The following is a 55,761-nucleotide window of genomic DNA, read 5'->3' as shown; positions in this document are numbered from 1 at the left end:
GATTCTTACCGCATTTTTAATCAGGATTGCGAACTTGTTTCGCAATTACCTAAACCTCAACTCTATTATAACCATCTCTCATGTAAAAGTATAGGTCATTCGTAAAATATTTTTCTGTCCTAAAATGGAATTTAAAATTTCATTTTAGGTAAGGATATTGTTATTATTCCTTACGAATTCTTTCAACTACACTTTCCTGACTCATCTTTTTAAACTGATACTTAGGAATCGCATATGCAATTCCACTTAATATCGGAACCATAAGCAGGCACGGTACGATTGTAAGATGCATCTGAAAGAAAAATGCCGTACCGAGTGTATTTGCTAAAATCTTCTCTGCCCCAAACACAACTAATAATACTGCAATCACAAATGCGCCTCCCAAATATAGGAATCCCTCAGTCACCAGCATTTTCGATACCTGTTTTTTCGTCATTCCAACAACTTCCAAAAGTGCCAGTTCTTTTTTTCTGCTAATTACAGAAGTTGCTGTTGTATTAAAGAAATTCATAATGCCAATAAAGGCTAAAATAACGACAAGAAAACTACCGATCATATAATATTTACTGACAAACCGCCTAAAGCTCGCCTTCATATCCAATACAGAAAAAACATTGATCATATCATTTTCTTTCAAAACATTTTTATCAATGTATTCTTTTACTTGCTTATCCTCTCCCTTCTTGGCATCAATAGCAGCATACATTGCTGATTGATTTTCTGTCTGGGTGATATACTCTTCTTCTGGGACCATTACTGTAATATAAACAGAATCTGCATACGGATAATCCAGGGAATATGGCATCATAGCTTCTCCGATCACCCCATAATCTTTCTGCTTTCCGTTTCCGTACTCCATTTTAAAAGTTTCGCCAGACTGATAATAAGAAACTGGTTGTTCTGTATATTTATTACTATAGTCCACAATCACATACTCCCCACTTTTAAACGTATTCCAGGAACATTTTTCCCCTTTCCATTCTAACATATCAAACACCGCTTCACTAATTCCGAGGAAATGAACCTTTACAGTATTATCCGCTTTTGTTTCCTCCCAGATTTGCTTTTCATAATCTGTCCAGTTTTCTTTGTTTTTTTCTGCCAATGTCTCCCACGTTTTCAAAAGTGCCGGTTCCATCTTATGTCTTTCTTCCGAATAATACACATATCCTGTTTTCTCACTTTCCGGACACTTATTCAGGATCTCTTTGATTTCAGGTGTAATACCGTTAAAATTTGTATTCGATAAAATGTCGGTCATCTGATCCAGTTGAAAATCAGATGCTAAAAATATATTCTGGTAAGTCTCAAAATCATATCCCTGCACCAACATCACGATACAGTTGACAACCACCATAGAAAGAGCGATAGAAAGCATAACAATCAATCCCTTTTTCCAATTTCGTAACACATTTTGAACTGCCATCCCCCACCAGGTTACAGAAGTATTCTTTTTTATTTTCCTATGTGACTGCTCTCCTTCTGCCAAACGCAAAGCTTCCACAGGCGAAACTCTTTCCACCATTTTACAAGCCTGCAGACTGGAGAGATACACCGTTAAAAGCGTTAAAAGTATCGCTGCAAGGAAAATCAAAGGATTGGCTGATACTACTGTCTGAGCTGTTTTTCCTGCCTGTGCACTAATTTGGGCATCTGCAGTCAAGGACGGAGCCATACAAAGACCTGCAAGATAACCACAAAGCAATCCGATTGGAATGCCAATAGCTGATAATCTCCACGCCTGCATACGTACAATTTTCTTCAACTGCTTTCCCGTTGTCCCCACATTCTTTAACAATCCGTAAGCCCGGATATCCGTTTTCACAGAAATGTTAAAAATATTATAAATAATTAAGTAACCAGCCAATATCACAAACAGTACCATTACAATAAAGGAAGTGAATGAAAATGAATCCTCTTCAAAAAGATTATATGCCGGATTGATCTCCAATCCTGTCCCTGCTTTCGTAAATCCTGCTGTCTTAGATATATTTTCTGTTTTCTTTTCCAGATTCCAAAGATTCTTGTACCAGACAGAATACTCTTTCCCTCCATTGTAGATGCCATTTTCTAATTCTTCCTGCGTAACGGGATAACGATTCTCCTTTGCATAGGCTTCGGATACCCAGACCATCTGACCTAAAACAGCTTTATCCCCCTGCCAGAATCCACATATCTGAAACGTATCTGTCTTATATTGTTTCAGCATGGGATTTACTTCCCAGGTCAGCGTTACTTCTTCCCCAATCTTTGGTGTAACACCCAGAGATTCCAATATCGTGCTGCTAAGTGCTACTTCATTTTCTTTCTCCGGCAGTCTTCCTGTAGTTGGCAGACAATTAAAACTTTCTGCCATATTTTCATCTGCATATCGGACCTCTACGGAAAATCCAAACCGTTCGTCCATTCCAGCTCCCAGAAAAATACCGGAACCATATCGTTCCACATCTTCATCCTGTTCTATTGTTTTTTGCAATCTCTCCGCATCTTCTTCTGACAAATTCTGCGCAATAGCATGGGATGAATCCATAAATTGCTTAATTTCCGTTGCTCTTTTGGAAAGTATCATGGATACACTCCCCACAAAGAGGCTTGTAAATAACAGTGATGTCAACATGATTGCAATAACAGCAATAATATTTCTTGCTCGGTTCATTTTCATAAAACGTTTCGTCAATAATCGTAACGTTTCTTTATTCTCTACTTTTACCATATAATCGCCCTCACTATACCAAACCACTGTCTGAAACAATTTTTCCGTCTTCAATCTGTAAAATCCTGTCAGCCATCTGGGCAATCTCCTCATTGTGAGTAATCATTACAATTGTTTGATGAAAACACTTACCGGTGACTTTTAAAAGTCCCAATACATCCTGACTCGTTTTTGAGTCCAGATTGCCTGTCGGTTCATCTGCCAGCAAAATAGCAGGTTTTGCCGCTAGTGCTCTTGCGATTGCCACCCTTTGCTGCTGACCCCCTGACAGTGCACTTGGAAGATTTTCCAGTTTTGTCCGAATGCCCAGTGTATCTATGATTTCATCTACATAACCTTTTTCTACCTTTTTTCCATCCAGTTTCACAGGAAGAATAATATTTTCCCATACATTCAGCATCGGAACCAAGTTATACTGTTGAAATACGAAACCAATATTCCTGCGTCGGAAAATGGTAAGCTCTTCATCTGTCATATGGCTTAAGTTCTGTCCATCCACAATTACCTGCCCAGATGTTGGATTATCCAAACCACCAATGATATGAAGCAATGTAGACTTTCCACTTCCAGAAGTTCCAACAATCGCTACAAACTCTCCTTTTTCTACTTCCAGGTTTATACCATCAAGAGCCCTGACTTCTGTTTCTCCCTGCCCATATATTTTTTGTAAATTTACTGCTTTTAATATATTCATGCTATCCTCCTATCAAAAAAGCCTGTATTGATCTTTACAATACAGACTTTATCATAGCAATGTTTCCAGCTCGTTTCTGAAATATCACAGTTTTGATACTATTCCGTTTTTGATACAGGGAGAAAAACAGAAAATGTAGAACCCTGCCCTGTCTCTGATGTCACTTTTATATACCCTTTTTGTGCCTGAATAATCTCTCTTGCAAGAAATAAGCCAATTCCTACTCCTGGCTGGTCTGTCACTGACATACTTCGGTAAAACCGTCCAAATATCTTTGGTATTTCTTCTTTTTCTATTCCAATGCCATCATCAATGATATCGATCTTTACAAAGAAAGAATACTGCTCGGCTTTTATCTGAACATTTTCCCCACATGCTGTGTACTTAATCGCATTGTCTACTATATTTCCAAGTGCTTCCACAGTCCATTTTGCATCACACATAGCATGTAAATCCGTGTCAAATAGATTCAGGGAAATATCCTTCTCCATTGCTTTTACATTAAACTGCTGCTGTACGGATGCAAACATCTGTGCAATAGCAGTATCCTCCGGATGTACTGCTATAATTCCGCTCTCCATTCGTGATAATTTGACCAGTGATTGTATCAGAAAATCCAATTTCTCCGTCTGCTCCAAAATGGTAGCTATCTCCTCCTGATTTTCATGATTTGTTTCAGAGAGTATTTCACCATAAATTTTCAAATTTGAAATAGGAGTCAAGGTCTGATGCGCAATGTCGGAAATAAGTTTCTGTATCACTTCTTTTTCTTCCTGTTGGTTCTTTCTTGCCAGAAAGCTACTGTCTAAATGTTGTTTCATGCTGTTTTCAAGAGCAGAATACTTTTCTTCTGATATTTCTGTCCGTTCCAGTTCTCCATCTATAGCACAATCCAGCATTTGCTGCAGCCGGTTCAAAAGCTTTTTTTCTTTCTGATAAAAAATGCTATGCCAGAAGATTCCACTTAAAACAAATATTCCTACAATCAATATAATTAGTTCTATCATCCATTCACCGCCCAGGTATAACCAATTCCATAGACTGTCTTGATATATTCAGGCTTCTGCGTATCATCTTCTAATTTGTCCCTGAGGCGTTTGACTGCAACAGTCAGAGCATGAGCATCCACAAACTCTGTATCTCCCTGCCATACCTCGTCAATCAGATATTCCCGTTTCAATACTTTTCCTCTGTTTTCACACAGCACTCTAAGGAGCTTTTGATCTGTCTTACTAAGTTCAATAGGTTCTCCATCTTTGAAAAATTCCATTTTATCGAAATAGAACTCAAATCCATCAAGCTCCATAGAATTTTTAGCTGCTGCCTCTTTATTTCTAAGCTGCACAGACACTCTTGCACGCAAAACCATCAAGCTAAACGGTTTCGTAATATAATCATTTGCCCCAGCTTCCAATCCTGTTACAATATCTACTTCCATGTTATTTACTGTAAGCAGAATAATCGACACCTGACTATTTTTCCTTATTTCTCTCACAAAATCAATCCCATTCCCATCCGGCAAGTTCACATCTAATAAAACCAATGTGATATCTTCCTTTTTCAAGATTTCTCTAGCTTCCTGCAAAGTTCTGCACTGATAAAAGAAATAAGCATCATTCTTTAAAGCCAGACGGATTCCATCATTTAATTTTTTGTCATCTTCAACAATCAGTAACTTTTCACTCATATTTTCTCTGCTTTCTTTCAAATTACGCTAATTGTATCATTGCCAGTTTTATAAATCAAATCATTAAGTCAAAAGCTCCGACAGAATTTATCTTATAAACAGCAAAAAGCTCCCGAAGGAGCTTTCCACGCTTTCAATATACACTAATTCTTTCAACACAATCTCTTCTGCAGCATTCCATATTTGTTTTTCCTCTGCTTCACTATACAATACCGTTGTAAAAACCAATGTCCAAAGTAGGAAAAATTTGAGTAAATTCCGACACTTATTTTATGCAGTTCTATCTTTATGAGATTTCATCAACATCATAATACTTAAAATCCCGGAAGCAGGCACTTCCTCCTGTTTCCTCTGCCGCATAGCAGAACAGACCAAACCGGCAACCAGTAAAATGATCCAGTTTGAAGTACAGCTTATGCACGGTTCCGATGGGTAGCCAGTCTCCCTTATTTACCCGGTAATAGCAGCGTGCTTCATCCTTCATGTTACAGAAATCTGCTTCAAGACGAAAATCCATCTGGTGTGATTCAACAACAGTTCCTTCCGTCATATCCAATATACCATCTTCTTTTTTATCCAGCATAAGGACTTCATATTTTCCATGACGTTTTGTAATGCCAACTGCAGCATAACAGCCCTGCAACGCACACAAACCTGCGACATCGCCCTCTTTCAATGCAGAAGCATCAACCGTAACCTCAGCTGCGCAGGACGGATAACTCATCCTTTGCGTAAGCGTATTTACTGCCTGTGTAAGCTCTGTACAAACTTCCCGTGTTGTAATTGTATAGGTTCCCTGCAATGCATCCAGATGATAGTACCGTGGATCTGGATCATGATTAAACTGCCAGCGCGGAAGCAGCCCATTACAGAAATCATCACTTCCCACTAATGGCTGATAAATATATCCTGGTCTGGTACTGTGAACCTCTATTTCTTCCGGCACATGTCCGTTCTGTCCAAAAATCGGAAAATGATCCTTCCAGGTAACCGGAAGCAGAATAGGAATCCGTCCAACTGCTCCGGAATCCTGAAACAGCATTGCATACCACTTCCCATCCGGCGTATCCACTATTCCTCCCTGTGCCACGCCCTGTCCACAATATCCACGATCATCACAAAGTACATCTCCACCCGTGAATTCTCCTTCCAGAGAATCACTGTAAAAGCATGCTTCCGTCCGCATCCAGCGGTCTCTCAGGGAATGAACCAGAAAAATATAATAATAGCCGTTTATTTTTTGAATATGAGAACCCTCATAGCCTAGCTCCGGGTTCTTATGATCACTGACTAAAAGACGATGTAATCCGTCCTTCTTTGGTGCAGTCAAATCTTCATTCAATTCTGTAATCCAGATTTCATCATTTCCATATACAATATAGTTTCTGCCATCCTCATCAAATAATAAAGAGCCGTCATGATAAAAGCCTTCTATCAGCTGCTTTTTCCATGAACCATCTATTTTTTCCGAAGTATACAAATAAGTCTTACGGGTATCATTTGCCACAAAGCAGATATAAAATCGGCCTTCATGATAGCGCAGGGAAGCTGCCCACATGCCCTGTCCGTAAATATTCTGACCGCTTTTCAGTTGCTGCGCATCCGTATGATCCAACGTCTCATAGACATAAGTCACATGCTCCCAGTGCACCAGATCAAAAGACTGCAGAATCTCACAGCCCGGCATAAAGTGCATGGTTGTGGATACCATATAATAGGTGTCTTCTACGCGGATCACGTCCGGATCTGGATAATCCAATCTTGTTATAGGATTTACATTCATTGTTTATTCCTTTCTGTTTTATCTCCATATTCTTTCTTTGTTCTATTCTATTTTTACTATTTTATCTTTGTTTCTTATCTATACATTAACAGTAGTATGCTTTTTAGTTGTACGTAAAATGATATGCCCTAGCACCATGACTCTTTAATGACACACTAAGGCTCTTTGGCTCTTCCACGTGCTCTCCGCTCCAAAGCTCCGTTCCATTTACTCCATCATAAATCTCCAGATCGGCAAGCGGTATGGATATGTCACTGTCTTTATCACCCAGATTAAATACCGCGACATAATATCCACCCTTTGTATCTGCTGCAATCCACAATGCATGCTCTATACCATCGATTTCACGTCTCCACACCTGATGCGAATGCCGTGCATTTGCATGCATGGCAAGTATTTCAGAATTGGTTACCAGATTCATAGTGAATTCGTCAAACCCTGTCAGCTCTCCTCCCAGCATCAAAGGAGAACGCATGATACTCCAGAGTGTCAGCATGGTGATCTGCTCATCCTGTGTAAAATTCGTCCAGTTATTCACATCATATACCTGCCGTATCGGTCCGACCGGAAGCATATCGGCATCCGGCCAGTGCCCTGCACCTGCATGGGTGCACCATTTTTCTGCTCTTGAAAACATATCATATAACAGTTCCCACTTATCCCAGAAATCATCGGTGATTCTCCACATATTGGAAATCTGCTTATAAAGCTCTGCCTTTTCTAAAAGAGCAGGTCCCGGCGACAGACTTAAAACCATGGGTCTTCCGCAACCATGCAATGCTTTGCTCAGCATAATCAGTTCGGATTCCTCATGTGGCAGTTCCCGTGCAATATCATCACATTTAATAAAATCCACACCCCAGGAAGCATATAATTCAAAAATACTGTTATAGTATTCCCGTGCCCCGTCTTTCTCAGGATCTACACCATACATATCCGTATTCCAGGCACAGATACTATTTGTTTTGGCAATTTCCCGGGCATGTCTGTCACTGTTCATGATTTTCGTGTTCTGATGTACAGCCTGTCGTGGAATCCCTCTCATAATATGAATGCCGAACTTCAATCCAAGAGAATGGACATATTCTGCCAATGGTCCAAAGCCCGCACCGTTTGCTGCGGAAGGAAAACGATTTACTGCGGGAAGCAGTCTTCCATACTCATCCATTACTACATCCGCAAAAGGATGATACTCATTGGTTGCAGCATAAGGCTCATACCATTGGATATCCACCACAATATATTCCCAACCGTACTCCTTCAGATGCTCAGCCATAAATTCAGCGTTCCGTCGTACGATATCTTCTGTAACAGCCGCTCCATAACAATCCCAGCTGTTCCACCCCATAGGTGCTGTTTTCATCTTCATCTGTTTTATACCCTCTCGATATCCTGTTAATTCTGTCCGTAATATGCATTTGCACCATGCTTACGGAAATAATGCTTATCCTGTAATTCCTGCGGATGAATCAGCTCGGTTCGATATGCCATCTTGGCAACCTCTTCAAGAATCACCGCATTGTGGACGGCCTCCTTTGCATCCTTGCCCCAGGAAAAAGAACCATGATTCTTGCACAACACTGCAGGAACTGCCATTACATTCTTCTTCATGCGTTTAAATTCCGAAACAATCAAGTGTCCGGTATTTTCTTCGTAAGCAGAGTTAATCTCTTCCTTCGTCAGACATCTCACACAGGGGATTTCTCCGTAGAAATAATCCGCATGAATCGTACCATAACAGGGAATCGACCATTCCCTTGGAAAGCAAGACAACAGTCTCCACGTGTTTCGTAAACGGAAAAAGATCAAACGGTGTACACTCTTTCATCCGGTATCCATGCTTTGTCAGATACTTCAGATCCCGCGCCAGCGTTTCCGGACCACAGGATACATACACGACTTTATCCGGAGCCAGTCGCACTACAGAGGAAAGAAACGCCTCATCGCTTCCCGTACGCGGCGGATCCATAATGACCACATCCGCACGTTCTCCTTTTTCTGCCATCTCTACCATAAATTGTCCGGCATCTTCATTATAAAAAGTAACATTGTGAATATGATTGCGCTTTGCATTGGAGATAGCATCCTTTATCGCATCACGGTTTAACTCCACTCCGATCACATGCTTTGCGCGGCTGCTGGCAATCAGCCCGATCGTGCCCGTACCGCAGTACGCATCGATCACAGTTTCTTTTCCCGTCAGTTTGGCACAGGAAATGGCTTTCCGGTAGAGTTTTTCTGTCTGCTGCGGATTTACCTGATAAAATGAAGTCGGTGAAATACGAAATGTGCATCCGCACAGTTCATCCTCAATAAATCCTTTTCCATAAACCGTAATATTGCGCTCCCCGAGCACCATGCTGGTCTTGCGGTCATTGACATTGATCACCACTGTACTGATCTCCGGGAACTTCTTCCGCAGTGCCTTGACAAAATTATTTTTGGATGGAAGGATCGGAGATACCAGTACAAGCACCACCATAATCTGTCCGCTGTGATAGCCCTTTCGCACCAGCACATGACGCAGCAGCCCATATCCGGTATCCTCATCATATGCACGAATCCGGAAAGAACGCATCATATTTTTAATTTCACGGATAATGGCATCCGCCTGTGCATCCTCGATCTGGCACTCCTCCACATCCACGATATCATGCGAATGTTTCTCATATACGCCTGCCACAATATGTCCGCGTTTATTGCAGGAAAAAGCCGCCTGTACTTTATGCCGATAGTGGTATGGATCGTCCATCCCGATGATTGGATTAATCTTTCCAAACGGTTCCATGAGTCTGCGCATGTAACTCTGCTTTTTGGAAAGCTGCTGACTGTACAAAATTCCCTGATAGTCACACCCTCCGCATCTTTTTGCGTAAATGCAGTGTTCACCTGTTTTTTGTATCTGGCTTATGTTCGGTTTTCTATCCGTTTCTCTTCCCCTGTTCCTCTCTTTTTTCATCTTCTGTCCCGTTGTTTTTTTCTGTCCTATTTGCATATTTTCCAACTTCCTGTACTTGATTTTTAAAGTTCTTTCTCGTAGCACCACCAGTCCTCGTCAAATAAACCGCTCTCTCCCACTACGTCAAAATGCAATTTTTCATAAGAGCGAAGTGCTTTTTTATTTGTTTTACACACGAGAAAATGTACACTCCTTTTTCCCTGTTTTTTCAATTCTTCCATGCCATACTGCAGAAGCCGCCGGGCAATTCCCTGATTCTGCATATCGGTGCGTACCCCGAGTCTGGAAAGCTCCGCAGACGGCTGCAGTGTTTTGGACCAGCAGGTGAGTGCTTCCACCTGCGGATCTTCATCCACTGTGATCGTGCCAATGATTTCTCCATCTTCATTTTCCATACAAAAAAGAGCATTTCTTTTCATATCATAATCAAATTCCTGTTCTCCCGGATACCCGTTGCCCCATGCGCAGTATGGAGTACCGATCAGCGACTGATACAGCGCAAGAATTTCTTCCTTATCGTCCTGCTTAGCTTTTCGAAACTTCATTTTTCCTCTTTTCATCCTTCGCTTTCGATTTTCTTTCTCAACTATGCCATAATGCTCTCTAAAATGCAAGTATACTGCCCTTTTCATTTTTTTACCCAAAACACCCCGGCAGCCGTTTTTATAACGGATACCGGGGTGTCTGTTTTCTATAGCCGGGTGTACTTATACCTGAATACGATCTGCAATCTCATTTCCCATGGCAAACCGTTCTCCATTGGCACCGATGATCAGCCCATTGGATAATTTCTGAATCACCTGGACGCTGCCACCTTCTTCTACATGATGACGGTGCAGGAATTCTACAACTTCCGGTAATCCGAATAACCACTGAATGGTATAATTTTCACCAACTTCTGCTTTTGATAATGCCTGCATAATGCTCCCTCCTTCTATAGCTTCTCCATTCGGTTACCACTATTATATGGAGTTTATACCCGGTTAGTCAATCGAGAGCTTTCTCCTTTTATTATAACCGAAATAAGTCATCACTGATCTGAAAAACTGTTCATTTGTTCCAGTTTTTCCCTTTAAGATATGTTATATTATGCGTAGAAAAAGGGAAAGCCAGAGAAGCGGCTTACCCGAATATATTAAATAACTGTTTTATCAACAGCCGTCATTATTCGCAGTAATGGCGGCTATTTTCGTTTTCCCTTGAAAATCGTGTAGTACAATCCAACAAGGGCGCAAATGAACTAAGAGGATTTGCTTATTTCGAGATATTTTTCTATAAAAGTGTGTCAAAAGGTGTGTCAGTCTTTTATTTCATATCAGAGAATTGTTCCGGAACCCCTATAAATAAGCATTCTTCGGATTATTTCTCATCAACAACCTGGAAGATAAAAAATTTAAGATAATAGCTCTCCGGCACATTCGCAGAATTTGCCCACAAAATCGGATGATCCGGCGCCTGCGTACGGAATTCCACCTGACGCAGCCGTTTGTGTGCCGCCTTTGCAGCTTCCTTCACCGTCTTTGCCAGCAGTTCTTGTGTCATAAAATGGGAACAGGAACAGGTTGCCAGGTATCCACCGTCTTTTACCAGCTTTAACCCTTTCATATTGATCTCCCGATAACCTTTGATGGCATTCTTCGTGGCCTCACGGGATTTCGTAAATGCCGGCGGGTCGAGAATGACTACATCATACTTTTCTCCGGCTTCTGCCAGTTTTGGAAGCTCGTCCAGTACATTTGCACAGCGAAAATGTACCGTATCTTCCAGATGATTACGCACGGCATTGGCATTTGCCTGCTGCACCGCATATTCCGAAATATCAAGTCCCGTCACATCGGAAGCACCTGCGATTCCTGCATTCAGTGCAAACGTTCCCATATGTGTAAAACAGTCCAAAACTCTCTTTCCTTTACAGATCCGCTGCATTGCCAGCCGGTTATACTTCTGGTCCAGGAAAAAGCCCGTCTTCTGGCCATTTACCACATCGACCAGATAGTGCACGCCATTTTCCGTAATCTCCACCTCTGTATCAAATGTTTCCCCAATAAATCCTTTCACCTTCGGAAGTCCTTCTTTCCTGCGCTCATTGGCGTCACTTCTCTCATAGACTCCACGGATAGAAATACCGTCCTCTTTCAGTACCCTTTTTAATAATGAAACGATTGTTTCCTTGAACTGCTCCATACCGAGTGCCAGACATTCCACCACAAGCACATCCTCATACTTGTCAATGACCAGTCCCGGCAGAAAATCTGCTTCTCCAAAGATTACTCTGCAGCAATTCAAATCCGGTCTTCCTGTCGTTCCAATTCCCGGAAACACTTTCTCTGCTACATCATCCGCTTCAGGCACGCTGTCATTGCCACCCGCCATCACCTGCTTGCGGTACTCCCACGCATTTTTCACACGCATGTACAAAAACGTTTCGTCGATCTCCTGATCGACATGGCGTGTCAGCATCCGGATACGGATCTTCGAATTCTGATTGATAAATCCCTTTCCCATCGGATATCCGTCAAAATCATGTACCGTCACCACATCTCCATTGGTAAATGTCCCCACAATCGTATCAATCTCATTATCAAAAATCCATGCGCCACCCGCCTTGATCGTGCGGCCTTCTCCCTTTTTTAAAGTAACAATTGTATGATTCTCCATCTTTTCTCTCTTTCTTCTCTATAATGAATTTTCTATTGTCATATTTTCAAAAACGTAAGATAGCTCAAAAACCTTTTTTCAAAGCTTAATTTACGTTTCAAATAACTTTCAGTCACTGTTTTTCTATTTGTGAATTTTCTGCAATTTAGAGTCTGTTAGAATTTTGTCATAAGTCAGCAATTCCCGTACATGGAAGTACGGGAAAGTTGGAATCGCACCCGGACGGTGCGTTTCCAACGGTTGCGTCCGGCTTAGGAACCCTGAATTCAAAATTCTTACAGCCTCTTAATTGCAAGAAATCTGAATAAATGGAAAAACAGTGGCTGAAAGTTTTATCATGTAATTTAAGTGTACCACAGAATAATTACGTTTTCCAGCACTCCCCATTGTTTTTGAAATCCATAAATGTTATAATGTTGTTAATAAATTAACGAAGTTGTTGCATTTCTGTTCACAACTTCACGCTAAGACATACAAGGAGGTCTTATACGAATGGATTTTTCAGAAGAATACAGACAGAAGCTCGTTTCAGCAGACGAAGCCGTAAAAGTAATCAAATCCGGTGACTGGGTAGACTATGGCTGGTGTACCAACACCGTAGATACACTGGACAAAGCACTTGCCAAGCGTACCGATGAACTGAAGGATATCAACCTGCGTGGCGGAATCCTCTTAAAACCGCTTGCCGTATTTGAGCGCGAAGACGCCGGCGAGCATTTTACATGGAATTCCTGGCATATGTCCGGAATCGAACGTCATATGATCGCACGTGGCTGTGCATTCTACAGCCCGATCCGTTATTCCGAGCTCCCTCGTTATTACCGTGAGCTGGATTGTCCGGATGATGTGGCAATGTTCCAGGTTGCTCCAATGGACAAGCATGGATACTTCAACTTCGGGCCAAGTGCTTCCCATCTTGGTGCGATGTGTGAGACAGCCAGACATATCATCGTAGAAGTCAACGAAAATATGCCGCGCTGCCTTGGCGGAACAGAAAACGGTATACATATTTCCAAAGTCAATGCAATCGTAGAAGGCTCCAATCCTCCAATCGGAGAACTCGGTGCCGGCGGTCCTGCTACCGAAGTAGACCAGAAAGTTGCACAGCTGATCGTAGACCAGATTCCAAACGGTGCCTGCTTACAGCTTGGTATCGGCGGTATGCCAAACGCAGTCGGTTCCCTGATCGCACAGTCCGACTTAAAGGATCTTGGTGTTCACACAGAAATGTATGTAGATGCATTCGTAGACATTGCCAAAGCCGGAAAGATTACCGGTGCATGCAAGAACATTGACCGCTACCGTCAGGTATATGGATTCGGTGCCGGAACCAAGAAGATGTATGATTACCTGGATGAAAATCCGGAACTGATGAGTGCCCCTGTCAGCTACACCAACGACATCCGCTCCATTGCAGCACTGGACAACTTTATCTCCATCAACAACTGCGTAGATATTGACCTGTTCGGACAGATCAGTGCCGAGTCTTCCGGAACCAAACACATCAGTGGTGCCGGCGGACAGCTTGACTTCGTTCTCGGTGCTTATATGTCCAAAGGTGGAAAGAGCTTTATCTGCTGTTCTTCCACATTCACGGATAAGAAAGGTGTTATGCATTCCCGCATCCGCCCGACCCTGGCAGAAGGTTCTATTGTCACAGACACCCGTGCAAATACCCACTATGTCGTTACCGAATATGGCATGGTCAATGTAAAGGGATTATCTACCTGGCAGAAGGCAGAGGCTCTGATTTCCATTGCACATCCGGACTTCCGTGATGATCTGATCAAAGAGGCAGACCAGATGCACATCTGGAGACGTTCCAACCGATAAGAACACCGTTTGTTCACAATTTATTCATATTGCAAAAAAACCTCGTTTTTAACGGGGTTTTTTTATAAATTTTACCTCTTGTCTTTACTATCCTTTTTTAGTAATCTATAGTTCGAGTAAAGGAGAGGTAAAGATGAAGAAATTTTTTAGTATTATCAAAGAAAAACTATTCACCAGAGTTGAAAAACAACATTCCGAAGCTTACCTGCGTCGGATCTCATTTCTGAATAAATATTCCCTGCTGTTCCACATGTTGATATCCTGTGGGATCGTATTTATTGTGGAGGTTCTTTCCCGAAGGAGTTTTCTCTCGGCAGGTTCCTTCGTCGGGATGCATACCGGTGCATTTTTTTATAATGCCTTTATTGTATTTGCATCCTTAAGCTTTGTTTATCTGTTCCGCAGACGTGCATTCTGGCGGATCATTATCAGCGGTTTCTGGGTGCTCCTTGGAATCATTAACGGATGCATCCTTTCAAACCGTGTAACACCGTTTGGCTTTACAGACCTTAAATGTATCAATGATCTGTTTGCCATGAACAATACCAACTATTTTACGGCAGAAGAGGCCACTATCGTAGTCATCGGGCTTTGTCTGTTCCTTCTGTTTTGTGTTGCGCTCTTCATTAAAGGACCGCGCTATCAGGGCAAGACCCATAAAATTGTTGTAGTAGGTGCCATTGTATCGGTACTGTTTGTCGGTCTTCCTGTTACAACCTCTGCTGCACAGAATGCCAATGTTGTTGCAAGTTACTTCTCCAACATTGCACAGGGATATGAAAACTACGGTTTTATCTATGGATTCTCTTCGAGTGTGGTAGACCGTGGAATGAGCAAGCCGGATGACTACTCCGAGCAGAAAATTGCTTCGATTGAAAAAAATGTAAATGACACAAAAAAAGAAACAACTGTCACCAAAAAGAATGCACCAAATATTATCTGTATTCTTCTTGAATCATTCTGTGATCCGGATGAGATCAAGTTTCTGAATTATAATCAGGATCCGATTCCTACCTTCCACAATCTCGAGAAGAACTACACGAGTGGTTACCTGACAGTTCCGGTTGTTGGCGCAGGAACCGCAAACACTGAGTTTGAAGTTCTCTCCGGTATGAGTATGCAGTACTTCGGAACCGGCGAGTATCCGTATAAAACAATCCTGAAAAAGACAGACTGCGAGAGCACTGCTGCTGATCTGGCTTCCATCGGATATGGAACCCATGCCGTACATAACAATGGCGGTAACTTTTACAGCCGTGTCAATGCCTTTTCCATGATGGGATTTGATACTTTCACCAGCAAGGAACTGATGAACATTCAGAGTTATACGCCAAACGGAAGCTGGGCTACCGATGATATTCTTGTTCCTGAAACAATCAAAACCTTAGATTCCACTCCGAATCAGCCGGACTTTACCTACACCATTACCGTAGGTACACATGGTGATTATCCAAAGACTCCGGTTATCGCAAATCCGGTATATACCGTCAGCGGTGTGGATGATGAAGAAAAGAAAAACCAGTGGACTTATTACATCAACCAGTTAAATGAAGTAGATACTTTCCTGAATGATCTGATTACAGAGCTCTCCAAGAGAGATGAAGATACCATCGTTGTAGCGTTCGGCGATCATCTTCCAACCATGGGTCTGGAAGACTCCGATATGAAATCCGGTGATATCTACAAGACAAAATATGTTACATGGAATAATATGGGATTAAAGAAGCAGGATGCAGATCTGTATGCATATCAGCTGATGGCAAGCATTACGGATTCCACAGGTATTCATGAGGGAACTATCTTAAATTACCATCAGACCCAGATGAACAACACAGACCACACTGCATATCTGGACGGACTGGATAATCTGCAGTATGACATTCTTTACGGAAACCGTTACTGCTATGATGGCAAAGACAAATACCCTGCAACCGACATTGTAATGGGAATTGACGATGTAACGGTATCGGAGACGTCGGATTCCATCGGCGGATCGGAAGTGTTTGTCTATGGAAACAGCTTCACCAAGTGGAGTAAGGTATTTGTAAATGATGAGAAAGTCAATACAACCTTCAGCAATTCCGGTTGTCTGATTATTCCAAAAGACAGTGTCAGAGACGGCGATACCATTAAGGTGTGCCAGATGGGTTCTAACAGTACGATTTTCCGTGAATCCAACACGTACACCTACAAAGATCCTGCCGTGGAAGAAACCGTTACAGGAACAGAATCGGACAACAACAATACCGAATCTGCGGTTTTAGAAAGCCAGAAATAAAAAAAGACCTGCCAGTGAAAAATCACTGACAGGTTTTTTCTTGTCTTAAATTGTCTTTAGCGCATCCACAGCGGCATCCAGATACGGATTTTCCATCTCATAGAATGCACCGGCATCCGCAGCTTTCGCATATGCCGGATCCAATGGCAGTTTGCCTAAAACTCGGGTTCCTTCTTTTGCGGCAACTTCGTCAATGTTGCTTTCTCCAAACAGTGCGATCTTCTTTCCACAATCCGGGCATTTCAGATAACTGAAATTTTCCACCAGTCCAAGTACCGGTATATGCATCATATTTGCCATATGGAAAGCTTTCTTTACGATCATCTGCACCAGTTCCTGTGGAGATGTAACAATAACGATACCATCCACCGGAAGGGACTGGAACACGGTAAGCGGTACATCACCTGTTCCCGGTGGCATGTCCACAAACAGATAGTCCACATCGCCCCAGACAGCCTCATTCCAGAACTGTTTCACAGCCCCTGCAATCACAGGTCCTCTCCAGACAACCGGTGCCTCTTCATCTTCCATCAGAAGATTGATGGAAACGATTTTGATTCCTTCTTTTGTCTCATACGGATACATTCCTTTTTCGTCACCGACCAGCTGACCGTGTGCTCCAAACATCTTTGGAATGGACGGTCCGGTAATATCGGCATCCAGAATTCCTACTTTATATCCGGCTTTCGCCATCTGTACCGCCAGGGAAGAAGTAACAAATGATTTACCGACACCTCCCTTTCCGCTGACCACTCCAATCACATGTTTGATATTGGAATATGCATTCATCGCTTCGAGCATACTCTGCGGATTCTGAGAATTATGGGAACATCCCTCACAGCTTGCTTTGGAACAGGATGATGCTCCGCTGCAACTTGAATTTTCTGGCATAATGATAGCCTCCTTGTTAATTATTTAATGATTTATTTATATAGACTGCCCAGTCTTTGGAATGGGTAGTATATGAAATAAGCTTTTCCGATAATTTTATCTTTGCTGACATAGGTATGATCCCAATATCTGGCATCATAGGAATCATTCCGGTTGTCTCCAAGCACCAGATAACTGTCTTGGGGAACCTCAAACTCAAACGGTCCGGTTGCCTCTGTCCATGTCTCTTTCAGGTAATCCTCCTTCAAAGGAGTCTCAGAGTCATTGATATAAATTTTTGCATCCTCAATGGTAACCTTTTCTCCGGGCAGACCAATCACACGCTTGACGTATTTTTGCGTTTCGTCATCTGGGAACCGGAAAATCACGATATCTCCTCTCTTCGGTTCTGAAAACTGATACGCCAGCCGCAGCCCGAACAGGTCATCGCCCGGTTCAATGGTATGCTCCATCGATCCGGTCGGGACTGTTGCATTGATGATCACGTAATTCTTCAAAACCATTGCCAGTGCGAAGGCCGCCAACAGAGTGATCACCCAGCTGAGCACTTCGCGCAGAGGCGAAGTGGCTTTCTCCTTTCCCTCACCCTTTGGATCATTATCCATCTTTATTTCTTCTGTCAATATTTCTTTTTTTTCTTCCATAATCACCCTACTCTCTTGGTGCAAACCACCAGTCAATAAAATCTTGCCTGCGGAAAACCAGTCCCACAAGTCCCAGATCGACACGTTCTTTCTGTGTCAGTGTCTGCGCAATAAATTCATTCACAGATACATCAAAATCGCCTTCCAGGCACCAGATACAGCTCACTGTCGGCACATTCTCCTGATTTTTCCAGTCATCTACGAACGAACCGCCGAAATCAACAATCTTATTCCAACGATGCTGCGTATTGATAACCCGCTGCTTGATATTCTCATAGATGACCTCCATCATCCGGTGAACTTTCGGGTGATACATCACAGGCTCAAGAATCCTTAAGAGTCGGTGCTTTGGATTGACACGCAGTTCCAGCGTTCCGTTTGCCGTATTCGTCACCATACAGAAAATCTCGTTATCCGGAAACGTTTCCGGCCGCAGATGATACTGATAACGATATGGTACCACACTTTTTATCATATGGAAATCTGCATCCATTTCTTCATATATAACACCCGGACATTCACTGCTTATCACATAGTGCATGCTACCCTGATAAGGCGCCAGAAGCTGGCAGAACAGATCCCGGTTCTTTTCGAATACAATCAGCTGGTATTCTGCCAGAAAACGCCGGAAATCCATAATATGGTTCTGCCTGTAATATGTAAACAGCCCCTTGCTGATAAATGCAATCCTTATGCTTTTTCCGGTATAACCCTGAATAATTGTTGCAACCGGAAGTTCAATCTCTCTCCCTTTTAAATAAACTTCCACTGTGACAGCTTTGCCAAGCAGCTGCATCTCTTCTTCATACTCTGTCAGAACCGGCTGCTGTCCGCTGGCAATATACTGGTTCAGCCCCAGCGGATTGGATGCAAAATGTTCTACAATCCGTCTGCCGATCAGCCTGCGCAGCTCCGTCAGATTTTCATCATGCGCCACATCATCCCTTGCCAGACGCAAAGTCAGGAATTTTTTCCGTAAATGCAGATGATACGTCATATGCCTGAGCCACTCCGGTTTTAACCCCAGATCTTTCTTTTCATCGGTCACAAGAAACCCCTGCTGATACAGGCAGGATGTCCCGATCAGTCCCTGATGTTTGGAATTATAAATCCAGATACACCCCTCCATCAGTTCATCCATGATACGAATCGATATAATTCCAAGAATATCCGCGAACGGATTGTCCATGATATGATTCTGTTCCCGCAGCGTCACGCTTTTTTCATCAAAGGAAATCTGAATGGGAAATGGCTGATACAGCATATAGTGCTGTACTGCGTGCACCAGCCTCTGAAGGGACAGATTCTTTGCATATTTCGGCCGTAACACCAGCGTAATTCTGGTTCCGGACTGTTCCCGGTTGGAATTGATATATTCCATCGTTTCCGCCCCTTCAATCCATTTTGCGGTAACCGGCTCTAACGACTGGCGATCCGTAACATTCCACGCGGTATTTACCGATTTGTCCTTTCTCGACTCAATCAACAGTGCCCGTGCAACCATAAATCCGGAAAGCATACCGACTCCAAACTGCGCCACCGGTTCATAATGAAGCTGCTGTGCGGAAAAATCCTCGCTCTGATAAAAACTCACGCCGATTTTGGCAACATACTGCTCAATATCCCTGGCATTGATTCCGATTCCGTTATCCTCAAACACCAGACGCTGCGTTTCGGAATTATACTGAATGGAAATTTGAGGAGAATACGGATTTCGCATGGAATTTAAGGCTCTTGCCTCCTCCATCTCCAGAAACTCTGTTCCCCAGCTCCATTCCAGCGCCGCCCTGGTATTGCATGCATCAATGGCATTTTGAAGAAACTCCCGGATATAAGCATCCGGATCTCCGTAAAACTGCGTACTTGCAAAGGTCGATATGATATTTTCCTGATCCATACCTACTTTGCACTGTTTCATAGCTGTTCCTCATTTAATAAAATTGCCTGAACCACAAACCGCTTATCTGCCTCTTTGCTCACACAGGTTGATAAAGTCAGCAGATGACTGTCCACCGAAAGCTGGATTTTGTCCTTTACCTCCGGCGAATTCTTGGATTTTTTCACAATGCTTTCAAGATAACTTACACGTCCCTCTTTCGTTGAAAAGTCATTGGTGTGCAGAATATGTGCATCGTCCGTCTTATATGCCGCAAAAATCTCATACACGAGCACCTTTTCCTTTGTATACACATATATATACGGAAAATTGTTAAAAAATGTCTGGTCTTCATAGTTGTGGAGAGAAGCAAACATTGTGTCATTGCGCATATTGTGCCCATACACGACGGTATCAAAATCCGTAAACTCTTTACTGTTTGCCTTCTCTGTATAAATACATCCAGGATATCCCCTGGTACCATTCATATTGTATTTCAGATAATAGGAATCATCACTCGGATGCTGTAACACCGGATAATCCACCCCGGTTCCCGGAATGTAGATCCATGCGTAAATATCCTGATTGACTCCCTTTAATTTTTTCCAGTTTAAATTTTTCTGTGGAATTTCTATTCCTTTTTGTTCCAGTTCGCTGTCTTCGGTCTGCACTTCCTGTGCCACATTCTCCGTCTCAGTCTGCGTATCTGACGGAATATGGATCTGATTATCATTCACCTGATTCTGCAGATCATTTACCTGGGCAGAAAGCTTTTCATATTCTTTCTGTGCATTCTTCTGAACCATCCAGCTTCTTCCAAATATTATGAGTACCACGATCAATACAACTGCCAGAACAATGGTCAGAATTTTATAGATATTGATCGTTCTGTCGTTCTTTCTTTCCTGTCTTTTCATAAAATAGTTTTCTTTCTTTAAAATTGAGGCAGGGCGGCAGATTCCATTCCACCGCCCTCACGTGATGCCATGCATCACCGATCCATAGACCTACATGCTAAATAAAATTGTATCCAGTGAGATTAATTCTTACGTGCTTTTCTTCCGCATACAACAATACCTGCTGCCGCAAATACTGCAACGAACGGAAGTGCCGGAATCGCTGCCCCGGTTTTTGGAGATGTCTTATAGGAAACAGATCCGGAAGCTGATGTTCCTTTCTGACTTCCTGCTCCACTTTTGCCATTGACACGGGCAGAAGAACTCTTTGTGGAAGTATTCCGTACGGAATTCTTTCCATCGGTATAACCATCTGTATAACCGTCGTCATAATCATCCTCGAAACTGTCCTCTCCATCGTCATAAGACTGTGGATAGTTTACTGTCACATTCTGATTTACACTAACCGGATTGTACTGGTTATTTGTCTGTGAGTTGTTGTTTGTCTGGCTATTACTGTTTGTCTGGCTGCTGCTGTTGGAATTGTCATTTACATTGGAATTTGTATTTGATCCCTGAGAATTTTCATCCTTTGACGGATCTGTTGTAACGGCAGGGTTCACATTTGAACTGTACCTTACAACTATAACCGGTGAAAATGAATACAATGTAACCGTAACTTTGCCATTGGAAACGCTGTCCGGCTTTACCGTCTGCCAGCTTCCGCTTTTTAATTTATGTAATACATAAACATTGTCTCCAGCCTTAATTCCACTTGCACAAATCGTTACTTTGATTCCTTTGGATGTATTCGTTGCAGACGGAACACTGATATCAGACATGGCCATGACGGTTGCACTTCCATTCTGTGCACTTGCCACAGCATTTGCCTGACGGTTTCCCTCGCGGTAAACATCTTTGTCCACATCCTTGAAAGAAACCGTGATAAGCTCATTGTTTGCATTATAACCGCTGCTTTCAACGGTTGTTGCCTTATTCAGCTCATAGGTTCTTTGAACCAGTGCCGTATCACTTGTTGGTGATGGATCTGCAAACACGGTTGTGCCCATTGTAAATACCAGCATCATAGCTGTCACAACTCCTGTGAAAATTTTCTTTTTCATCGCAATCTACCTCCTTTCCACGTAATATAAACTGCATGTAACTCTATCTATATCAAGTGCGCGCGCACTGGATACCTTATTGTACGGGTGTATAAAACACCTTCATAATGAGTTCTTCCATGGCATCTTCATCGACATGGTACTCCTCATACCGTTTCCCGTCAATCGGTTTTCCTTCCACCGTTTTTCCGGGAACCGTATACATCTGGTCTTCCGAAAAACTGTAATTCATCAGCTGCTCAATCATACTTGTGAAATCCACACTGGTTACCAGATAATCGGAAACAGAATTGTAAATTTCTGTCACCTGATCCGGGTTTTCTGTGGATACTTTTTTTAATTTATCCATATAGGCAACAATATACTGTTCTTCGCGCTGCAGACGCTTTGTTGCACTGTCATACTCTTCGGTATCCCTTCCATGCAGGTAATAATAAGCCTGCGTCCCATCCAGGGTTACTTTTTTCCCTTTTTTCAAATCCACACCGGCTTTGGGAAACGAAATATCCTGCAGTACAGTCACTTCCACGCCCCCTACAGCATCATTCATCTGTGGGATTCCCCCCATATTCATCGCAAGATAACCGCTGATCGGAATATTTTGAAACAGACCGGAAACCGCATCCACGGTTTTGCTGCAGCTGAGGCGCTTACCGTCCCCGAATGCATGCTGCAGACAGATCTGCGTTTTAAGCGGTCCCATATCAATACCTTCTTCATCACACAATTCGATATCTGCCATCGTGTTTCGATTGATGGAAATGACCTGCAGCTGCTCTGTTTTATTGTTTACAACAAGAAGAAACAGTGCATCGGACTGCCCGCCCTGGGTATAATCGCTGCTTTGCTGTACCGGACCATTGATATCAACCCCCATCATGAGGTAGGTTTTGATATCTGTATTATACAGATACTCTTTTCCCTGATAAGCAACTACACCCTCCTGCCACTTTTCCTGGCCGGAATCCTGTGTGGTATCTGTCTGCCCCGCAACCTGCTGCTCATAAGAATTTTCTGTATCATCCGTAATGTGGAAGCCGGCATTTTCCGCCTTCGTTTTGACCCCTGCCACAATCACAAGTGCAAGAATCACCACCATCATTCCGGACATAAAATACAATGCATTATGAAGTTTTGTCGATGGTTCACGCATTCTTCTCATGATGTTCTCCGTAATTTCCATAATAGCTGCCATAATAGCCGCCATAGTAGCCACCCTCATAGCCGCTCTTCTTCATCCGTACTTTGTTCAGTACCGCACCAAGTACCCTCACTCCGGAAGCTTCCATCTGCTTTTTAACGGTCTGGATCAGACGTCCGCTTGCCATGCCCTGGGCAATAACAAGAATCGCACCATCACAGTGTTTTGCGATCACTGCTGCGTCGATTGCAGCTCCGATCGGCGCACAATCCAGCAATACATAATCAAAATGTTCTTTTGCAAAATTAAGCAACTCAGTAAAATACTTTTTTTCCAGGATTTCTGTCGGGTTTGGTACTGACGGACCGGCAAAAATCATAAACAGGCCCGGAATCGTTGTACCATAAAGTACGTCTTCGAGTTTTTTCTGTCCGGACAGAAAATGGGATAATCCGTAGATTTCTCTTCCATCCGAAGCCACTGCCCGTAATCGTCCCACGTATACGGATTTACGCATATCGGTATCGATCAGCAATACACGTTTGCCGGATTCCGAAAAAGAACGTGCCAGATCCATCGTCACGGTACTTTTCCCTTCGTTTGGCATGGCAGACGTCACAACGATGGTGCAGATATCATCTCCGCAGAACTGGATATTGGTTTTTAATGCCCGGAGTGATTCTTTCATCGTATAATTTAGTTTTTTCAGATTCTCAAATGTTACCGCTTTCATTTCTTTTTCTTCCTTCTCTTACCTTGCGCTCTTTTTCCCCATCGTATTCGGCTTCTTCCAAAGGAAGCGTACCAAGAACATTCAGCCCCAGCTTCCTTTGTACATCATCTGCATTCATAATCGTATCATTGAACAGATAAGCCACCACAATAACCGCAATCGCCAAAAACATGCCAAGTATTCCTCCGACCGCCGTATTTTTCATGGTATTCGGGCTGACCGGTTCTCCGTCGGAATATCCCTTTTGAATGATATTCGGTGCATCCTGATCCATTTTCTGTTGGATAAAGGCCACACTGACACGCGCAATCTCATCCGCAATCTTTTTTGCCATGGATGGGTTTGCATCGCGCACCGTAATCTCGAGGATTCGCGAGTTGGAAGGATTATTCAGGGTAACTTTTTTCTTCAGGGAACTGTAGGTCTCGTCCAGTCCGAGATTCTCAATTACCTGCTCAAGCACGGGACGCCCCTCTACGATAACCATATAATCGTTTGTCAGACTTGTACCTGTCTGTATATCCGCAAGACTTGTAATCGACATGCTTTTGGACAATACATAAAACTGGGATGTTGACTCATACTGCGGCACCATTACAAACCTGCTGATACAATATGCGGTCACGGCTCCGATAATCAGTGCAAACAACACCCATTTCCAGAAAGAAAGGATCTCTAAAACGAGATCTTTCAGATCAATTTCAATTTCATCATCATTTTCAATTACAATACGTTCCTGTTGTAACTGCTGTTCCATATCAATGCTCCATTACTTACTATTTCATTTCTCCGGTCAGAATCTTTGCCGGATGATTCACCAAAAGCTGATCCGCATATTCCCTGCCAAATTTTTTTTCGATCAGCTCATAACATTTTCCCATATGATTGGCACGGTTTTTTATTCCATGGCTGTCCGATGCAATCGCATCCACACATTCTGCCTTCAGCATCTTTTTACAGTATTTCTTTGGACCCATACCCTCAAGTCCGAGTACCGCATCCGCATTCACCGTAATCCATGCCCCAAGATTGCGCAGCTCCTCTGCCAGCTGTAAATCTGCAAGTGCTCCATACCGCTCCACATGTGCAAATACCGGAATATATCCGTGCAGAACCAGTTTCTGCGTCATCTGGTAAATATAGGCATATTCACTGTCGTGCGAATACTCACACAACACATACCGCGAGCCGGCCATTGTCCGGCATCTGCCACTGTCAAGTGCCTCGACAATATGACTGTTCACATGGTATTCGGTGCCCAGTGCAAGATAAATTCCAAGTTTCTGTGCATACGGCTCCAGAATACGGAAATGTTCTTCAATTTCTTCCTTCGGATAAGCAAACATGCCGTGCCGGTAATGCGGTGTCAGGATCATTGCAGAAATGCCCTGCTCTTTTGCTGCCTCAAGCATCGCCACAGATTCTTCTATTGTTTTTGCTCCGTCGTCTACTCCGTACAGAAGGTGACAGTGAATATCGATCATGGTTTTCCTTGCCTTTACTTTTTTATACTTTATTATACTATATCGACCATTTTCTTGCAATCTTTGAGCCGTTTTTCCCTCTTTTGACACAACTTTTTGTATTTCTCGAATTTCCACAATTGATTTCCCGGCAAACATAGCGTATAATGGTCATGAAAAGCGAATAACACTTGACAAACTTCGGTTTTCGGGGTACGCTTATATGAGTCCATATAAGGACGGTACAATATTTGACCATCAGGCTCAGGCGGTGAGAGTACCGCACGCATAAACAAGTAGGCTTTATTCTCTGAACTGTCAGTATTACAGCTCAGTATGTCATAGATTTCATTGATCTGTTTTTTACAGCAAGCGCGATTGTCCAGCGCAGGGATTTGTTTTCACAACATGACATGCTGCCTGTTGAAAAGGCAGTACAGCAGATGCGGACTATTTGGATCAGGAATTCCTGCGGAGGGTTCCGGTATCCGTCGTGTGCTCACACCCCTGCCGGAGAGGTTAAACTCCGGAACTGCCTAGCAAGTCCGAATACAATTGAACAGAACAAACATATATTTATCTAAAAACCCTATGCATTATGCATAGGGTTTTTTGTTTCTTCTTTTCTGTTGTCCGTTACAAAGTAATGATTCCAAGTGCATTTAATACCGAACTGAATAAAATCAGCAGTACCAGTATCGGTGCAACATACTTGATCAATACAATATACAGTTTCTTACTCTTAAATTTCTGTGTGGAAGATTCCACTTCATCCATAATCGTCTCTGGTTTCACAATAAAACCGACAAATACACAGGTCAGGAATGCCACAATCGGCATAAGGACACTGTTGGATATAAAATCGAAGAAATCCAGAATACTCATTCCGTGAATGGAAAACCCACTCCAGATTCCAAATCCAAGAGAAGACGGAATTGCCATCAACACCGTATAAACGGTTACACAGACCGTAATAAATTTACGGCTTTTTTTTGTCTTATCCACGAAAATGGAAACCACTGTCTCCATCAGGGAAATGGACGATGTCAGTGCAGCAAACAATACCAGCACAAAAAATACCGTTCCGATCAGGTGTCCTCCCGCCATACTGTCAAACACTTTTGGCAGTGTAATAAACATTAGTGTCGGTCCTGCCTTCAGCGATACCTGATCTCCACCGGAAAACACAAACACGGACGGTACAATCATCAGTCCTGCCAGAAATGCAATTCCGGTATCAAAGATTTCGATATTCCGCACACTGCTCTCTATATCCTCATTTTTCTTCATATAGGAGCCATATGTAATCATAATGCCCATCGCCAGCGACATGGAATAAAACAGCTGTCCCAGTGCCGCCAGGAAAGCATTCGCACTGATCTTGGAAAGATCCGGCTTTAAGTAGTAGACAATTCCTGCCCCTGCTCCCGGACGGGTCACAACAAATACCGCAATAATAACGGAAAGGACTACCAGAAGCGGCATCAGCACTTTACTGATATTTTCAATTCCTTTATTTACGCCAAGCAGAATCACAACCGAAGTGGCAAGAATAAAAATTACCAGCCACATCACCGGTTCCCCGGTCTTTGCAATAAAATTTGAAAAATAATCATCTGCTGCCGCTGCATTTCCGCTTCCTGTAAGAAATGCCCATGCAAATTTGATGACCCATCCACCGATCACACAGTAATACGGAAGAATGATAATCGGCACAATGCTGGCAAGAATTCCAATAAAACCGCACTTTTCATGCAGTGTGCTGAATGCATACAGTGCACTTTTCCCGGTTTTTCTGCCCAGTGCAATTTCTGTGATCATAAGTGCAAATCCAAACGTAACCGCAAGGATCACATAGATCAGTAAAAAAGAACCTCCACCGTATTTTGCGGCAAGGTAAGGAAACCTCCACAGATTTCCAAGTCCGACAGCAGATCCCGCAGCGGCAAGAATAAAGCCCATTTTGCTGGAGAAACTGCTGCCATGTTTTTTGTGTTCGTTCATAACAGCCCCCTTAATCATAGTTTCAGGAGGCAGACCGTTTATAATTTAAACCGATATCCGACTCCCCAGATGGTCTCGATGTACTGCGGCTTGTTCGTATTCATCTCAATCTTCTCTCGAATCTTTTTGATGTGTACGGTAACCGTTGCAATATCACCGATAGATTCCATATCCCATATTTTACGGAACAATTCCTCTTTTGTAAATACATGATTTGGATTCTCTGCCAAAAAAGTCAACAAATCAAACTCTTTTGTCGTAAACTGTTTCTCTTCTCCATTGACCCATACCCGGCGCGCCGTCTTGTCTATTTTAATGCCCCGGATCTCAATGATATCATTTTGTGGCATATTGCTGCCGATCAGTCGCTCATACCGTGCCAGATGTGCCTTCACACGGGCTACAAGTTCACTCGGGGAAAATGGTTTTGTCACATAATCGTCTGCCCCCAGTCCGAGCCCGCGAATCTTGTCAATATCATCCTTTTTTGCAGAAACCATAAGGATTGGTGTGTTCTTTGTCTCACGGATCTTTTTACAGATTTCAAATCCATCCACTCCCGGAAGCATGAGATCTAAGATAAACAGATCAAACTCCTCATGCAGGGCTCTTTCGAGTCCTTTGGTTCCGTCATTTTCAATTTCCACTTCAAAGCCACTCAGTTCCAGATAATCTTTCTCCAGATCTGCAATAGCCACTTCATCTTCAACGATCAGTATTCTGCTCATTTGCTGTTACCTCCTGATATTTGCGTATTACAAAGTACATGGTGGTGCCGGAATCTTCTTTGCTGGTTGCCCAGATTTTCCCTCCATGATCCTCTATGATCTTTTTTACAATGGAAAGTCCGATTCCGCTGCCACCGGTTGCCGAATTTCTCGAAGCATCTGTCCGATAGAACCGGTCAAAAATATATGGCAGATCTTTCTGGGCGATTCCCCTTCCATTGTCTTCGATTTCTACCTGAATAAAATCCCCGACATCCTTAATCCGGATGTTGATGAATTTTTCCGTTTTATTCATATATTTTACGGAATTTCCTATAATATTATTGATTACTCTGCGCAGCTGCTCCGGATCTGCAATAATCTGGGTATCCGGTGTTGCATAATTAAAATAGGACAGGGCAATCCCCTTTGCCTCCAGATCCAGTCCGATTTCTTCCACACAATCCTTAAAATATGCGGCAACGTTCAGCTTTGCAAAATCATATGGAATACGGTTGGTGTCGATCTTGGAATACAGTGTCAGTTCATTGATCAGTGTATCCATCTCATTTGCTTTATTGTAAATGGTACGGATATACTTATCTAATTTCTCCGGCGTATTGGCTACTCCATCCATGATGCCTTCCGAATAGCCCTTTACCGCCGTAATCGGTGTTTTCAGGTCATGGGCAATGTTGCTGATCAGCGTGCGGTTTTCTTTTTCGTTGCTTAGTTTTTCCTCTGCATTATCTTTTAAGCGCTGACGCATCTGTTCAAAGGTCGTGCAAAGTTCCCCGATCTCATCGTCGCCTCCGGTATCCAACGCAAAATCGAGATTTCCTTCTTTGATATTTTCTGCCGCAACGCGCAGTTTCTGGATCGGTGTAATCATGCTCCGGTAGATCCACACAATCATCATGATCGCTGTCAGTAACAGAATGATTACCACACAGATAATCCCCCATAAAATAAACTGGCGGATCTCCTGCCCGGTAGCATCAAAAGACGTGACTATATACGCCGTACATTTTTCTCCCGAATCCAGCTTAAAATCTGCCTGTTTTACCAGAATTTCATCGTCCCGGTCGATATATTTGTCCACTCCCTGTTTCGAACTGTTTGCCCCATATACCGGAAGTTCCGAAAGAATCTTTTCATTATCACTTCCCCCATTGAAAGAAATATTCTCCCCGATTCTTACCACCAGATAGGAATATTTCTGTTCCAGGCTCTCATTGATCTCACTAAGATACGAAACGTCCTCCATTTTTGAAGGAGATAACTTTATGGTCTTTTTGATCTTTTCAAAATCCGGTGCAGTATAACGGTTTAACATCGGTACAGAATTGATAATACTATAGGCATCCGCATTCTTAATTCCATACGTCTGCTCAATCACATGCGACTGAAAATTACAATAGGCGCTGATCGTGGCAATCGCCAGGATCGATGGCACAAAGATAATAATACAGAACGAAATGATCAGTTTGGTTTTTATCTTCATTCGTATTCCTTCCCTGTAAAAAAATAAGACACAGAACAAACTCTGTGTCTTATTATATCATTCTTTTATAAAAAATTATGTAAACTTTTCATAAATTAAAGGTACTTCTTTAAAGCCTCTGCCTTGTTTGTTGCCTCCCATGGGAGATTTAAGTCATTGCGTCCGAAGTGACCATAAGCAGCTGTCTGACGGTAAATCGGACGGCGCAGATCCAGCATCTTGATAATTCCTGCCGGACGAAGATCAAAGTTCTCACGTACAATCTTTACCAGCTCATCATCTGCGATCTTTCCTGTACCGAATGTATCAACCATGACAGAAGTAGGCTGTGCAACACCGATGGCGTAAGATAACTGAATCTCACACTTATCAGCAAGACCTGCTGCAACAATGTTCTTTGCAACATAACGTGCAGCATATGCTGCGGAACGGTCAACCTTTGTGCAGTCTTTTCCGGAAAAAGCTCCGCCGCCGTGACGTGCATATCCACCATAGGTATCAACGATGATCTTACGACCGGTCAGACCTGCATCTCCGTGTGGTCCGCCGATTACGAAACGTCCGGTCGGATTGATAAAGAATTTGGTATCTCCATCGATCAGCTCCTTTGGAAGGATCGGATCAAAGACATATTTCTTAATATCCTCATGGATCTGTTCCTGGGTAACGTCCTCATCATGCTGGGTAGATAAAACAACTGCCTCAAGTCTCTTTGGCTTTCCTGCTTCATCATACTCTACAGAAACCTGTGTCTTTCCATCCGGACGAAGGTAGGTAAGTGTTCCGTCTTTACGAACCTTTGTAAGCTGTAATGCCAGCTTGTGTGCCAGCGAAATCGGATATGGCATAAATTCCGGTGTCTCATTGGTTGCATATCCAAACATCATTCCCTGATCTCCGGCGCCGGTATCCAGATCATCTGTCAGCTCGCCCTCTTTTGCCTCAAGTGCCTTGTCAACACCCATGGCAATATCTGCGGACTGCTGATCTAAAGCTACCATAACCGCACAGGTATGTCCGTCAAAACCGGTCTTTGCATCGTTGTATCCGATCTCGTTTACAGTCTTTCTTACAATTGCAGGAATATCAAGAGTTGCCTTTGTTGTAATTTCTCCTGTAACAAGTACGAAACCGGTACAGCTTGCTGCCTCACAGGCTACACGGCTCATCGGGTCCTGCTCCATGCATGCATCCAGAATGGCATCTGAAATCGCATCACACATTTTGTCAGGATGTCCTTCTGTAACGGACTCTGATGTGAATAATAATTTTTCCATTGCTTTTTGTTTCTCCTCTCTTGTTTTATACAGAAATAAAAAAAACCGCCTCGCAGCGGATTGATCTAAAGATAATCAAATCCCCTTATTGTTCGATTAACTCGCTCAGGTTGGCACCTTCCAAAACAGGGGTTGCCGTGACTTCACAGATCCTATGTATCTCCATCACTCTGAATAAGAGAAAGCTTACAATATTAAATTTGAAATATCCAAGTGCTACCATACTCCAGTTTCTTTCATCTGTCAAGCCCTAAAAGATTGACTTTTGCGTGAAATAATTCTATACTTTTGTATATACGTTACATACGGAGAGATAAAAAATGATAAAAATTGAGACAAAACAACTACAGGAAGGTGCCATCCTTGCACAGCCTGTGATCACACCGCTTGGACAGCCGTTGGCTCCCGCCGGTTCTGCTGTAACCCGTCAGCTGATCAACCGCATGAAACTGTACCGTGTGGAATATGCAGAAATTGAGGGCGAAGAACCTGCTCCGCAGGAGGAGGCTCCAAAGCCTGTAAAAGAAGCAAAAACATACGCCCAGGAAAGCAAAACACACTCACAGAAAGTCGCCGGTTCCAGTGAATTCCGCACGTTCCAGATTGAGTATGTTCAGGCAATTGAGCTGATGAAACAGATGTATACCGCAGCCATCAAGGATAACAAACCGATTGACTCGCAAAAACTTCTGGGCAGTGTCGCAGATCTGTTCCAGTCCCGCAACACCATCGTTGAAATGTTTGATATGCTTTACAACATGCGTACTGTGGCCGATTCGGTTTATGCGCACAGTCTCAACGTTGCACTCATTTCACGAATGATCGGCCGCTGGCTGCGTTTTGAACGTCACGATCTGGACATTCTTACGCTTGCCGGACTGATGCACGATATCGGAAAACTGCTGATTCCTTCCGATATCTTAAATAAGCCGGGATCTCTGACCGATGAGGAGTTTGCAAAAATCAAACAGCACCCGGCACTCGGATACGAGATTTTAAAACGTCAGCCGGATCTGGATTCCCGTATCAAAAAAGCTGCCCTGATGCATCACGAGCGCTGTGATGGAAGCGGCTATCCGACCGGATTGACGGAAGATTACATTGACAATTTTGCAATGATCGTTGCAATTGCCGATGTGTACGATGCCATGACAGCGGCACGTTCCTATCGCTCTCCGTTGTGTCCGTTCGAAGTGATCAGTAAATTTGAAGAAGATGGTTTCCAGAAATACCATACAAAATATATTCTGGTTTTCTTAAAGCAGATTGCCAGCACTTACCAGAGTAACCGCGTCATCTTAAGTGACGGAAGGGGATGTACCATTGTCATGTTAAATCAGAATGCACTGTCCCGTCCGATTGTCCAGTTTGATGATAAATCCTGTCTGGATCTTTCCACCGCTAGCCGCGACCTCTATATCAAAGCGGTTTTATAAATTTTTCAAATGAAAAGGGAGTGTGAAAACATACCAATGTTTTTCACACTCCCTTTTTTACCCGTTCTTTTTATTTATGAAACTTTCAGAATAAACTTCTGAATTTCTTTTTCATCCGATACCTTTTCAATCTGTGCCCCAATGCCGCGCAGCTTCTGATCAAATTCTTCGTATCCACGCTCGATAAAATAAATATCATCAATCACCGTAATTCCCTCTGCCACCAGACCGGCAATCACCAGCGCTGCTCCCGCACGCAGATCCGGCGCATTCACCCTGGCACCTGTATAACGGGTCACTCCATTGATAATGGCAATATTGCTCTCTACCTTGATATTGGCTCCCATACGCGTCAGTTCATCCACATATTTGAAACGGTTTTCAAAAATGCTCTCCGTAACTGTACTGGTTCCCTCTGCAATTCCCAGAATTACTGCCATCTGTGGCTGCATATCTGTCGGGAATCCCGGATACGGAAGTGTTGTCACCTGTGTGTGATGCAGTTTTCCATCCGAAATAATCCGAACCGCATCATCGAACTCCTCAACTTTGCATCCTGCCTCCACAAGTTTGGCGGTTGTTGCTTCCAGATGTTTCGGAATAACATCCTTTACCAGCACATCTCCCCCTGCTGCCGCTGCCGCAAACATAAAGGTTCCTGCCTCTATCTGATCCGGGATAACCGAATACTCTGTCTTATGCAGCTTCTCCACACCGACAATACGGATAACATCCGTTCCTGCACCACGGATATTCGCACCCATACTGTTTAAGAAATTTGCCACGTCTACCACATGAGGCTCTTTTGCTGCATTTTCAATTACGGTTTTTCCTTCTGCCATGGATGCTGCCATCATAATATTGATCGTTGCTCCAACCGATACTTTATCCAGATAAATATGTGTTCCGTTTAATTTTTCTGCCTCTGCAATAACAAGACCATGTGCAATATCCACTTCTGCTCCCATTGCACGAAATCCTTTGATATGCAGATCAATCGGTCTGCTTCCGATATCGCATCCGCCCGGAAGAGCCACTTCCGCCTTTTTGTATTTTCCAAGAAGTGCACCGATCAAATAATAGGACGCACGGATTCTACGGATAAATTCATTGTCCACCGTCACGTCTTTGATAAATGAACCGTTGATCTTTACGGTATGTGCATCAATACGGTCTACCATTGCACCGATCTCTGCAATCGCCTGCAATAATACATTAATATCTCTCACGTTCGGCAAATTTTCGATTGTAACCGTTTCATCCGTCATGATCGCAGCTGCAAGAATTGCCAGTGCCGCATTCTTTGCCCCGCCGATTTCTACCTCACCATTCAGCGGATTTCCGCCTTTGATTACATATTGTTCCATATCTCACCTCAATAAACGCCCTATTTCGTATAGTACGCTACCCTACTATCTATCCTATTCATCTAGTGTAAATTTGTGATACCATCCACAATCTGTTCAACGGTCTGTTCGATATCCAGCCCCGTCTCCGAAATCCGGATATCCGCATATTTTTCATACAGCGGCGTGCGCTCCAGATACAGATCATATAACGTCTGTCCGTCTCTTAAAACAACACCCCTGCCTTTGATATCTTCCAGACGCTTTTCCAGCTCCGGATATGCCACCTCAAGATATATAACTGTTCCGATTTCCTGCAGATGCTCCATAGCTTCTTTTCCGTAGACGACACTGCCTCCGGTTGCAATAATTGCATGATGTGCCTCAAGTGTCGCATTCACACGGTTTTCTACCTGAATGAACCCTTCGGTTCCCTCTTCTGCAATGATCTCACGAAGCAGGCGCTTCTCCTGCTCCTGAATGACTAAATCTGCATCTATAAACTGATATCCCAGCACCTTAGCAAGGATAACGCCGACGGTGCTCTTACCCACCCCCGGCATTCCAATTAACACAATGTTATCTTTTTGCATTACTGTGTACTCTCTGCATTCTGTGTTTCTGTGGAAGTCTGTGTCTCTGTAGAGGCATTCGGGTCCTGCTGTGTCAGGGAATTCTTAAATGAAATCTTTGCAACATTCTTTTTATTGACCTTCCAGCCGTCTTTTTTCTGCCAGCCCTCCAGCACTTCATTGTAGTGGTCACTTTTACGTTTGTCAATAATATTCTGACGATTTTTTTCTGTAGCGTCTTTGTCTGTTTCACTGTCCAGACGAACAATATATAATGCACTGTCTGTTTCAATCACATCGGAAGTTTCTCCTTCTTTCAAATCATCCAATGCCTTTTTCACAGATGTATCCAATGTGGAATCATCGGATGCATACGCACCGGTAGTGGTCTGCTGATCCTCATCCTTTGCAGCATCTTCGAGAGTTTTTCCATTCTTTACCGCATCTTCGATTTTGTTTGCGGTCTCCTTCAGCTGCTTTTTCTCATCATCGGTATATTCTACGGTATTTCCGCTGTCATTCTGATGGGAAGTTGTAGAAATAGTCATCATCGTATAACCGCGCTCATTTGCCTCTTCATCCGTCACATTGGTATCTGCTTCTGCCTCGATGGCTTTCTGCATCTTGCTGCGGATGGTGTAGAGCGTAAGCAGTTCCTCCACGGTATCTTCGTCTGCAGTCATCTCCTTGAGTGCCTCGGAAGAATTATCGCTGATAAACTGCTGTGCAGCTTTTTTGATTGCTGCCTTTTCGTCTTTTGTCACACTCACATCATAGTCTTTCATATGTGCCTGTAACGTATACATCTCATGAAGCTGTTCCATAACGGAATCTTTCATGGTGTCTTCCATGGTTGTTCCGTTTCCATATAAATCCTTGCTCCAGAGCTCACTGCTGCTTTTGGCCCCCATCATGCTCTTATAATAATCTTCTACATTTGCCTGCTGATAACGGCATGTAAAGTTTGCCATGCCCATCGTGACGGTCTGATTTTTCATGCTTGCTGCCGTCGCACCTGTATTTATACCACATCCGGTAAAAGCTGCTGCGCAGATTGCACCAGCTAAAATAATCGCTGTAACTTTTTTTGCTTTCATAGTTCCTCCCGGGAGTTTCTTTTCACCTATATACCAGAGTATTATAATTCTTTTCCCTACATCAGGCAAGCACTTTTACGGCTCCGCACACAAAAAAACGTGCATTTGTTCCAATAATTGCCTGAGAACTTCCAGAATTTCCCTGTTCTTTTCCCTTGAATTTGCTCCCAGACGGTAAGTGAAGTACGGTCCCTTCGGATCTGCCGCAAATTTCAGTGATGGAGCAAATGTTTTTACCAGCTCCGGAATACGCTGTGCATGAATCTTTGCTTTTTCGTACATTAGGATTTTTAACAGATCTTCTCTTTGAACAATTTCCTTAATATATACACTGTGGGCAACCGCTTTGAGTCTGGCAATTGTCAGCAGATTCTGCACGGACTTCGGAGGCTCTCCAAAACGGTCAATCAGTTCTTCGAGCATTTCCTCCGCTTCCTCATCCGTTTCAATTCCGGCGATCCGCTTATACATATCCAGTTTCTGCGACTCATTTGCAATATATGTGGACGGAATAAATGCATCCGTCCGGATATCAACGGAAGTCTCAAACTGTTCGGCCGGTGCTTCTCCCCGGGCTTCTTTCACCGCTTCGTGAAGCATCTTGCAGTACAGATCATATCCAACCGCCTCCATGTGACCGCTCTGTTCGGCTCCCAGCAGATTTCCGGCTCCCCGGATCTCCAGGTCCCGCATGGCAATCTTAAATCCGCTGCCCAGATCCGAATACTCCCGGATGGCAGCCAGTCGTTTTTCCGCCACCTCTTTGAGCATTTTGTTTCTGCGGTACATAAGAAACGCATACGCCGTACGATTGGATCTGCCGACCCGCCCGCGCAGCTGATACAGCTGGGAAAGCCCCATATTATCCGCGTCATGAATGATCATGGTATTGACATTTGAGATATCCAGTCCCGTCTCTATGATTGTCGTTGATACCAGTACATCAATGTCTCCATTGATAAACCGGTACATGATATCCTCCAGCTGGTTTTCTCTCATCTGTCCATGAGCAAATGCCACATTTGCCTCCGGCACCAGCTCCTGAATGCGTGACGTCACTTCATCAATATCCCTTACTTTGTTATACACATAATATACCTGTCCGCCACGGGCAAGTTCCCGCGTGATTGCCTCCCGGACCAGTTCCTCATTATATTCCATGACATACGTCTGAATAGGGACACGGTCCATCGGCGGTTCCTCTAAAACGCTCATATCCCGGATTCCGATCAGGCTCATGTGAAGTGTCCGCGGAATCGGTGTGGCAGTAAGTGTCAGCACATCCACATTGGTCTTTAACTGTTTGATTTTTTCTTTGTGAGCCACACCAAACCGTTGTTCCTCGTCCACGACAAGAAGCCCAAGATCTTTAAACTGCACATCTTTTGACAGAATCCGGTGTGTTCCCACAATAATATCCACCTGTCCTTTTTTCAGATCACTGATGGTCTTCTTCTGCTGCGCTGCCGTGCGGAAACGGCACAACAGATCCACCCGGACAGGGAAATCCTTCATTCTCTGGGAAAACGTATTATAAATCTGCTGGGCAAGAATGGTTGTCGGCGCAAGGTATGCCACCTGTTTATTCTCCTGCACTGCTTTGAAAGCTGCACGGATCGCAATCTCCGTCTTTCCGTAACCGACATCCCCGCAGATCAGCCGGTCCATAATCTTATGACTCTCCATATCCCGCTTGGTTGCATCAATGGCAAGCACCTGATCTTCGGTCTCTTCAAACGGGAACAGTTCTTCAAACTCTCTCTGCCATACCGTATCTGGTCCATACATATAGCCATTCTGTTCTTCCCGCTCGGCATATAATTTCACCAGATCCTGTGCGATCTGACGCACGGCTCCACGCACTTTTCCCTTGGTTTTTGTCCACTCCTGGCTTCCAAGTTTATTGAGTTTTGGTTTTCTTGCGTCTTTCCCCGCATATTTCTGGATCTGGTCAAGCTGTGTTGCAAGAATATACAGATTGGAGCCTCCCGCATATTCGATCTTGATGTAATCTTTCACCTTTCGGTCAACTTCTATCTTTTCAATTCCTTTGTAGATACCAAGCCCATGATTTTCATGTACAACATAATCCCCGACACTCAGATCCGTAAACTGCTGGATTTTTTCGCCCTCATAGGTACGGTGCCGCTTCTTTTTCTTTTTTTCTTCCCCGAAAATATCCGTATCCGTAATCACTGCAAACTGCAGGATCGGATATTCATACCCCTGATGCACTTTTCCGTAGCAGACCATGATCTGTCCTGCCACCAGATCGTGATCGTAATCTTCCGTATAAAAACAGTTGAGTCCTTCGTTTAAAATATCCTCTGCCAGACGCTTCGCGCGTGTGCGGGAACCGGAAAGTAAAATAATACGGTATCCGTTTTTTTTGTATTTCTTCAGGTCTGCGATCAGAAGTTCAAAGCTGTTATTGTATGCGCTTACGCTCTTTACATGAATGCCGAACTGCCCATTGGATTTTAATCCGCAGGTCTTGATATCCAGTGCGGAAACCGCACAGCAGGAATATTTTTCAAGCCTTCCCATGATTTCCTTATAGCCAAACAGTTCGTTCATCTGCCCCGGCAGAATATACCCCATTTCCAGACGCTGCTTCATGCTCTCCGAAAATTCCAGTTCCGTCTGCCGTCCGCGTTCCGCGCTCCGGCTCAGCTCATCGAAAAACACAAATGTATCTGCCGGATCAAAATAATCCAGAAGGCTCCACCGTTCCCTGCAGAAATAGGACAAAAAAGCATCCATTCCCGCGGTTTCCGACAATTCTTCCCATTCCTGTGCCAGTTCTTTTGCCTGTGACAGTGCCCGATAGGCTTCCTCGGTTTTCATTTCTTTCCGCAATTTATCGGAAAAAGCTTCTGCTTCCTTTAACAGTCTGCGGATACCTTCTGCTTTCTCTTCGGTCGAAAGAACCAGTTCACATGCCGGATATACCACAAGCTTTTCTATATTTTCAATAGATTTCTGACTTTCCACATCAAAGGTGCGAAGGGTATCTACTTCATCATCCCACAGTTCAATCCGGACCGGATTTTCTTCCGTCAGCGGAAAAATATCAAGAATTCCACCTCTTAATGCAAACTGACCGATATTATCCACCTGATACTGCCGTTCATATCCCATCCGCACCAGCTGTTCCACAAGTGCATCCAGATCCAGGGTATCTCCCTGTGCAATATGCAGCACACTGTCCCACACCTGTGCATCCCTTGGCATCGTATTCATCAGGGCATCAAATGTTGTGATCACCGTCACCTGTTCGTTTTCATGAATTGCCCGCAATGCACTGATCCGCTCTGCGGTAAGAAGGTTTCCGCGGATATCCGATTGATAAAACAGCACATCCTTTGCCGGATAATACACCACTGACGGATCAAAAAAACGATAGTCGTCATACAATTCTTTCGCTTTCTGCTCATGAAACGTTACGATCAGACGCCGGCTGCGCGTCCTTCCAAGCGTGTAAATCATATGTGGCTTCTGTGCATCAATACAGCCACTGATGGTCACCAGTCCCGGCTGCATGGCCGCTTTTGTCATATCTTCATATCCGCTCAATTCCTGCAACGGTTCTATAAATGCTTTCACTTACTTTGTATTCTCCTGCTTTTTTGCATTAAAATCATTCATTGCCTTGTCTGCTTCCCCCTGAATCATCAGGACTGCTGCATCTTCCGCATCCCGTATGGCTTCTTCCACCCTTGCACGGTCCTCCCCGGAAAAACGGCCAAGCACATGGTCTGCCAGATCCCATCCCTGTGGCTTTTCCCCCACACCGACTTTAATTCGCATAAAGTTTGAGGTTCCCACACTTGAAATAATGCTCTTGATTCCATTATGCCCACCTGCACTGCCTTTTTTGCGCACACGGATATTTCCCGGTGCCAAAGAGATGTCATCAAAAATAATCAGCATTTCGCTCTCCGGATCAAGCTTATAGAAATTCACGATTTCTGCGATGCTTTCTCCGCTTAAATTCATATAGGTCTGCGGTTTGGCCAGGATGACTTTTACGCCTTCGATCACACCGCTTCCACACAGCGCTTTATGTTTTTTCTCCGTGATGCTGATGTTGTATTTTTCTGCCAGTGCATCGACGGTATCAAATCCAATATTATGTCTTGTTTTTTCGTATTTCTTGTCCGGATTTCCAAGTCCTGCAATTAAAAACATGTATCCAATTCTCCTTTTATTTGAATTTTTGTCCGTTAATTACGAAAGGTACCGCCGGGTGGCTCCCGTGTGGTGGCTGGGCTGCTGCTTCCTGTGGCGTGCGATTCAGACAGAATCTTAGAATTTGCGAAAATGATTGCGTGGCTCTAATTTTGTGTCCGGGCAACGTTTCGACAGCGGCGCGGCTTGTGTCCGTCTGGCAGGGATGCGCTCAGAATTTCTAGTCTGCCTAAGCGGAGCACTTCAAAAATTTTATTGCGCCCGCTCCCGGTTGTGTCTCCCTATGAACACTTTGACAGTCCTTTCATAAATGTGGTCGCAAACCGACCCGCGGGCACAGTATTTTGAAGCACTCCGCTAAGGCAGACACGAAATCCTTCGGACGCGTCCCTGCCAGACGGACACAAGCCGCGCCGCTGTCGAAACTTGAACGAACGCAAATCATCAAAGGAGCCACGCGGTCATTTTCTGCAGATTCTTGATTCTGGATGTTGAGCACGCCACAGGAAGCAGCAGCCCCAGCCACCACACGGGAGCCGCCCATCCATAAGTTTCGCAATTACGGATTCAAAAAGTCTGTAATTAAGAAAAGGACCATGGATTACTCCACAGTCCCATTTCTCTTATTTTAATCGTTTATTCCTTCTCCTGCAAGACCTCTTCATACTTTTTCAGTATCAATCCCTGAATCTGATCCCTTGTCGCGGAATTGATCGGATGTGCGATATCCCGGAAATCTCCGTCGCCGGCTTTTCTGCTCGGCATCGCGATAAACAATCCTTTTTCCCCTTCGATCACTTTGATATCATGTACGACAAATTCATCATCGATTGTGATAGATACCACGGCTTTCATCTTGCCTTCTTTTTCCACTTTGCGAATTCTAACGTCTGTAATCTGCATATGTATCCCCCTTCTAGTCTCTCCCTAGAGCATATATCTTTCGTTGTTTTCTGCAACAATCCGGACAGCATCGTCTCCGGAATAAAATGTATTTGCCCGAAGCGTTCCATGGCTCTCCACAATGCAGTTTTCTACATGCGTATTATCACCAATATATGCATCATTCAAGATAATCGAATTCTTGATCACGCAATTTTTTCCTACAAACGCTTTCTTAAACAAAACAGAATTTTCTACCCTGCCGTTTATAATACATCCACTGGCGATCAGACTGTTGCTGACATCCGATCCCATATTGTATTTTGCCGGCGGAAGATCATCCACTTTCGAATAAATCTTCGGCTCTTCGCGGAAAAAGTACTTTCTCACATCCGGTTTCAAAAAGTCCATATTTGTACGGAAGTAATCATCTACACTTGCAATATTACTCCAGTAACTATTCAGTTTATATCCATACACACGCTTTACATTGCGGTAACGCACCAGCACATCCGTAACAAAATCAAACCGGTTTTCCTCCGCTGATTTTTCGAGAATTTCGATCAGCTGTCTTCTCCGGATAATATACACTCCTGTGGAAATCGTATTGGATTGTGCCACCAGCGGTTTTTCCTCAAAATCCGTGATCCGAGAATCTTCATTCATACGGACGACTCCGAAACGGCTGACATCCGCATCCGCCGGCATATCCTTGCACGCAATGGTAATATCTGCTTTCTTTGCGATATGAAACTCCAGCAGGTCATTGTAATCCATCTTATACACACAGTCACCGCTGGATATGATCACATACGGTTCGTGACGGTTTTTCAGGAAATCAATATTCTGATACATGGCATCTGCCGTGCCACGATACCAGTCACTGTTTTCTGCCGTAACGGTTGGTGTAAACAGATACAGACCACCCTGTTTTCTTCCGAAATCCCACCATTTTGAAGAACTTAAATGTTCATTCAGTGAACGGGAATTATACTGTGTGAGTACAGCAACTGTCTGTACATGCGAATTGCTCATATTACTTAAGACAAAGTCAATGCAGCGGAAACTTCCGCCGACCGGCATCGCCGGAATCGCACGTTTTCTGGACAGTTCTCCCATCCGGTTGTTATTGCCACCCGCCAAAATAATTCCTACTGCTTTCATTTTCTGTCACCTGCCTTAATAATTACTTCGCCGCCTGCCAATACCCCGTCTGGATAATCTTCTTTTACAGTCACACCGGAAATGGCAGTGTTTTTGCCCACCTTTACATTCTCCGGAACAACAGAATCGTCTCCAATCGTTACCAGTCCAAACGAATAAACACTCTCGTTTAATTTGTTTGGTGCTGCTTCTCCTATTCCCAATGTTACCCCATCTTCAATTCTGCAGTTTTCTGCAATTATGGATTTGTCGATCGTTACATCCCTGCCGATACTGGTATCCTTCATAATAATGGAATCCCGCACGACAGCCCCCGGTCCAATATATACGTTTGGTCCGATTACCGAATTGATCACCGCTCCATGGATCTCTGCTGCCTCCCCAATAATGCAGCGCTCCACTTTTGCCCCCGGTGCTATGTACTGCGGCTCAATCGTATCGCACTTCGTGTAAATCTTCCAGAATTCCTCGTAAAGATTGAATTCCGGAATCAGATCGATCAGCTCCATATTGGCTTCCCAGTACGAGCCAAGTGTTCCCACATCCTTCCAGTAACCGTTGAACTCATATGCAAAAAGCCTCTTGTTGTTTTTGAAGCAATACGGAATAATATGCTTTCCGAAATCACAGCTCTGCTGATCTTTTAATTCGATAAGAGCATCTCTTAATACTTTCCAGGAGAAAATATAAATTCCCATGGATGCCAGATTACTCCGCGGTTTTTCCGGTTTTTCCTCAAAATCCTGAATCTTTTTGTTTTCATCCGCAATCACAATTCCGAAACGGCTTGCCTCCTCCATGGAAACAGGCATCGTCGCAATCGTCACATCCGCATGATTTGCCTTATGGAAGTCCAGCATAACCTCATAATCCATCTTATAAATATGATCTCCGGAAAGGATCAGAACATATTCCGGATTATAACTTTCCATATAGCGCAGATTCTGATAAATGGCATTGGCTGTACCGGTATACCATTCACTGTTATTGCTTCTCTCATACGGTGGAAGTACGGTCACTCCACCATTATTCCGATCGAGATCCCACGGAATGCCGATGCCGATATGTGTGTTCAGCCGGAGTGGCTGATACTGCGTCAGCACACCAACCGTATCAATTCCGGAATTGATACAATTGCTGAGTGGAAAATCGATAATTCTGTACTTGCCGCCAAATGCTACCGCCGGTTTGGCGACGTCCGATGTCAGAACTCCAAGTCTGCTGCCCTGACCGCCTGCTAAAAGCATGGCTATCATTTCTTTCTTAATCACGTCATCACTCCTCGTCTGTTCTAAATATTATGTTTGTTTCTTACTATTACCGTAGTATATCATATTATCCTTTTATGTACAACAGTTTATACAAAAATGCTGAGTTTTTTTGTTGTTTTTTGGCAAAATGCACAATATATTTTCGGGTGCGCCTTTGGTTATAGAGTGGTATAATAGAAAAAAATTATAAAATAGGTAGGTAATCCTGATGTATAAATTAAAATTTAATGATCCCATTCATATTCACTTTATCGGAATTGGCGGAATCAGCATGAGCGGACTCGCTGAAATTCTTCTAGAAAAAGGCTTCACTATTTCCGGGTCCGATGCAAAAGAATCCGATCTTACCCGCATGCTCGCATCCAAAGGTGCTCAGATTTTTTATGGACAAAGTGCTGAAAATATCATTCCCGGCATTGATCTGGTTGTCTACACAGCCGCAATCCATCCGGATAATCCGGAATTTGCAGAGGCCAGATCCCAGGGACTGCCAATGCTCTCCCGTGCAGAACTGCTTGGACAGATCATGGACAACTACAACAATTCCGTTGCCGTTGCCGGAACCCACGGCAAAACAACCACAACTTCCATGATCAGTGAGATTCTTCTTGCTGCGAAATCCGATCCGACCATCACTGTTGGCGGAATTCTTCCCTCTATCGGAGGAAACCTGCGTGTCGGTCATTCCGGAATCTTTGTTTCGGAGGCCTGTGAATACACCAACAGTTTCCTGAATTTCCGTCCAAAATACAGCATCATCTTAAATGTAGAAGCAGAACATCTGGACTTTTTCAAGGATATCAACGACATCCGTCGTTCTTTCCGTAAATTTGCCGGCAATACACTGGCAGACGGAGCAACCATTATCAATGGAGAAATTGCAGACCATCAGGAACTGACCGACGGACTTCCACAGCAGATCATCACCTACGGTTTTGATGATTCCTGTGAATATTATGCAGATAATCTGACATATGATGACAAAGCCTGTCCTTCTTTTACCGCCATGCACAACAAAGAGGCCATCTGTGAAATCAGGCTTGCCGTTCCCGGACGACACAATGCCGGAAATGCCATGGCCGCCATCGCCCTTGCCTGTACCATGGGAATCAGCACAGATGCCATCATCAGAGGTCTGGACGCTTTCCACGGTGCCAACCGCCGTTTCCAGTACAAAGGAACCGTAGACGGTGTCACCATCATTGACGATTATGCACATCATCCGACAGAGATCCGCGCTACACTGACCGCCGCGCAGAAATATCCGCATAAGCGTCTGGTGCTGGTATTCCAGCCACACACCTACTCCCGCACCAAAGCTTTTCTGGATGATTTTGCCGAAGTACTTTCCATGGCAGATGTCATTGTTCTGGCAGACATCTTTGCTGCCCGCGAACAGAATACCTTCGGTGTAAGCTCGAAAGATATTCTGGAGCGCCTGACAGCCAAAGGAAAAGACGCGCACTATTTTCCTTCTTTTGAAGAGATCGAAAAGTTTTTATTAAAAAATTGTATGAACGGAGATCTGTTGATAACCATGGGAGCCGGAAATGTCGTAGAAATCGGCGAATCCCTCCTTGGAAAATAACTTATCCACATTATCCACATAGAAACGTTGATTCTTTCTTCGTTCTGTGTGGATTTTTTGTCTATATTTATCCACTCCTTTCCGTTTTGAATTTGTACGTTTTGGTGGACTTATCCACTTTATCCACAATGTTGTTCACAATCAGTATCCCCCAGATTACCAGGGATTTACGGGTGTTTTTCTTCTTCCATTTGGAAAATGATTGTGCTATAATCACAAATGCATAATAAGAAAGGTACTATGACATATGATAAACATTCAGCTGCACAATGATTGTCCAGCCACGGACACAATCGTTCCCAACCAGTTTATTGACCGCTTTATGCCGTCAGCAAACGGGGAATTTGTTAAGGTATATTTATATTTATTACGGTGCATCCATTCTCATGCATCAAATTGTACAATTTCTGAAATTGCTGACAAATTTAACAATACAGAAATGGACATTCAGCGTGCACTGCGTTACTGGCAGAAAGAAGGACTCCTCTCTCTGGAGGAAACCGCCGACGGTAAATTGTGCGGAATCGGTCTTCTTCCGTTTCCAGAAGATTCCACAGACACGGAAGAGGCATCTTCCTCTCCTGCCCCGTCTGCTGTTTCTCCGAAAGAAACACCGGCATCCGCTGCAGGGGAAACGTTTTGTGCCTCCCAGCCTGTGAATCTGCCACAGGAACCGCAGATCCGCCATTATACGCTGGATGAAATCGCAGAATTTCAGAAAAATCCGGATATTCAGGAAATGCTTTTTGTCGTGGAAACCTATATCCGGCATCCATTCAGTGAGAATGATATCAACACGATCTTATTCTGGCATGAAGATCTTCACTTTTCTGCCGAACTGATCGTCTATCTGGTGGAATATTGCGTCAGCAAAGGACATACAAATCTTCGTTATCTGAATAAAGTGGCACTGGCATGGCATGAGAAAAAAATTACTTCTGTGGAACAGGCCAAAAGTGAAGCCGCCGTCCGCAGCAAAGCGTACTACGCCGTCATGAAAGCTTTCGGCATCACAGGAAGAAACCTTATCGATTCCGAAACAGCCATGATCCGCAAATGGACCAAAGAATACGCTTTTGATCTGTCATTGATCCAGGAAGCCTGTGCCCGCACCATTTCCAGTACCGGTCAGTCAAGTTTCAGTTATGCCGATTCTATTCTGACCAGCTGGTATAACGACAAAGTACATTCTCTGGAAGATGTCAAACGCCTCGACGCCACCCATCAGCAAAAGAAAAAGGAGAGAGCCGCAGTGAAAGCAAATGCAGCCGCTTCTCCGAAGAAAAACAATTTTAATAACTTTGAATCCCGTGAAAATGACTATAAGAGTCTGGAAGCCATGCTTTTAAACTCTCCGATCCGGTCATAATCACTCCCATATCATCTGTTGAGCAATAAAAGGAGAATCAAATGCCGCTTTCCAATGCACAGTATGATGAGATCATGCATGAATACGATGAGCGCCAACTGCATAACCGTCATATTCTCGAAACACGGCGTGCGGAGGTTTTAAAAAAGCTTCCCCGTCTGAAGGAAATTGATGCAAGTGTTGCATCTTCTTCCGTCCGTCAGGCGCGTCTGCATCTTGATGGAGACACCAATGCACTGGCCTCCTTAAAGCAGGAACTAAGTGCCCTGTCTCTGGAACGGCAGCAGCTCCTTACTGCAAGCGGGTATCCGGCAGACTATCTGGATCCGGTTTATACCTGTCCGGATTGCAAAGACAGCGGGTATATCGACGGGAAAAAATGCCACTGTTTTAAACAGGCAATTATCAATACCGTCTATGCCCAGTCCAACATTCGCCAAATACTCCGTATTGAAAATTTTGACAATTTCCGCTACGATTTTTATTCGAAAGAGGAAAAAAATCCGCTGACAGGACTTTCTTCTTATGAAACCGCACAAAAAGCGGTGCGGGAATGTCATTATTTTATTGACGATTTTGATCACAAGCCAAAAAATCTGCTGTTTTACGGAAAAACCGGTGTCGGAAAAACTTTTCTGACAAACTGTGTTGCCAAAGAACTTCTTGACCACGGATATTCCGTAATTTACTTTACAGCATTTCAATTATTTGATATATTAAGCAAAGGTGTGTTTGAAAAAGATTCCGATGCAATTGCCACACACCAGAATATTTTCGACTGCGATTTGTTAGTCATCGACGACCTGGGAACAGAACTGATTAACTCTTTTACCTCTTCCCAGCTGTTTTTGTGCGTGAATGAACGGCTGATCCGGCAAAAATCCACCATTATTTCTACCAACCTGAGTGTGGAACGGATCAAGGAGTCCTATTCTGAACGAACATTTTCACGTATTTTAGATTCCTATACTTTTATCAATCTGTTCACAGAAGAAGATATCCGCAAACAGAAACGCACACGTATCATTTCCAGATAATACCCCATAGTTATGGGTCTATTATATGCATATATGTTTATCAATTAATTTAAACCTGGAGGAAAATCATGCCAAACGACGAAAGAATTTTGGAAACCATGCCAACCGGTACTCTCGGACTGATTCCGACTGCAAGCTGTATGGAATTAGGAAAAAAAGTAGACAGCTATCTGTCCACCTGGAGAGAGCATCGCGAACACGAGCATCACAACGATATTGCTTTCAAGGAATATCACAAAGAGAGCTACATCATCGAGCCTCATATTCCACGATTTGGTTCCGGAGAAGCGAAATGTGTTATCAATCAGTCTGTCCGGGGCTATGACCTCTATATCATGGTAGATGTTACGAACTACAGCATGACCTATTCACTCTGCGGACATACCAATCATATGTCTCCAGATGATCACTTTGCGGATTTAAAGCGTGTCATTGCTGCAGTCGGCGGAAAAGCCCGCCGTATCACTGTCATTCTTCCATTCCTATACGAAAGCCGTCAGCACAGAAGAACTGCCCGTGAATCTCTTGACTGCCCATTAGCACTGCAGGAGCTTTACAATATGGGAATCGACAACATCATCACATTTGATGCTCACGATCCTCGTGTTATGAATGCGATTCCTCTGAATGGCTTTGAGAATGTAATGCCTTCCTATCAGTTCATCAAAGGTATCTTAAAGAACGTAAAGGATCTGACCATTGATGCCGAGCATCTGATGATCATCAGCCCGGACGAAGGTGCCACCAACCGTGCAATTTACCTTGCAAACGTACTTGGCATTGATATGGGTATGTTTTACAAGAGACGTGACTTCAGCCGTGTCGTAGACGGACGTAACCCGATCGTTGCCCATGAATTCTTAGGCTCCAACGTCGAAGGCAAAGATGTACTGATCATTGATGATATGATTTCCTCCGGCGAAAGCATGATTGACACTGCACGTGAATTAAAGAAGCGTAAAGCAAACCGTATTTTCGTTGTTTCTACGTTCGGATTATTCACAAACGGACTTGCTTCTTTCGATAAAGCATACGAAGAAGGCCTGATTTACCGTGTAGTAACCACAAACCTGATTTATCAGACTCCGGAGCTTCTCTCCCGTGAGTACTATATCAGCTGCGATATGAGTAAATATATTGCATATATCATTGATACTTTAAATCATGATTCTTCTATCAGCGATCTGTTGAATCCATACGATCGTATCAAGAATTATGTAAAGAAGTACAACGATGCGAAAAATGCGTAATCATTTCATGACAATCTCATAAAAAACGCAGACGAAAAGCGTGTGAAAATTTTCTGGTTTTCACACGCTTTTGTTCTGCATTACAGCCCTGAACTATTTCTTTTCATCCTCGATGATATGCCCGTTGTCAAGATTCGGCTGTATAAACATTTCCCTTGCATATTCCATTAAAGTTTCAGAATATTCTGCTGTATGCTCGTTACGCTTCATAATCTGTGCCAGATGCACCCCATGTTCTACCCACGCTTTGCCGTCTGTAGCGGCGTTTAACATCATAGGCTGTAGATTATCCATCACACGCGCGAACTTTGCTTCTGGCGTCTTCTGCGCCTCAAATTCAAGCCACAAATCATACAGCATCTTTCCCTGTTCTTCCGGAAGAAGACCATAAATCCGGTCGGCCGCTTTTTTCTCCCGGTCAGCCTGTGTCTTCTTTCCCTCCTCATCATAAGCATAAGTATCTCCGGCATCAATCTCCACCAGATCATGGATTAAAAGCATGCCGATTGTATGAAGCACATCAATCGGTTCATTCGCATACTCACTGAGCAGCATGGTCATGATCGCCATATGCCAGGCATGCTCCGCATCATTTTCCTTTCGTCTGCCATCCGATAAATAGGTTTGTCTCCCAATAAATTTTTCCCTGTCAATTTCCCGGATAAAAGCAAACTGCTGGTCTAAGCGCTTTTTTGTGTTTTCGTCCATATTGTTTTCCTCTTTTTTATTTCTAATTTCATGCTCACCTGATTTTGAAAAGGAAGTGACCTCCATAATTCTTCAAAGAATTTGCTTTGCCTTTTCATTTGTAACACTCCTGCTTGTGCTTTTGCATACTTGTTTTGTATCAATGATTTTATCTTATCACAGGTCGAAGCTGAAAACTACTCCCCTATGTCTGTACCTGCAAACATTTGCAAGCGGCTGTTCATAGGTTTCTCTGCGAACAGTAACAGTTACAATTCGTTATCGTATACAGGTTCTTTACAAAAAATAAGCCGTTTATTATTTTTTCCCGAAGTGGAACAATCCTTTCTTTTCGTATGGCTCATTGGAACTACCGGTCATCTCATAACCGATTTCATGGATTGCTTTCTTTGCCCACGGAATATCAATCGGCTCTTCGCTGATGATAACCGTCTCCCCATCCCGTGCGGAAGATGTCACTTTTTTTACTTTAAAATTTTTGCGGATCACGTCATTCATGTGAGATTCGCACATGCCACACATCATGCCGTCAATTTTTAAGGTTGTTTTGATCATTGTGTCTGCTCCTTTTGTAATATCTGAAAGATTTTTATTTTTGCATTATGTTTCAAATGATGCATAGAAATTTATAATATCCGGCGACATTATAGATCCCCTTATTGCATTATTTTCACACTTATAGTATACCCCCATAGGGTATTTGTCAAATATTCGCCAAAAAGACGATAGTTTTTATCATTAAAGAAAATGGGCAAAACGTTACGATGGCATTGTGAGGACATATGCAATTTTTCTTGCCTTCTATGTCCCTCTCTTTGCTCTCGTTGGGACATATGCGCTCTTTCTTGTCTTCTATGTCCCATTACTTTTCAAAAACAGGACATAATGCTGAACTTTTTGTCTATATGTCCCCTTAGCTTCTGAAACGGGACATTTCAATAATTTTTTTTGCTCATATGTCCCGCCAACTTTTGAAAGTTGGACATTTCAATGATCTTTTTGCTTATATGTCCCGCCGGATGTTTTCACAAGCTGCGATAAAAATAAACGCTTCTTTGCTTTTGTTGTAAAAAAAGGGCTTCATGATATCATAATCATATCATCTCCAGATGTGCCGTTTCATCCGTGCCAATATCTGTGATAAAACAGGAGGAATTAATGTCCGCTTTAAAACAATCTGAACTGACAACACTGGAACAATACGAATTACTTCCAGAAGATTCTCATATAGAAGTATTTGAAGGCATTCCTTATAATATGGCAAGTCCTTCACATGAACACCAGACCATTTCCGTGGAACTTTCGACTACGATCAACAATTATATCAAAAAACAACATGGTTCATGCCGCGTTTTTTGTGCCCTTTTGATGTAAAACTAAACGATTCGCCTCTAACCATCGTACAGCCGGATCTCTTAGTCATCTGTGATAAAAATAAACTGGATGGAAAACGCTGCAATGGTGCTCCTGATTTTATTATAGAAATTATATCGCCTGGAAATCCTGCGGACGATTATATCCGCAAACTTTACTACTATAAAAACGCCGATGTACGTGAATACTGGATTGTTGATCCACACCGCCGGACGGTTCCCGTAAATTTTTTTGAACAGGATATTCTTAATATTCAATATTTCTTTGAGGCTACTATTAAAGTGAATATTTATGATGGTCTGTATATTGATTTTTCTGAAATTGATGTGTTGTTAAATTGATGTAAAAATGTCCGTGTCAGTAAGTTCTTACTGACACGGATCTATTATTGACTCTGGCTGATATTTCCAACCAACCTATGGAAACATAATGCTATTAAAATATTACACTTGCTTTGCTGTTTTTTTCATTATATATCTCTTATCCTGCATACACAACTTCTTTAAACGGAGCACCTTTTTTCAATGGAAAATGTTTTATTCATTTAATATATCCTATTTGTTTATCAGAAATTTTTTGTACTCTTAATAACATTTTTCCCGATTTACAATAAATGTTTCTTATTTTTATCTGATCCCCTTCACTTAAAATAAAGGCCTTTTCCTTACAATTTTTCTTCGTATATACCGTAATATGATAGTTAGCGGTCAACTTGCCTCCATTATTTTCTAATGCCCAACATTCAAAGTCTTTTGTGACATTACTACTTTGAACAAGTTTTCCTTTGGAATATATGTAATCAAAATACACACTAATTCCGCCAAGTTCATAATTCTGTTGATAAATACCTACTGTTATTTTATTTCCAGATACAGCTTTTACCTCACCATTTGTATGATATCCCAATTTACCAGAGCCATAGAATTTGTTCATATTAAGTACACATTTTAGTTTTCCATTTTTGTACTGATACAAACCACAATAATACGCATCTCCATCATCTCCTGGATTATAAAGATACAAATAAACCTTTCCGTTTTTTAATGTGCATAGGCTTGCTTCGATTCCATAATAATAGCAGTCTTTCTTATATAGAACTTTTTTCCCATTAATTTCAACTTTCAAGCCAACATTCCACTCGTCAGCCTCCAAACTAACACTACTTATCCTGATGGTATCCGCTTTTCCATCTCCAGTCACATCATATCCATTATATGTAGTATTTAAAGACAATTTTGCTTTTGCTGGATTTTTTACATTTGCATTTTCGCATATGCCGCCTGTGGCATTCCCACGCTAAGGATCATCGCACATACAATAAAGACGATGAGTGATACTTTCATTGTTAATGATTTTTTTCGAAATATTTCATTTTCCCACTCTCCTTTATTTCCATTTTCATATTATATCTGCCAGAATACTTTTCTCCAGCATGATTATATGCTTTTATTGTATCAGAAAAAAATATAAAAACAATCCATTCTGCTTCTCTATTTTATAATAAGAATTTCCTTGAAGCAGATATACCAAAACTGCCCAAGGAAATTTCCGCACTTAAAATAGAATAATATGACAACATATTTTACCATTTTATTTTATTAACTTTTTTCCAATCTTGACTATCTCTATATGTAAAATACGAAGAAGTAATTTTGTCAATTTGCCCTTTTATTCTTCTATTTTTCATCAATATCTTTTTGTCTGTGCCATCTAAATTACTGCAAACAATATTGCAATAATAATCTATATACGATCCATCAAAATCTGCTTTATTATAATTTTTTATATACTCTGCATAATATATTTTATTTCCGTTAATATGATATGTAATTAATTGTTTAGACAAAGTTTTTACATTATTATTTTTCATATTATAAACACGAATCTTCTGCGGACTAGGATCTCCTTCATATCCTTGGCATACTAAATATTTACCATACATAGAAGCTATTGTAACATCATTCATAACTTTTTTCTTTTTTTGAGTTTTTAGATTATAGCAATAAAGATTTCCAGGATCAATTCCTATTGTGCAATATATTTTATTTCCATACACTCCAACAATATCTCCGTCCTCTTCATTATTCACACCAAATAGCTTATTTGTTTTTCCATTTTGCAAATCTGTTTTGTAAAACACACATTTACTAATGGTACTATCGTATTGTTCAACAACATAATATGCTATTTTTCCGTTTGTAAAAATACTTGGAGACACATTCTGATCAGATCCAAATTTTCCTTCTTTTTTCCCTTTCTTCCAATATACATTCCATCTTCCAGTTTCATTTGAATAATTTGCATAAAACTCAGTTGTTCCAACTTTTTGCTTTCCTTGCTGTGCCAAATTAATTGTTTTATATTTCTCTGCTGCCTGTATTTCTGTACACTGTGTTTTCAAGCAAAGAAAACATAATGCGATTAATAATATTACTCCTGCTTTATTATATTTTTTCATCTGAATTTCTCCTCTTTATTTTTTTAATAACAATTTTTTCATTTGCTTTCCCGATATAAGTTCCATTGACGATACCGACTGATACTCATATTTTCCCAAGACATTATTAACTTGTGCATAATACTCATCTTCTGTAACTGCTTCCCTTTTCAATAATGACGCTCCACTATATATATAATAAGAATTAAAAACAATTTGCCCTTTAAAAAGCTGTTTTGCTCCATTCTTATCAAATGAATATACACTTTGAAGTCCGCTATCCAAAATCCCTTTACCGCTTTTATCCGAATAATAAAATTCTATTTCCCGTGATTCCATATTAGTGCTTGTTGTTTTCGCACCAAAACAATTCACTTTCAAATCCTTATCATAAAAAATAACAACTACCGAATTTCTATAATAATATACTAATAATGGGATTTTGCTTTTAGGAATGCGAAGAAGCGTTGCTTGAGAATAGTTTTTTACATTTTCAGATAATTCTACAGAGCCTTCTTTCTCCCACTCTATTTCCTCTCTCTCCCATTCTTTCATTTTTTTCACATATAACTTTTTCCACTCTCCCTCTTTATATTGTTTTATATCAATTTTGTCTTTTGCGCTTTTTTCATCAATTGTTTCTTCATTCTGTTTAACTTTATTTTCTTGCTTTTCATTCTGTTGATTTTTGCTCTGCTTATTTTTATAAGTACACTTATCTCCTTCCGTCCTTTTTCCATCTTCATAATGCCACGTTCCGCGTAACGGATTCGCTGCATTATTATCCAGAATAACTTTTGTAAGTGTAAGCTTAGTATGATTTTTCAGCCATTTTCCAATTCCCATGTCCGTATTCACGCCAACAGAAACATAACTGTATAAGTCCAAATTTGTACACAATTTTGGCTTTTTATCATGAACAGTTGCGGTTGCTTTTAATTTTGCTCCAGCATCTGCCTGCACACCGATAATATCAATAGCTCCATATAATTTATTGTCAAACCAGCATCCAAGGAATCGTAGATTTACCTGCGGTTCCCCTAAAAGTTGTCCATTTACTTCTGCCTGTGTTCCATCCCAGCTTCCATTACAACTTGCATTCATTCTAAAATCTCCATTTATGTAAGAAGCTGTCAAGGTATTAGAAAGCGTGTACTGAATTGTCGCTTTCCCATCTGCAGAAATGTTCAGGTAAAACACTACATCCGCATAAAACCCTTCTCCAAGATATGCCGATACATGACCAAGGTAGATTTTACCAGTCCCTTTTCCTTTGCTTGAAAATTTTAATTCAGCCTTAGCTACAACATCCTCACTCAGCGAAACTGAAATCTCACGATATATCGGATTCAGCGGATTAGAAAAATCTGCATCAACAACAGCAGTTATCTTTGGAGCTGGCAATTGCACACTTCCAGAAAAGGGTCCAGCATCCCCAAGTTTCATTTCTTTTAGTTCAAGTGTTTTTCCATTTCCTACAGAAGTAGTTACCTGTGCAGTTGCTCCTTTTAATCCATTGCTTAAATTTCCAACAGAAGCAACCACATCATCATTTGGAACAAATGCAGACATATCAACCTGCTTTTTCTTTTGAAGATCTATTTTCTGATACACTTCGGCAATGTCTGGTGTTTCTCCAGTGATCTCCACCCTTCCATTTCCAGTATCGGTAATATTCTTGATTTTTAATGCAATCTGATTTTGTGTTCCACTTTCTTTTGGAAAAATAACAACTTTTCCTGTTTGTAAATTTTGCGTATATTCATTCTTCGAAACCGAAACTACTAACTGATTTCCTTGTTCTTTGACCGTATAATTTGTTTGGATGCTAGCGGAAATGTTATCTACATTTTTTTGATACTTAACAACATTTTTATGTTTTGAATCAACCTTTCCTGTGTTTCGAATCTTTTTGACTACACGCAAAGCATTTTTCTTCTCGGATTTAGTGATTGCTTTATTCGGAAGAAATTTCTTTTTCTTAAGAGACAAGATTTTCTGATTTAATGCCACTTTGTCTTCGCTTGGATAATTTAATATCTTTTTATCCTTGCATTTAGGCGAAGTTCCTTTATCCGCCTGAAAACCTAATGCTCTTATCGCTGTAACCGCCATAAATTCACGTGTTGCTGCTTTGTTTGGATAAAATTTCTTACTTTTCTTTTTTACCGGAAGAATTCCGCGAGCATATGCTGTCTCTATAGCCTTTCCCTTTGCATTCTTCTTGGTATCTGAAAAGTGATATTTTGAAATTTTCCCAGTTTTAATATCTGCTTGTTTTAACAAAGCAGATACCCACTCTGCACGTGTTACTGCAACCTTTGCTCCTGTTGTCTTTGCATTCACCTGTTGCATTGGTATGCAAGTAACCAACATAGCCAAAACCAACATTAATGTAATTAATTTCTTTCCAATTTTCATTATCAAATCTAACTCCTTTATCTAAAGTACTTGGTATCAAATACAAATTGTTTTAAAACTTTCTATAATATTATTTTAATTTCTTTAGTATTTGCTGATATGTTTTCTGACCTATCATATTCTTATATTTTCCTTTTATAAGTATCTTTTTGTATTCTTTTTTTGAAATCTTCTGACCATCTTTATAATATTCAACTGGTTTACTTGAATAAGTGTCTGCTTCATCTGGATCCAGCACCCCATTATGATTTTTGTCTTTAAAATTATAGGTAGTCAATGACTGTTTTGACACCAATTCCATTTTATTTATTTTATAATAAGATTCCGTCCACGTATCTGCAATATCACATCCTTGTATACAAATAACATTTTTATGAGGCAAATATTCATAAACAATTGCACCGCCCATACCATAGCTCCAATTTTCTATCACAGTACCTAGTTTTCCTTTGCAATATGTATATAAGCTAACTGTATAATCATTTGGATTACTCACTACCAATTCCGGAATATCATCTTTATTAATATAAATCAGATTATATGTACAACCTGGATTTTCTTTATAGGATTCTTTTACAATTTTTTGATATTCTTTTTTATAATTTTTTTCTGCTGCATCAACTTTCGCAACAGGGCTATAGCAACCGATTAGCAAAATCATTGCTACAAGTACAGATAAACTTCTTATTTTCATTTTATGTTCTTGTATGATAATTAGGAAGTTAATTATCACACGTTTCCTTTCTTTTAATA

The 55,761-nt window shown here is 42.3% G+C and carries 46 protein-coding genes, 1 pseudogene and 1 riboswitch; of the genes and pseudogenes, 9 read left to right on the top strand and 38 right to left on the bottom strand.

The genetic code is table 11. From position 1 onward, the window contains the following. Positions 1 to 163: 163 nt before the first annotated feature. The 11 genes and pseudogenes from DXD06_RS14835 to DXD06_RS14785 all read right to left on the bottom strand — a co-directional run bounded on the left by DXD06_RS14835 (position 164) and on the right by DXD06_RS14785 (position 12,494). Complete coding sequence (locus DXD06_RS14835; RefSeq protein WP_117832825.1) at positions 164 to 2,713, bottom strand: ABC transporter permease; 2,550 nt, start codon at positions 2,711 to 2,713, stop codon at positions 164 to 166. A gap of 13 nt (positions 2,714 to 2,726) precedes the next feature. After that, positions 2,727 to 3,407, bottom strand: a complete 681-nt coding sequence (locus DXD06_RS14830) for an ABC transporter ATP-binding protein (RefSeq protein ID WP_117832820.1) — start codon at positions 3,405 to 3,407, stop codon at positions 2,727 to 2,729. 98 nt (positions 3,408 to 3,505) lie between these two features. Further along, positions 3,506 to 4,414: a sensor histidine kinase gene (locus DXD06_RS14825; RefSeq protein ID WP_117832818.1), complete on the bottom strand. Its 909-nt coding sequence runs from the start codon at positions 4,412 to 4,414 to the stop codon at positions 3,506 to 3,508. Continuing rightward, complete coding sequence (locus DXD06_RS14820; RefSeq protein WP_055263997.1) at positions 4,411 to 5,094, bottom strand: response regulator transcription factor; 684 nt, start codon at positions 5,092 to 5,094, stop codon at positions 4,411 to 4,413. The genes DXD06_RS14825 and DXD06_RS14820 overlap by 4 nt, the downstream gene beginning before the upstream one ends. 286 nt (positions 5,095 to 5,380) lie before the next feature. Beyond that, complete coding sequence (locus DXD06_RS14815; RefSeq protein WP_117832816.1) at positions 5,381 to 6,877, bottom strand: glycoside hydrolase family 43 protein; 1,497 nt, start codon at positions 6,875 to 6,877, stop codon at positions 5,381 to 5,383. Between the two features lie 103 nt (positions 6,878 to 6,980). Then, positions 6,981 to 8,246: a glycoside hydrolase family 27 protein gene (locus tag DXD06_RS14810; protein WP_055264003.1), complete on the bottom strand. Its 1,266-nt coding sequence runs from the start codon at positions 8,244 to 8,246 to the stop codon at positions 6,981 to 6,983. A 26-nt stretch (positions 8,247 to 8,272) separates the two neighbouring features. Next, positions 8,273 to 8,623: pseudogene (locus DXD06_RS14805) on the bottom strand (class II aldolase/adducin family protein); the annotation flags it as partial. Next, positions 8,541 to 9,872 carry a 23S rRNA (uracil(1939)-C(5))-methyltransferase RlmD gene (gene rlmD / locus DXD06_RS14800; protein WP_117832814.1) on the bottom strand — a complete coding sequence of 444 codons (1,332 nt, stop codon included), beginning with the start codon at positions 9,870 to 9,872 and terminating at the stop codon, positions 8,541 to 8,543. The gene rlmD and the pseudogene DXD06_RS14805, both read right to left, overlap by 83 nt. Positions 9,873 to 9,898: 26 nt before the next feature. Then, positions 9,899 to 10,381, bottom strand: coding sequence for a GNAT family N-acetyltransferase (locus tag DXD06_RS14795; protein WP_117832812.1), 483 nt, complete (start codon positions 10,379 to 10,381; stop codon positions 9,899 to 9,901). A gap of 162 nt (positions 10,382 to 10,543) precedes the next feature. After that, positions 10,544 to 10,756, bottom strand: a complete 213-nt coding sequence (locus DXD06_RS14790; RefSeq protein ID WP_117832810.1) for a FeoA family protein — start codon at positions 10,754 to 10,756, stop codon at positions 10,544 to 10,546. A gap of 439 nt (positions 10,757 to 11,195) precedes the next feature. Continuing rightward, entirely contained in the window at positions 11,196 to 12,494 is a 1,299-nt protein-coding gene (locus DXD06_RS14785) for a class I SAM-dependent rRNA methyltransferase (protein WP_117832808.1), read from the bottom strand. A gap of 492 nt (positions 12,495 to 12,986) precedes the next feature. On the opposite strand from DXD06_RS14785, the gene DXD06_RS14780 reads away from it, so the two are divergent. Both DXD06_RS14780 and DXD06_RS14775 read left to right on the top strand, forming a co-directional pair. Beyond that, positions 12,987 to 14,327 carry a butyryl-CoA:acetate CoA-transferase gene (locus tag DXD06_RS14780; RefSeq protein ID WP_022045811.1) on the top strand — a complete coding sequence of 447 codons (1,341 nt, stop codon included), beginning with the start codon at positions 12,987 to 12,989 and terminating at the stop codon, positions 14,325 to 14,327. A 133-nt stretch (positions 14,328 to 14,460) separates the two neighbouring features. Further along, positions 14,461 to 16,605, top strand: a complete 2,145-nt coding sequence (locus tag DXD06_RS14775; RefSeq protein ID WP_117832806.1) for a sulfatase-like hydrolase/transferase — start codon at positions 14,461 to 14,463, stop codon at positions 16,603 to 16,605. A 45-nt stretch (positions 16,606 to 16,650) separates the two neighbouring features. Here DXD06_RS14775 and DXD06_RS14770 read toward each other — a convergent pair whose 3' ends face one another. From DXD06_RS14770 to metK, 13 genes are all read right to left on the bottom strand, one after another. Continuing rightward, complete coding sequence (locus DXD06_RS14770) at positions 16,651 to 17,496, bottom strand: Mrp/NBP35 family ATP-binding protein (RefSeq protein ID WP_117832805.1); 846 nt, start codon at positions 17,494 to 17,496, stop codon at positions 16,651 to 16,653. A gap of 32 nt (positions 17,497 to 17,528) precedes the next feature. After that, positions 17,529 to 18,140 carry a signal peptidase I gene (gene lepB / locus DXD06_RS14765; protein ID WP_117832822.1) on the bottom strand — a complete coding sequence of 204 codons (612 nt, stop codon included), beginning with the start codon at positions 18,138 to 18,140 and terminating at the stop codon, positions 17,529 to 17,531. Between the two features lie 7 nt (positions 18,141 to 18,147). Beyond that, entirely contained in the window at positions 18,148 to 20,058 is a 1,911-nt protein-coding gene (locus DXD06_RS14760; RefSeq protein WP_117832804.1) for an ATP-binding protein, read from the bottom strand. Further along, a complete protein-coding gene (gene srtB / locus DXD06_RS14755; protein WP_117832803.1) occupies positions 20,055 to 20,933 on the bottom strand; it encodes a class B sortase in 879 nt (292 codons plus the stop codon). Before srtB ends, DXD06_RS14760 begins: the two co-directional genes overlap by 4 nt. A 122-nt stretch (positions 20,934 to 21,055) precedes the next feature. After that, a complete protein-coding gene (locus tag DXD06_RS14750) occupies positions 21,056 to 22,036 on the bottom strand; it encodes a hypothetical protein (protein WP_117832801.1) in 981 nt (326 codons plus the stop codon). A 76-nt stretch (positions 22,037 to 22,112) separates the two neighbouring features. Next, positions 22,113 to 23,243, bottom strand: a complete 1,131-nt coding sequence (locus DXD06_RS14745) for an LCP family protein (RefSeq protein ID WP_158569552.1) — start codon at positions 23,241 to 23,243, stop codon at positions 22,113 to 22,115. Next, entirely contained in the window at positions 23,182 to 23,910 is a 729-nt protein-coding gene (locus DXD06_RS14740; protein ID WP_117832797.1) for a CpsD/CapB family tyrosine-protein kinase, read from the bottom strand. The genes DXD06_RS14745 and DXD06_RS14740 overlap by 62 nt, the downstream gene beginning before the upstream one ends. Further along, positions 23,891 to 24,667, bottom strand: coding sequence for a YveK family protein (locus DXD06_RS14735; protein WP_117832794.1), 777 nt, complete (start codon positions 24,665 to 24,667; stop codon positions 23,891 to 23,893). The genes DXD06_RS14740 and DXD06_RS14735 overlap by 20 nt, the downstream gene beginning before the upstream one ends. A gap of 19 nt (positions 24,668 to 24,686) precedes the next feature. Beyond that, positions 24,687 to 25,394, bottom strand: a complete 708-nt coding sequence (locus tag DXD06_RS14730; RefSeq protein WP_117832793.1) for a CpsB/CapC family capsule biosynthesis tyrosine phosphatase — start codon at positions 25,392 to 25,394, stop codon at positions 24,687 to 24,689. Positions 25,395 to 26,009: 615 nt separating this feature from the next. Beyond that, a complete protein-coding gene (locus tag DXD06_RS14725) occupies positions 26,010 to 27,377 on the bottom strand; it encodes a sodium-dependent transporter (protein WP_117832791.1) in 1,368 nt (455 codons plus the stop codon). 38 nt (positions 27,378 to 27,415) lie between these two features. Continuing rightward, the gene (locus DXD06_RS14720; RefSeq protein WP_022045823.1) at positions 27,416 to 28,105 is read right to left on the bottom strand and encodes a response regulator transcription factor; all 690 of its coding nucleotides are present in this window, start codon (positions 28,103 to 28,105) and stop codon (positions 27,416 to 27,418) included. Next, complete coding sequence (locus DXD06_RS14715) at positions 28,083 to 29,588, bottom strand: sensor histidine kinase (protein ID WP_117832789.1); 1,506 nt, start codon at positions 29,586 to 29,588, stop codon at positions 28,083 to 28,085. The genes DXD06_RS14720 and DXD06_RS14715 overlap by 23 nt, the downstream gene beginning before the upstream one ends. 95 nt (positions 29,589 to 29,683) lie before the next feature. After that, positions 29,684 to 30,865 (bottom strand): methionine adenosyltransferase, encoded by a 1,182-nt coding sequence (metK, locus tag DXD06_RS14710; protein WP_022046305.1) that lies wholly within the window; start codon positions 30,863 to 30,865, stop codon positions 29,684 to 29,686. 82 nt (positions 30,866 to 30,947) lie between these two features. Then, a riboswitch (SAM riboswitch) is annotated at positions 30,948 to 31,046 on the bottom strand. Between the two features lie 139 nt (positions 31,047 to 31,185). Here metK and DXD06_RS14705 point away from each other — a divergent pair. Further along, entirely contained in the window at positions 31,186 to 32,301 is a 1,116-nt protein-coding gene (locus DXD06_RS14705) for an HD-GYP domain-containing protein (protein WP_055264037.1), read from the top strand. Positions 32,302 to 32,375: 74 nt separating this feature from the next. On the opposite strand, the gene DXD06_RS14700 is transcribed toward DXD06_RS14705, so the two are convergent. The 8 genes from DXD06_RS14700 to DXD06_RS14665 all read right to left on the bottom strand — a co-directional run bounded on the left by DXD06_RS14700 (position 32,376) and on the right by DXD06_RS14665 (position 42,809). After that, the gene (locus DXD06_RS14700) at positions 32,376 to 33,668 is read right to left on the bottom strand and encodes a UDP-N-acetylglucosamine 1-carboxyvinyltransferase (RefSeq protein ID WP_117832787.1); all 1,293 of its coding nucleotides are present in this window, start codon (positions 33,666 to 33,668) and stop codon (positions 32,376 to 32,378) included. Positions 33,669 to 33,730: 62 nt separating this feature from the next. Then, complete coding sequence (locus DXD06_RS14695) at positions 33,731 to 34,240, bottom strand: shikimate kinase (RefSeq protein WP_022046302.1); 510 nt, start codon at positions 34,238 to 34,240, stop codon at positions 33,731 to 33,733. After that, on the bottom strand, positions 34,240 to 35,316 hold the full coding sequence (locus DXD06_RS14690; protein WP_117832785.1) for a peptidylprolyl isomerase: 1,077 nt from the start codon (positions 35,314 to 35,316) through the stop codon (positions 34,240 to 34,242). Before DXD06_RS14690 ends, DXD06_RS14695 begins: the two co-directional genes overlap by 1 nt. A gap of 75 nt (positions 35,317 to 35,391) precedes the next feature. Further along, positions 35,392 to 38,922, bottom strand: a complete 3,531-nt coding sequence (mfd, locus tag DXD06_RS14685) for a transcription-repair coupling factor (RefSeq protein WP_117832784.1) — start codon at positions 38,920 to 38,922, stop codon at positions 35,392 to 35,394. After that, a complete protein-coding gene (gene pth / locus DXD06_RS14680) occupies positions 38,923 to 39,507 on the bottom strand; it encodes an aminoacyl-tRNA hydrolase (RefSeq protein WP_022046299.1) in 585 nt (194 codons plus the stop codon). Between the two features lie 636 nt (positions 39,508 to 40,143). Next, a complete protein-coding gene (gene spoVG, locus DXD06_RS14675; protein ID WP_022046298.1) occupies positions 40,144 to 40,410 on the bottom strand; it encodes a septation regulator SpoVG in 267 nt (88 codons plus the stop codon). A gap of 24 nt (positions 40,411 to 40,434) precedes the next feature. Then, the gene (gene glgD, locus DXD06_RS14670; protein WP_117832782.1) at positions 40,435 to 41,553 is read right to left on the bottom strand and encodes a glucose-1-phosphate adenylyltransferase subunit GlgD; all 1,119 of its coding nucleotides are present in this window, start codon (positions 41,551 to 41,553) and stop codon (positions 40,435 to 40,437) included. After that, positions 41,550 to 42,809 carry a glucose-1-phosphate adenylyltransferase gene (locus DXD06_RS14665; RefSeq protein ID WP_082413942.1) on the bottom strand — a complete coding sequence of 420 codons (1,260 nt, stop codon included), beginning with the start codon at positions 42,807 to 42,809 and terminating at the stop codon, positions 41,550 to 41,552. Before DXD06_RS14665 ends, glgD begins: the two co-directional genes overlap by 4 nt. Before the next feature lie 223 nt (positions 42,810 to 43,032). On the opposite strand from DXD06_RS14665, the gene murC reads away from it, so the two are divergent. The 4 genes from murC (at position 43,033) to DXD06_RS14645 (ending at position 48,068) form a co-directional block, all read left to right on the top strand. Next, the gene (gene murC, locus DXD06_RS14660) at positions 43,033 to 44,412 is read left to right on the top strand and encodes a UDP-N-acetylmuramate--L-alanine ligase (protein ID WP_117832780.1); all 1,380 of its coding nucleotides are present in this window, start codon (positions 43,033 to 43,035) and stop codon (positions 44,410 to 44,412) included. A 247-nt stretch (positions 44,413 to 44,659) separates the two neighbouring features. Next, positions 44,660 to 45,781, top strand: coding sequence for a DnaD domain protein (locus tag DXD06_RS14655; protein WP_117832778.1), 1,122 nt, complete (start codon positions 44,660 to 44,662; stop codon positions 45,779 to 45,781). 41 nt (positions 45,782 to 45,822) lie between these two features. Beyond that, positions 45,823 to 46,818 (top strand): ATP-binding protein, encoded by a 996-nt coding sequence (locus DXD06_RS14650; protein ID WP_022046293.1) that lies wholly within the window; start codon positions 45,823 to 45,825, stop codon positions 46,816 to 46,818. Positions 46,819 to 46,886: 68 nt separating this feature from the next. After that, on the top strand, positions 46,887 to 48,068 hold the full coding sequence (locus DXD06_RS14645; RefSeq protein WP_022046292.1) for a ribose-phosphate pyrophosphokinase: 1,182 nt from the start codon (positions 46,887 to 46,889) through the stop codon (positions 48,066 to 48,068). A 93-nt stretch (positions 48,069 to 48,161) separates the two neighbouring features. Here the strand turns inward: DXD06_RS14645 and DXD06_RS14640 are convergent, their stop codons facing one another. Beyond that, entirely contained in the window at positions 48,162 to 48,776 is a 615-nt protein-coding gene (locus DXD06_RS14640; protein WP_022046291.1) for an HD domain-containing protein, read from the bottom strand. 297 nt (positions 48,777 to 49,073) lie between these two features. Then, positions 49,074 to 49,331 carry a heavy-metal-associated domain-containing protein gene (locus DXD06_RS14635; protein ID WP_022046290.1) on the bottom strand — a complete coding sequence of 86 codons (258 nt, stop codon included), beginning with the start codon at positions 49,329 to 49,331 and terminating at the stop codon, positions 49,074 to 49,076. Between the two features lie 603 nt (positions 49,332 to 49,934). Between DXD06_RS14635 and DXD06_RS17590 the strand changes: the two genes are divergently transcribed. Next, entirely contained in the window at positions 49,935 to 50,150 is a 216-nt protein-coding gene (locus DXD06_RS17590; RefSeq protein WP_022046289.1) for a Uma2 family endonuclease, read from the top strand. Then, positions 50,120 to 50,491 carry a Uma2 family endonuclease gene (locus DXD06_RS14630; protein ID WP_022046288.1) on the top strand — a complete coding sequence of 124 codons (372 nt, stop codon included), beginning with the start codon at positions 50,120 to 50,122 and terminating at the stop codon, positions 50,489 to 50,491. The genes DXD06_RS17590 and DXD06_RS14630 overlap by 31 nt, the downstream gene beginning before the upstream one ends. A gap of 199 nt (positions 50,492 to 50,690) precedes the next feature. On the opposite strand, the gene DXD06_RS14625 is transcribed toward DXD06_RS14630, so the two are convergent. The 4 genes from DXD06_RS14625 to DXD06_RS14610 form a co-directional block, all read right to left on the bottom strand. Further along, entirely contained in the window at positions 50,691 to 51,350 is a 660-nt protein-coding gene (locus DXD06_RS14625; RefSeq protein ID WP_147343643.1) for a hypothetical protein, read from the bottom strand. Between the two features lie 382 nt (positions 51,351 to 51,732). Beyond that, on the bottom strand, positions 51,733 to 52,608 hold the full coding sequence (locus DXD06_RS14620; protein WP_117832774.1) for a hypothetical protein: 876 nt from the start codon (positions 52,606 to 52,608) through the stop codon (positions 51,733 to 51,735). 15 nt (positions 52,609 to 52,623) lie between these two features. After that, positions 52,624 to 55,008, bottom strand: a complete 2,385-nt coding sequence (locus DXD06_RS14615) for an S-layer homology domain-containing protein (protein WP_117832772.1) — start codon at positions 55,006 to 55,008, stop codon at positions 52,624 to 52,626. A 70-nt stretch (positions 55,009 to 55,078) separates the two neighbouring features. Continuing rightward, positions 55,079 to 55,761: hypothetical protein (locus DXD06_RS14610; RefSeq protein ID WP_207661916.1), on the bottom strand; the 683-nt coding region annotated here is incomplete at its 5' end.

Source organism: Roseburia sp. TF10-5 (genome assembly GCF_003462365.1).
Lineage (GTDB): Bacteria > Bacillota > Clostridia > Lachnospirales > Lachnospiraceae > Roseburia > Roseburia faecis.
The sequence above is the reverse complement of the archived record's forward strand: the minus strand, read 5'-3'. Positions and strand labels throughout refer to the sequence as shown.

Coding starts and splice junctions, on each gene's coding strand:
- DXD06_RS14835 (WP_117832825.1), bottom strand. CDS start 2,713: ATGGTAAAAGTAGAGAATAAAGAAACGTTACGATTATTGACGAAACGT.
- DXD06_RS14830 (WP_117832820.1), bottom strand. CDS start 3,407: ATGAATATATTAAAAGCAGTAAATTTACAAAAAATATATGGGCAGGGA.
- DXD06_RS14825 (WP_117832818.1), bottom strand. CDS start 4,414: ATGATAGAACTAATTATATTGATTGTAGGAATATTTGTTTTAAGTGGA.
- DXD06_RS14820 (WP_055263997.1), bottom strand. CDS start 5,094: ATGAGTGAAAAGTTACTGATTGTTGAAGATGACAAAAAATTAAATGAT.
- DXD06_RS14815 (WP_117832816.1), bottom strand. CDS start 6,877: ATGAATGTAAATCCTATAACAAGATTGGATTATCCAGATCCGGACGTG.
- DXD06_RS14810 (WP_055264003.1), bottom strand. CDS start 8,246: ATGAAGATGAAAACAGCACCTATGGGGTGGAACAGCTGGGATTGTTAT.
- rlmD (WP_117832814.1), bottom strand. CDS start 9,872: ATGCAAATAGGACAGAAAAAAACAACGGGACAGAAGATGAAAAAAGAG.
- DXD06_RS14795 (WP_117832812.1), bottom strand. CDS start 10,381: ATGAAGTTTCGAAAAGCTAAGCAGGACGATAAGGAAGAAATTCTTGCG.
- DXD06_RS14790 (WP_117832810.1), bottom strand. CDS start 10,756: ATGCAGGCATTATCAAAAGCAGAAGTTGGTGAAAATTATACCATTCAG.
- DXD06_RS14785 (WP_117832808.1), bottom strand. CDS start 12,494: ATGGAGAATCATACAATTGTTACTTTAAAAAAGGGAGAAGGCCGCACG.
- DXD06_RS14780 (WP_022045811.1), top strand. CDS start 12,987: ATGGATTTTTCAGAAGAATACAGACAGAAGCTCGTTTCAGCAGACGAA.
- DXD06_RS14775 (WP_117832806.1), top strand. CDS start 14,461: ATGAAGAAATTTTTTAGTATTATCAAAGAAAAACTATTCACCAGAGTT.
- DXD06_RS14770 (WP_117832805.1), bottom strand. CDS start 17,496: ATGCCAGAAAATTCAAGTTGCAGCGGAGCATCATCCTGTTCCAAAGCA.
- lepB (WP_117832822.1), bottom strand. CDS start 18,140: ATGGAAGAAAAAAAAGAAATATTGACAGAAGAAATAAAGATGGATAAT.
- DXD06_RS14760 (WP_117832804.1), bottom strand. CDS start 20,058: ATGAAACAGTGCAAAGTAGGTATGGATCAGGAAAATATCATATCGACC.
- srtB (WP_117832803.1), bottom strand. CDS start 20,933: ATGAAAAGACAGGAAAGAAAGAACGACAGAACGATCAATATCTATAAA.
- DXD06_RS14750 (WP_117832801.1), bottom strand. CDS start 22,036: ATGAAAAAGAAAATTTTCACAGGAGTTGTGACAGCTATGATGCTGGTA.
- DXD06_RS14745 (WP_158569552.1), bottom strand. CDS start 23,243: ATGGCGGCTATTATGGCAGCTATTATGGAAATTACGGAGAACATCATG.
- DXD06_RS14740 (WP_117832797.1), bottom strand. CDS start 23,910: ATGAAAGCGGTAACATTTGAGAATCTGAAAAAACTAAATTATACGATG.
- DXD06_RS14735 (WP_117832794.1), bottom strand. CDS start 24,667: ATGGAACAGCAGTTACAACAGGAACGTATTGTAATTGAAAATGATGAT.
- DXD06_RS14730 (WP_117832793.1), bottom strand. CDS start 25,394: ATGATCGATATTCACTGTCACCTTCTGTACGGAGTAGACGACGGAGCA.
- DXD06_RS14725 (WP_117832791.1), bottom strand. CDS start 27,377: ATGAACGAACACAAAAAACATGGCAGCAGTTTCTCCAGCAAAATGGGC.
- DXD06_RS14720 (WP_022045823.1), bottom strand. CDS start 28,105: ATGAGCAGAATACTGATCGTTGAAGATGAAGTGGCTATTGCAGATCTG.
- DXD06_RS14715 (WP_117832789.1), bottom strand. CDS start 29,588: ATGAAGATAAAAACCAAACTGATCATTTCGTTCTGTATTATTATCTTT.
- metK (WP_022046305.1), bottom strand. CDS start 30,865: ATGGAAAAATTATTATTCACATCAGAGTCCGTTACAGAAGGACATCCT.
- DXD06_RS14705 (WP_055264037.1), top strand. CDS start 31,186: ATGATAAAAATTGAGACAAAACAACTACAGGAAGGTGCCATCCTTGCA.
- DXD06_RS14700 (WP_117832787.1), bottom strand. CDS start 33,668: ATGGAACAATATGTAATCAAAGGCGGAAATCCGCTGAATGGTGAGGTA.
- DXD06_RS14695 (WP_022046302.1), bottom strand. CDS start 34,240: ATGCAAAAAGATAACATTGTGTTAATTGGAATGCCGGGGGTGGGTAAG.
- DXD06_RS14690 (WP_117832785.1), bottom strand. CDS start 35,316: ATGAAAGCAAAAAAAGTTACAGCGATTATTTTAGCTGGTGCAATCTGC.
- pth (WP_022046299.1), bottom strand. CDS start 39,507: ATGTTTTTAATTGCAGGACTTGGAAATCCGGACAAGAAATACGAAAAA.
- spoVG (WP_022046298.1), bottom strand. CDS start 40,410: ATGCAGATTACAGACGTTAGAATTCGCAAAGTGGAAAAAGAAGGCAAG.
- glgD (WP_117832782.1), bottom strand. CDS start 41,553: ATGAAAGCAGTAGGAATTATTTTGGCGGGTGGCAATAACAACCGGATG.
- DXD06_RS14665 (WP_082413942.1), bottom strand. CDS start 42,809: ATGATAGCCATGCTTTTAGCAGGCGGTCAGGGCAGCAGACTTGGAGTT.
- murC (WP_117832780.1), top strand. CDS start 43,033: ATGTATAAATTAAAATTTAATGATCCCATTCATATTCACTTTATCGGA.
- DXD06_RS14655 (WP_117832778.1), top strand. CDS start 44,660: ATGATAAACATTCAGCTGCACAATGATTGTCCAGCCACGGACACAATC.
- DXD06_RS14650 (WP_022046293.1), top strand. CDS start 45,823: ATGCCGCTTTCCAATGCACAGTATGATGAGATCATGCATGAATACGAT.
- DXD06_RS14645 (WP_022046292.1), top strand. CDS start 46,887: ATGCCAAACGACGAAAGAATTTTGGAAACCATGCCAACCGGTACTCTC.
- DXD06_RS14640 (WP_022046291.1), bottom strand. CDS start 48,776: ATGGACGAAAACACAAAAAAGCGCTTAGACCAGCAGTTTGCTTTTATC.
- DXD06_RS14635 (WP_022046290.1), bottom strand. CDS start 49,331: ATGATCAAAACAACCTTAAAAATTGACGGCATGATGTGTGGCATGTGC.
- DXD06_RS17590 (WP_022046289.1), top strand. CDS start 49,935: ATGTCCGCTTTAAAACAATCTGAACTGACAACACTGGAACAATACGAA.
- DXD06_RS14630 (WP_022046288.1), top strand. CDS start 50,120: ATGCCGCGTTTTTTGTGCCCTTTTGATGTAAAACTAAACGATTCGCCT.
- DXD06_RS14620 (WP_117832774.1), bottom strand. CDS start 52,608: ATGAAAAAATATAATAAAGCAGGAGTAATATTATTAATCGCATTATGT.
- DXD06_RS14615 (WP_117832772.1), bottom strand. CDS start 55,008: ATGAAAATTGGAAAGAAATTAATTACATTAATGTTGGTTTTGGCTATG.